This window comes from Collimonas sp. (genome assembly GCF_035566375.1).
In the GTDB taxonomy this organism is placed as follows: domain Bacteria; phylum Pseudomonadota; class Gammaproteobacteria; order Burkholderiales; family Burkholderiaceae_D; genus Collimonas.
Window position 1 is genome coordinate 1 of sequence record NZ_DATMRK010000018.1, and the last position, 57,671, is coordinate 57,671.

Genomic DNA, 57,671 nt, shown 5'->3' on the forward strand with positions numbered 1-57,671 from the left:
CGCGGTAATTTGGGTGAATGCCGTCTTTCATAATTGCCTCAATTGAGTGGTAGCCAATCAATCACTTCGTCGGTCGTCTTGCTTCTTGACCCGATTGTCGATCACTTGCCGGGGGTGGAAAACCGCAAATTATACAATAAAACCGGCCGTGGATCGGGAAAAATCAATGAAATCAGTGCCTTGGGACCGATTTTCAGTCAAATTCCAGCCATCTTGCCGTTCTGATAGCAGCCCGGGTAAATGCGTGATTCGCCCGGGCCGGCTGCGGTTTTATGCCGCCACAGCCTTTTGATTGCCGGCTTTACGGTACAAATATAATGTTGCAAACAGGCCACATACCGCTGCGGCAGTCATCCACATGCCAGGCGCACCCTTGTCGCCGGTGTATTCAATCAGGCCGGTGGCGATGGCTGGCGTAAAGCCGCCAAAAATCGCGGTTGCCAGGCTGTAAGCCAGGGAAAAGCCAGCAGTGCGCACTTCGACCGGCATGATTTCGGTCAGGGCCACCACCATCGCGCCGTTATAACTGGCGTACAGGAATGACAGCCAGAGTTCGACCATCAGCATCTTTTGGAAGGTCGGATCGGCCACCAGCCACGACAAGGCCGGATAGGCAGTCAAGATGGTGAGGATGGTAAATACCAGCAGCAGCGGCTTGCGGCCGATGCGGTCGGACAGGGCGCCCATCACCGGCAGCCAGATGAAGTTCGAAATGCCGACGCAGAAGGTAACCACCAGTGCATCGATAGTGCTGAGCTTCAATACGCTCTTGCCGAAAGTTGGCGTGTAGACGGTAATCAGATAGAACGAGACGGTGGTCATCGAGACCAGCATCATGCCGGCCACCACCAAGCCCCAGTTGTCGACCATGGAGCGCAGGATTTCGCGCACTGCCGGTTTGTGCTTGCGCGCCATGAATTCCTCGGTTTCCTGCAGCGAGCGGCGAATCACAAACAGTACCGGCACAATCATGCAGCCGACAAAGAACGGTATGCGCCAGCCCCAGTCGGCGATTTGCGCAGGTTGCAGCCATACTTGCAGGCCGAAGCCGAGGGCTGCGGCGACAATGATCGCGACTTGTTGGCTAGCCGATTGCCAACTGACATAAAAACCCTTGTTGCCGGTGGTTGCCATTTCCGACAGATAGACCGAGACGCCGCCCAGCTCAACTCCGGCCGAAAAGCCTTGCAGCAGACGGCCGATCAATACCAGCAGTGGCGCCGCATAGCCGATGCTGGCGTAACCAGGCACGAAGGCGATCAGCATGGTGCCGAGCGCCATCAGGGCCAGAGTGGTGATCAGGCCCTTGCGGCGGCCGACCCGGTCGACATACGCACCCAGGATGATGGCGCCCAAAGGGCGCATCAGAAAGCCAGCGCCGAAAGTCATGAAAGTCAGCATCAGCGATGCAAATTCATCGCCGGCCGGGAAAAAGGTTTTTGAAATGTAGGTCGCGTAAAAGCCGAACAGAAAAAAATCGAACATCTCCATGAAGTTACCGCTGGTAACTCGTAGAACGGTGCTGAATTTCGATTGGCTGGATTGAGTTGTCGCCATGATGTGTCGTTGGGGAAGGGAGGGAGGTTCGCCAGCATAGCATTTAACCAGAAGTCCGTTTTCAGGTTATCTATTGTCAGAAACTATTATTGACCTTGTGCAATATGAACGACCTGGGAGACGCCGCAGCCATCGAGATGGCAACGGCGTGCAGGCTCACAACTCAGCGGCTTCGCATGGCGCTGGCAGCTTGCGATTTGCCGTATTGTGCGGCGCGCGCAACATGGCAAACGATATCAGCGCGGCCACTATGGTCAGGCCGGCTAGAACATACAACGTGGTGTGGAAGGCATCGGCGTAGACCGCTGTCAGCATGGCCAGATCGGCTTGCGGCGCCAGCGTCGTCGCATGGCTGAAATCACCGGCAGCCATGTCATTGGCGATGGCGGCAATTGTGGTGTCGGCAAGCGCGCCTTGCTGACGCAGGCCGGACTGCATCAGCGCCATCAGCGTGGCGCCTACCGCCGCCAACGCGATTGCTTCGCCAGCCAGACGCATGGTGGAGAAAATACCCGTGGCCATGCCGGCGCGTTCTTTCGGCACCACGCTGATCGATAGATCATCCATCAATCCCCAAGGCAGGCCGGTGCCGACGCCGATCAGCAGCATCGGCCAGATTACCGCCATTGACTGCTGCCCGAGCGGTATCGCCGCCAGCCACAGCAAGCCAAGCGCGGCGGTCACCAGGCCCAGCGCCGACAACAGTCCGGATGAAACATGCCGCGCCAGCACACCGGCTACAAACGGCACGATGGCCATCGGTGCCGATAGCGGAATCATCATCATGCCGGCCTGGATTTCGCTATAACCTTCGACCCCGATAAAACCGATCGGCAGCACGATCAGCAGCACCACGAAGCAGACCGCAGTCGCCAGCGGCAGCAGCTGCACGCCGATAAAACGTGGATAGAGGAATAGGGACAGCTCCAGCATCGGCCGTTCCTGATGCAGTTCAATCCAGATAAATGCCAGCAGCAAGGCCGCAGCGCTCAGCAGCAGCGCCAATACCGGCACGCTGGCCCAGCCTGATTGCGGCGCCAGTGTGATGCCGAAAATCAGTAACGACAAGGCGGCGGTAAAACTCAAGGTGCCCCACCAATCGATGCCACGCGCATGCGGGTCGCGTGTTTCATGCATGCGCGGCAGGCCAAAGACCAGTACCAGCATGCCGATCAGCGCGCCGGTAAAAAAGATAGCGCGCCATCCCAGCGCTTCGATCAGGAAGCCGGACCAGATCGGCCCGAACGCCAGCCCGACGCCAAAGGTGGTGCCCAGCAGGCTGAAGGCCCGGGTGCGGGCGGCGCCCTCGAACTCCTGCGCTAGCGAGGCGGCGCCGCCCGCCATGGCAAGCGCGGCGGCAACCCCCTGGGCGCCACGCAGCAAGTCGAGCAGCAGCAGGTTGGGAGCTAATGCAGTTATTAACGACAGCAGTGTGAAGCCGACCACGCCGGCGCGAAAAATCCGTTTGCGTCCGAGCTGATCTGCCAGCGTACCGGCCGCCATCACGCAACTGCCGAACGCCAACACAAAGGCATTCACCACCCACGCCAGCGCTATCGGGCTGCCGTGCAGTTCGCGCGCAATCGCCGGCGTGGCGACTGCCGGCCCGGTAAAACTGAGCGGCATCATCAAACCGGCCAGGCAAACCGCAGCCAGGATTATCGTTTTGTTTTTGGCGTCGCTGCTGTCACTGCTACGCGCTGTTGCGGTGGGGATTGCTGACATGTTGGAGTCCTTATGTGTCTTTTCAGATGTTGTAGCCGCCGTCAATGGTGAGCGCACTACCGGTAATGAAACGGCTCTCTGCGCTGGCCAGATAGGCAACCAGGCCAGCTATGTCTTCACCATTGCCGTAGTGGCCGAGCGCCATCAACGCCCGCAGGGAATCTGCACGCGCGCCGTCGGCGGGATTCATGTCGGTATCGATCGGTCCCGGCTGGACCAGGTTTGCCGTGATGCCGCGCGGCCCGAGATCGCGGGCGATGCCCTTGGTCAGGCCGATCAATGCCGATTTGCTCATCGCATACAGGGCGCTGCCGGCGGCCGGCACGCGTTCCGCATTGCAGCTGCCGATGGTGATGATGCGGCCGCCATTTTCCATATGCTGAGCTGCAGCCTGGGCGCCGGCGAACACTGCACGCACATTCACCGCGATGATGCGGTCGAACTCTTCGAGGGTAAATTGATCCAGTGGTTTCCAGTAGCCGATGCCGGCATTGCTCACCAGGATGTCGATACGACCCAGTTCCTGTACCGTGCGCTGCACTGCTGAGACGGTCGCGTGAGGATCTGCGCTGTCGGCGGCCAGCGCCAGGCCGCGTCTGCCGGCGGCATGGATGGCGTTGACCACGGCATCGGCCTTGCCGGCAGAGCTGACATAAGTGATTGCCACATCCGCACCTTCTTGCGCCAGCCGTTGCGCGATCGCAGCGCCGATTCCACGGCTGGCGCCGGTGACCAATGCTACCTTCCCAGTTAACTTAGACATCGTGTTTCCCTATTTAAGTAATGATCGTTATATAATGTTGGCTGACCACAGTTGTTGCTGTCAAGTTATTTTTTAACGATTGTTACAAAATTGAATTGGATTATGCATGGCCGAACGAGGACGCCCGCGCAGCTTTGACCGCGAAGCTGCGCTGCGGCAGGCAATGGAAATATTCTGGGAGCGTGGTTACGAAGGGACGTCGCTGGCAGACCTGATGGCAGCGATGAATATCAATGCGCCCAGTTTATATGCCGCATTCGGCGGCAAGGAAGCGCTGTTCCGTGAAGCGGTGACTTATTATCGCGACACCGACGGCAGCGCCACCGGCGAGGCCCTGCGCCAAGGTCCGACCGCGCGTGCGGCAGTGGAAGCGATGCTGATGACGGCCACCACCGTGCTCACCTTGCCGGGCAAACCGACCGGCTGCCTGGTGGTGCTGGGAGCCACCAACACCACGCCGTCGAACCGTCCGGTGGATGTGTTCCTGCACGAGATACGGCTGGCTTCAGCGCAAAGTATCCGCAAGCGCCTGCTGCAGGGTATAGCCGATGGCGAATTGCCAAAGGAAACCGACATCAATCAGTTGACCGCCTACTTTACTACCGTGCTGCACGGTATGTCGTTGCAAGCACGCGATGGCGTCACGCAGGCGGCGCTGCAGGGAGTGGTGCGAACGGCGATGCTTATCTGGCCCGCGCCCGCAGCAGTCAAGCGTGTACGAACTCGATCGGCGGCCTGAAGATAAGGGTAATGAGAAATGTCATCCCGCATACGAAAAAAAGTCTGATCCATTTGCATGGATCAGACTTTTTCGGTTAGCGGTCGAGATGATCGTCAGCCGGCAGAATCAACCTTGATCAGCCGCCGCGTCGCATCATGTCGAAGAACTCGGCGTTGTTCTTAGTTGACTTCATCTTGTCGAGGATGAACTCCATCGCTTCGATTTCATCCATGCTGTACAGCAGCTTGCGCAGCACCCAGATTTTTTGCAGCTGGTCAGGTTTGATCAGCAATTCCTCGCGGCGGGTGCCGGACTTGTTCAGGTTGATCGCAGGATACACGCGCTTCTCGGCGAGGCGGCGTTCCAGATGTACTTCCATGTTGCCGGTACCCTTGAATTCTTCGTAGATCACGTCATCCATGCGGCTGCCGGTTTCGATCAGGGCGGTAGCGATTATGGTCAGCGAACCGCCTTCTTCGATGTTACGGGCGGCGCCGAAGAAACGCTTCGGACGCTGCAGCGCGTTAGCATCGACACCACCGGTCAGCACCTTGCCGGAAGCCGGGATCACGGTGTTGTAGGCACGCGCCAGACGGGTAATCGAATCCAGCAGGATCACCACGTCTTTTTTCATTTCCACCAGGCGCTTGGCTTTTTCCAGCACCATTTCGGCAACCTGGACGTGACGCGTAGCCGGTTCGTCGAAAGTGGAGGCAACCACTTCGCCGCGCACCGAGCGCTGCATTTCCGTCACTTCTTCCGGCCGTTCGTCGATCAGCAGCACGATCATCACGGTGTCAGGATGGTTAGTCGTGATGGCATGCGCAATGTGCTGCAGCATGACCGATTTACCCGATTTCGGCGAAGCCACCAGCAAACCGCGCTGGCCTTTGCCGATAGGCGCGATCATGTCGATGATGCGGCCGGTGATGTTTTCTTCGCCGCGCATGTCGCGTTCCAGCGGCAGCGGTTTGTTCGGATGCAGCGGCGTCAGGTTTTCAAACAGGATGCGATGTTTCGACGCTTCCGGCGATTCGCCGTTGACCTTGTCGACCTTGACCAGTGCGAAATAGCGCTCGCCGTCTTTCGGCGTCCGCACTTCACCTTCGATCGAATCGCCGGTGTGCAGGTTGAAGCGGCGGATTTGCGAAGGCGAAATATAAATGTCGTCGGTAGACGCCATGTAGCTGGCGTCGGGCGAGCGCAGGAAGCCAAAGCCGTCAGGCAGGACTTCGAGGGCACCATCGCCAAAAATCTGTTCTCCTGATTTCGCGCGCTTTTTCAGGATCGCGAACATCAGTTCTTGTTTGCGCAAACGCGCTGCGTTATCGATGTCCAGGCCGATTGCCATTTCTAGCAGGGCGGAGACGTGTAACGCCTTTAATTCAGATAAATGCATAGGTATGAGTGTCCCGGGATGGGAAATATTGGGTGGGGGAGGGAACTGCGTGGTGTAGTTAGTAAAACACAAGCGGCGATGCGGGCGCACCGCCGCGATTGTTATTAGATATTGCTGTCGATGAACGAAGTCAGCTGACCCTTGGCCAGCGCACCGACTTTTTGTGCCGCCGGGACGCCGTTCTTGAACAGGATCAAAGTTGGGATGCCACGGATGCCGTGCTTGGCAGGTACTGCCTGGTTGGCGTCAACATCCAGTTTGACGATCTGCAGCTTGTCGCCGTATTCCTTGGCAACTTCTTCCAGGATCGGGGCGATCATCTTGCATGGACCGCACCATTCGGCCCAGAAATCGACCAGGACAGGTTTGTCGGATTTGAGTACATCTGCTTCAAAAGATGCGTCGGTAGTATGTTTAATATGTTCGCTCATGGTTTCCTCAGTGTGAGGGAAAAAGAATCAATGTGTGCCAAGACGACTTACCATTCCTGCTTGGTGGTTGCCAGCGGCGTTCCCTATTCTAGTGAATATCTGGGGATGCCGTGCGCGAATTCAAGTTTCTGTGGGTGCGGTAAGAGGTATTGCGGCGGGATATTCGCTAAATCATAACCGATTTTAATAAAAAGTGTGGCCCATGTAATTATTTTGATCTTGTTTTTTCAAGGCCTCGCATAAAATGACAGGTAATCTGTTGCAAAAATGCGAGATCATCCCATCCCCAAGCGGGGCGGCCGGAGCCGTTCCCCTCAGTGAGCCACATGCCATTAAAGTCCATACAAATTGTGCCTTCTGCCAACTTCTGGCCGGATGCCGCACGTGCCTTGCTGGCTGCCTGCCGCGAGGCCAGCGGCGGCCAGAACCAGCGCGATTTCGCCGATTGGCGCGTGGTGTTGCCAACCTTCGCCCATGCGCAGCCGCTGAAAGCGGCCATGAATGCGGAGCTGGGCGGGACTTTCGTGCCGCCGCAATTCTTTACCCTGTCCGGCTGGCTGGCGACCTTGCCGCCGTCACCGAATGTGCTGCCCGCCAGCGAGCGGCTGATGCGCTTGTATGCCGAATTGCGCCAGCACGGCTGGTTGAAAAAATTATTTACCGCGCGCCGCAATACCGATCTGCTGCCGCTGGCGCAAACACTGTTAGCGTTATCAGGCGAGTTGACACAAGCTTTGCTGCCGGCGTTGCATGCCGATGCTGCCAGCGATCCGGAGCAACGCTGGCAAAGCGCGTTGGAACAATTGTCGCCGGATGCGCGCAAATTATTGTCGGATGAAACGCAACTGGTGTGGTCGATCTGGAAAAGCCAGCTGGACGCCGATGATGCGATCGCGGCGCGTTTCGCGCAAATGCAGCAGGTAGCTGCAAGCGCCAGCCTGCCACTAGTTTGGATCAGCTCGGTGGCGCCGGAGCCTTTGGAGCAAGCTTTTCTCGACACCTACGCCAGGCGCCAGCAAGTGCTGACGATCACGCTCGATTGGCGTGCGCAAGCACTGCAGTCGACCTATAGGCTGGCGTGGCCGGAGATGGTGGAAGCGTCGACCGATGAAGAGAGTCCTGATGTCACAGCTACCGATCATGCGTTGCCGACCGAGCTGGCACTTTGTGCAGCCGGCAGCGTCGAAGACGAAGCGGTGCAAGGTGCGCAGACGGTAATCAATTGGCTGCAGTCGGGCAAAACCAATCTGGCGATTGTGGCCCAGGACCGGGTTGTGGCGCGGCGCATTCGCGCCTTGCTGGAACGTGCGCAGATTCATGTGGCCGACGAAACCGGCTGGAAATTATCGACCACCCGTGCCGCCTCCGCGATTGCCGCCTGGTTCGATGTGGTCACCTCCCGCGGCGAAACCACGGCCCTGCTCGATCTGCTGAAATCGCCGTTTGTATTGAACGAAGCGCCCAGCGATCTGTTGCACGATGCGCAGGACAGCGTCGCCAACAAGTCGGCGTTAGTGATGAAAATAGAGCTGCTGCTGCGGCGCGCCAACGTGCTGGGTGAATGGCGCACCGTGATCAACGCCTTGAATGCCGCGCCGGCGGAGCAAAAGGCGGTGAGCTTGCTGGCGCAGCAAGCCGCTTTGTTCAGCGGCCGCAAGAACTTGCGCGATTGGATCGCCACCACCACATCGGCACTGGATAAGTTAGGCGTCAGCGCGGCGCTCAGCGCGGATTCGGCCGGCCTGCAGATCTTGCAACTGCTGCAGAATATTGCGCCGCCGGCTAATGATTTTGCGGCATTATTTTCCTTTTCGGAATGGCGCGCGCTAGTCAATCTGCAACTCGACGACACCAGTTTCATCAGCGCCATCAATGACCGCCGGGTGGTGATGCTGCCGCTGAACGGCGCCCGTCTGCGCAGTTTCGATGCGGTGCTGATGGTCGGCGCCGATGCCGATCATCTGCCGTCGCAACCGCAAGAGACGTTGTTTTTCGCCAATACCGTGCGGCGCGAGCTGGGGCTGGCAACACGCGAAAGCCGCCAGCGCCAGCAATTGCGCGATGTGGTCGAACTGCTGGCGATGAATCCGCAAGTGGTGCTGTCCTGGCAGGCGCATAAGGATGGCGAACCGAATCCGGTCAGCCCCTGGATCCAGCGCTTGCAACTGACCTTGGCGCGTGCTGCTGCGCCCGAGCTGCAAGAACGGCGCATGACGATTGCCGCGCAGAGTTTGCAAGCTACACCTTCGCTGATGCCAGCGCCGGCGGCGCCGCAGCTGACGCCCACTCGACTGACGGCCAGCGCCTACAACAGTTTTATCGCCTGTCCGTATCAATTTTTTGCCAGACGCATGTTGGGCCTGGCCTCGCTGGACGAATTATCCGATCTGCCGGAAAAGCGCGACTACGGCGGCTGGCTGCATGAAATCCTGGAGACTTATCACGAAACCCTGCGCGATCAGCCATGTCCGGCGAATCAGAGGGAATCTTTGCTGATCGATATTTCAAAAAAAATATTCGACGGCATCATCGCCAAAAATGCTGCAGCCCTGGGCTATTACTCGCGCTGGCAAAAAGTGATTTCTGCCTATGTAGTCTGGGCTAATGAACACGAAGCTCAGGGCTGGTCTTTCGTATTCGGCGAACAGGCTTATGAAAAGACTATGCAGCTGGCAGATCGCGAACTGACGCTGCACGGCCGGATTGACCGGATTGATGAGAACAACACCGGCGAGCGCGCGGTACTTGACTACAAGACCAACAATCTGGTCGCGCTGAATAAAAAGCTGAAAGACCATGAAGATCATCAATTGGCGTTCTACGGGTTGCTGTCGGATCGCCCGGTCGCGGCGGCGCATTACGTGGCCTTGGAAACTACTAAAGACAAGGTCGGCGACGTGAGCGCACCCGATTATGACGAAGCGCAACGTGCTCTGGCGGCGCAGATTGCCGTCAATGTGCAAGCGATTGCGCGTGGTGTAGGCTTGCCCGCCAACGGAGTTGCATCGGTTTGCCAGTATTGCGATGTACGTGGCTTGTGTCGCAAGGGAGCATGGGAATGAATCAAACCATGCAAACTTCCGTAGCGAGCGCGTATCGGATGAACGGCGCGGTAGTCGACACCCAAAGCTTTACCAATGCCGCCTGCGATCCCCGGCATTCGGTGGTAGTGGAAGCCTGCGCCGGCAGCGGTAAAACCTGGTTGCTGGTGGCGCGCATGTTACGGCTGTTGCTGGCCGGCGCCGCGCCATCCGAGTTACTGGCGATTACCTTCACCCGCAAGGCTGCGCAAGAAATGCGCGAGCGCTTGCTGGAGTTGCTGCACGACCTGGCCTTGCAGCCGGACGCCAAAGTACGCAATCTGCTGCTGGAGCGCGGTATCGCGCCGCAAGACCTGATGCATGTGTTGCCTGCGGCGCGTAATCTGTATGAGCGGGTACTGGCCAGCCCGCAAAGTTTGTCGATCGATACCTTCCATAGCTGGTTCGCACGGCTGCTGCAAATTGCGCCGCTGGCTTCCGGCGTGCCGCACGGTTATGCGTTGACCGAGAAAACCGGCGAATTTCTGGCTGACGCTTATCTGCGCTTCATGCAATCGCTGAACGATGAAGAGAATGGCCAGATCAAACAGGATTTGCTGGCGCTGTATCAGCTGGTCGGCGATTTCAGCACCAGAAAATTGCTTAATGCGTTCATCGATAAACGTGCCGAATGGTGGGCCGTGATCCAGCAGGGCGTGGATGCACCGCTGGAATGGTTGCGCAAAATGTGTGGCGAAGACGCCGAAATCGACGCTCGCCTGTCCTTGTGGGACGACACCAGATTCCTGTCCGAGATCAAACAGATTGCCTGGCTGTTGGGGCAGGGTTCGGCGACCAATCAGAAGCGCGCAACCGCGATTGAAATGGCGCTGACCGCAGGCGCCACGGCGGATAATTTCGACGCACTCTGCCATCAGTTTTTCGACGATGCAGGAAAACCGCGCAGTAACGGCAAGGCCAAGGATTTTCTGAAAGTGCTGGAGAACAGCCTGGGCGGCAATGCGCTCGATGCTTTTGATGCGCAATTCGTTGCAACTGGGGACGCGCTCAAGTTGCTGCGCAAACGCAGCCACGAACGCAGCGTGCTCAGTTTGAACCAGCATTTGTTCAGCGTCGGCAACGCCTATCTGGAATGCTATCAGGCGCTCAAGGCAGAGCAGCGCGTGTTCGATTTCGCCGATCTGGAATGGCAGGCATATCGCTTGCTGACTAATCCCGACAGCGCAGCCTATCTGCAAAGCCGGCTCGACAGCCGCTACAAGCATATTCTGCTGGACGAATTTCAAGACACCAATCCGCTGCAATGGAGCATCGTGCGCGCCTGGCTGAGCGCCTATGGCGAAGACGCCGGCCAGCCCAGCGTGTTTGTGGTGGGCGATCCGAAGCAATCGATTTACCGCTTCCGCCGCGCCGAACCGCGGGTCTTCGAAGCCGCGCGCAAACTATTGCAGGAGCAGGGCGCTACGGTGTTGCAAGCCAATCAAACCAGGCGCAACGCCAGCGCGATCATAGAAGTGCTGAACGCCAGCTTCTACGCTAATCCGCTGTTTTCTGCGCAAACCACGCTGGGCGAAGTCGGTGGCGAGGTCTGGCGTTTGCCTTTGATCCAGCAAGTGGAGGATGAGGCAGATGAGGAGGCAGAAGAACAGGCGCAGGGTTTGCGTAATCCATTGACCACCGCGCGTGAGGAGTCGGAAGATGCGCGTCGCCGCGACGAGGGCAAGCAATTGGCGCAAGCTTTATGGCGCGCCAGGCAAGAACTGACCGTGCGGCAGGAGCATGGCAGCCGCGTGTTGCGCTGGTCGGATGTGATGCTGTTGGTAAAAAAGCGCAGTCATCTCGGCGCCTACGAAAGCGCGCTGCGCGAAGCTGGCATACCGTTCATGTCCGATAAGCGCGGCGGCTTGCTGGAATCGCTGGAAATTTCCGATCTGATTGCCTTGCTGACTTTTCTGATCACGCCGGACGATGCGCGGGCATTGGGCCATGTGCTGAAATCGCCGATCTTTGGCGCCAGCGACGACGACCTGATCGCCCTGGCGCAACGCAGCGAGCGCGGTTGGTGGGCGCGCTTGCGCGCTGCTTCGGCGGATCAAAGCGCCGCACCCGCGCTGCAACGCGCAACTGCACTGCTGGAAGAATGGTTGCAAGCCGCGCCGCGTTTGGCGGTGCATGATCTGCTTGACGTGATTCTGCATCGCGGGCAATTGCTGGCGCGCTATGCACAGGCGGCGTCGCCTTTGTCGCGCAGCCAGGCCATAGGCAATATCGAGGCCTTCGTCGAGCTGGCGCTGAATATGGATGCGGGCCGCTATCCCAGTTTGCCGAAATTTATCGACGCCTTGCGCGGCTTGCAAAACGCCGCCGGCGGCGACGCCCCTGACGAAGCCAGTATCGACGCCGCCACCGATGCGGTGCGGATCCTGACGGTACACAGTGCCAAAGGGCTGGAAGCACCGGTAGTGGTGCTGCTCGACGCGAATCACAGCAAACCGGCGCGCGACGACTACGGCATCTTGTGCGACTGGCAGCAGGACGAGGAAGCGCCGCGGCACTTTTCCGCCTTCGGCAGCAGCGCTGAACGTGGTGCTGCACGCGATCTTTTGTTTGCGGCTGAGGAAGGTTTCAAGACGCAGGAAGACTGGAATCTGTTATACGTCGCAACCACTCGCGCCAAGCAGTTGCTGATCATTAGCGGCGTCGCCGGCCGGAGCGGAGGTGTGACGGACGACAGCTGGTATGCACGGCTTGAGCATGTGCCAGAGGCGAGCTTGGATGCAGGCGCGGAACACGCTGCCGCTGCCGCTGATGCAGACGCCCAACGATTCGAGCAAGAGATATTCGATCCGCCGCAATTGCCGCCGCCCGTGGTTGCCGTCGCCGCGACTTTCGATAACCAGGCGATCGCCGAAGGCATCGCTTTGCACGGCTTGCTGGAGCGAGTTACCCAGCATGGCCAATGGCCGGTGCTGCTGCCGGAGGCCGAGACGATTGCGCGCTGGCTGCCGTGTCCGCCAGCATTGGCAAAGCTGGTCAGGCAGCAAGCGCAGACCATTCTGGCGCAGGTCGAACTGGAACATTTCTTTAATCCGGCCATGCATCTGCACGCACGCAATGAAATGGAAATCATCGCCGACAACGCCGTGCTGCGTTTTGACCGCGTGGTGATCTTCGAGGAAGAGGTGTGGATCCTGGATTACAAGCGCAATCTGCTCGATAGCGAGCGCGCGGCTTATACCGCGCAGTTGCGTGGCTATCGGCAGGCGGCGCAGGCAGTGTTCACGGATAAACGCTTGCGCACGGCCTTGCTGACAGTAGATGGGCGTTTGTCGGAAATCGACTAGCCGTTAAAAAGCCCTTATTTCCTGAATGGAGATAAGGGCTTTTTCAGATCACGGCTAGCGCGCAATCAACGATGGTGCGGCGCTGCGTATTTCTTTTCCAGCCGGCCCACCAGTGTCGCCAGGATCATGGTCATGGCGAAATAGACCACCGAAATCGTGATGTACGGTTCCCAATAACGCGAATAGGCTCCGGCCACGGTCCGTGCTGCGTAAGCCAGCTCGGCCAGGCCGATGGCCGATACCAGTGACGAATCCTTGAGCAGGGTGATCGCTTCATTGCCGAGCGGCGGCAGCATGCGGCGAAACGCTTGCGGCAGCACCACGTAACGCATGGTCAGCTTATAACCCATGCCGAGACTAGACGCCGCATAAGACTGGCCGCGATCGATCGATTGGATGCCGGCACGGAAAATCTCCGAAATATAAGCGCCGGCGTTCAAGGACAAGGCCACGATGCCAGAGATGAAGGCGCCGTAATCCTGCTTGATGGTGCGCGCCAGTTCACCCGAGATCAACAAGCCATTGTCTTGATGGATCAGGACCGGCATCACAGCAAAGTGAATCAGCAGGATCTGTACGAACAGCGGCGTGCCGCGAAAGAAGGCGACATAGAAGCTGGCCAGCCCCTTCAACAGGCGGAACGGCCATTTCCACGGACCGTGCTTGATCTCGGCCAGACGCAGCATGCCCAGCAACAAGCCCAGGATGGTGCCGATGATGATACTGATCACGGCGACCTGAACCGTCATGAAGAAGCCCTTGACGAATAGCGGCGCGTAGCCTTGTATGATGCTCCAGCGAAAATCCATAAGTGTATTGAGAAGAAACGGTGTGACGGGCTGAGTGGACATGTAATCCGGCTGCCCGGGTTACACAAGAAGCTACTGAAATTTAGCGCGAAATTATATCGTAGTTGCCGCAGACCGCCAAAAACAGGCGGTCTGCTGGGGATTTACAGCTAATTATTTAGCGCTGCCAAAGTACTTCTCGTTAATTTTGGCAAAGCTGCCGTCAGCCTTGACATCTGCCAGGCCCTGATTGATTTTAGCCAGCAGCTCGGTATTGCCTTTGCGTACAGCGATGCCATAGTATTCCTTGGGGAAGCTGGCATCGGTCACTACGCGGAAGCTGGCGGATGGATTGTTGGTGATGTAGTTCCTGACTACAGGATCATCGGCCACCACGGCATCGACACCACCGCTTTCGAGTTCTTTCAAAGCCAGCGTGGTCGAATCGAAGCGCTTGATGCTGGGGTTGTTCTTGCCCACCAGGTTTTGGACTACTTCGTCGCCGGTGGTCGCGCTTTGCACGCCGATTTTCATGCTTTTCAAGTCATTGAACTGCTTGACCGAGGTATTGCCTTGCGGGACGGCGATCAACTGGCTGGCTTCGAAATACGGCGCCGAAAAATCTACAGTCTGCTTGCGCTCATCGGTAATCGTGATGGCTGAAATCAGCAGGTCGCGATCACCCTGGGCCAGGAAATTGAAGATGCCTTCGAACGGCGTCGGAATGAATTTCACTTCGATGCCGATTTTTGCCGCGATCGCTTTCATCAAATCGATATCGAAACCGACCACTTCCTTCTTTTCGTTCTCGGCGGAAAACGGTGCATAAGCCGATTCAACCCCGACCACGTAAAGACTCTGTTTGGCGGCAGCCGCCGGCGCTTCTTCTTTCTTACTACAGGCGCCGACTGCCAGCAGGCTCATGCTGAGAGCGCACAGCGGCAGATAGCGGCTTAACATTTTTTTCATGGTGTTCTCGCAAAAATAAATCGGGTAGTGAGCTTGCGACCGGGTTATATTTTCTCGTCAGCGAAATATTTCTTGTATATCCGGTCTTGTGTACCGTCCGCCTTGATTTGTTCCAGACCGTGGTTGAGCTTGGCCAGCAGTTCAGCATTGCCCTTCTTGACCGCGATACCGTAGTACTCTTTCGGGAAACCCGGATCGTTGACGATGCGGAAATTCTTGCCTGGATTGTTCTTCACGAAATTGGTGACGACGCCATTGTCGCCAACCACGGCGTCGACGCCGCCGCCTTCCAGTTCTTGAAACGCCAGCGGCATCGATTCGAAACGCTTGACGCTGGGGCTGTTTTTACCGACCAGGTTTTGTGCGGCTTCATCGGCGGTGGTGGCGCTCTGGACGCCGATTTTCATCGACTTCAGATCTTCGAATTTAGCGACCTTCGAATTCGACGGCAACACGATCAGCTGCTTGGCCACGAAGTAGGGCTCGGAGAAATCCATGGTTTGACGGCGTTGGTCGTTGATCGTGATGGTGGAAATCAAGATGTCGCGGTCGCCCTGGGCCAGCGCGTTGAACAAGCCGTCGAATGGCGTATTGACGATTTTGATCTTGATGCCGGCCTTGTCAGCCACGGCTTTCATGATCTCGACATCGAAACCGACCAGTTCTTTTTGTTCGTTCTCGGAGGCGAAGGGGGCGTAAGCGCCATCGGCGCCGACCACGTATTCAGTATTTGCTGCGTTTGCTGCATTTGCAGTCACCGCAGATTTGCCATCCTGTTTGCCACATCCCGCCAAAACCGCAAGTGAGCAGAGCAATGCCAGAGTCAGTGCCGGCAGATATCGTTGTTTCATGTTCTCTCCCGGCGGTTATTTGGACGTCTCGGCAAAATACTTGGCGTAGATCTTGTCGTAAGTACCGTCGGCCTTGATCGCCGCCAGTCCCTTGTTAACCTTGGCCAGCAGTTCGGCGTTACCCTTCTTGACCGCGATGCCGTAGTACTCTTTAGGGAAGGCCGGATCGGAGATGAAACGGAAGCCTTCGGATGGATTGTTCTTGATGTAGTTCTTGATGACGCCATTGTCAGACACCACCGCTTCGACGCCGCCGCCTTCCAGCTCTTTCATGACCAGCGTCGCCGATTCCAGGCGTTTGATGTTGGGGTTACTCTTGCCCAATTCCTTTTGCACGATCTCATCGCCGGTGGTAGCGCTTTGCACGCCCACTTTCATGCTCTTCAAGTCGGCAAATTTTGTGACCGTCGAATTTTTCGGCACCACGATCAGCTGATTGGCTTCGAAGTAGGGCTCGGAGAAATCGACGGTCTGCTTGCGTTCGTCGGTAATCGTGATGGCCGAGGCCAGCAGATCGCGGTCGCCCTGCGCCAGGAAATTGAAGATGCCTTCAAACGGCGTGTTGACGAACTTGATCTTGAAGCCGCCCTTGTCGGCGATGGCGTGCATGACGTCGACATCAAAGCCGACGATTTCCTTTTGTTCATTCTGATACTCGAACGGTGCAAAAGTCGCTTCGGCGCCGACCAGGTATTCGGTCGGGGCAGGCGCTGCCGCCGTTTTCGGTTCTTGCTTGCCGCAAGCTGTCAGCGACAGAGCGAGTACGCACAAACCCAGATTGAAAATGCGTTTCATTGAGTATCTCCTGTAAAAATCGGTCGAGTGTTCCAGTTCGCATCGCAATCAAAACCGTTGCTCAAGAACGCTAACCGCTGGCGGTATTTCGCCTCAAGTCAAAGCGCCTCAAGTCAAAGATTGCGATACTAGCAATGTTGTGTGGAATAAGCCGCTATTTTAGATTCATCTATGCAAATAACAATGATTTATATAGATGCGTTGCAGATAAGTGATACCTGCGGGGTTCGGCCACCGCAAATGCGGTGATAGGATTTTTTACGCTAAGCTGCTTGACCCTGACGTCACGTGAGGTTTCAGAATCAATCGGCGCTTAAGAAAAAAGGAGCAAGACTATGTTGTTGCGAGTAGGTGAATTGGCCAAACGCTGTGGCCTGACGGTCAGGACCCTGCATTACTACGACGAAATCGGCTTGCTTACTCCTTCGGCGCGTTCCGACGCCGGCTACCGGCTATACAACCGCGACGACATCGCCCGCTTGCATCAAGTGCAAGCACTGCGGCGTCTGGGGGTATCGCTGACCGAGATCGGAGCCCTATTGACCCGGCCGGAGCTGTCTCTGGCGGCCGTCATCGAACAGCAGATCCGCATGCTCGACGAGCAAATCGCCCAGTCAGTCCGGCTGCGCGACCGTTTGTCCGGCTTGCGCCAGCAGTTCATGGCGGGAGAAGAGCCGGAACTGGCCGAATGGCTGACAACGATGGAGCTGATGACCATGTACGATAAATATTTTACCCAGGAAGAACTCAAGCAATTGCCGTTTTACCAGGCCGATTCGGCCCGGCGCCAGGAGTGGGCTACGCTGGTGGCGCAGGTAACGGCGCTGATCCAAGACGGAACGCCGGCCAGCAGCGAGCAGGCGCAAGCGCTGGCGGTGCGCTGGATGAATATGGTGGAGCGCGATACCTTGGTCGATCCGGCCTTGTTCGCCAAACTCCGGCTGATGCACGAGAACGAACCGGAAATGCAGGAACAGACCGGGATTTCGCCGGCCATGATCGCCTATGTGATGCAGGCCTTCGCCGAGAGCAAGCTGAAGGTGTACCAGAAGTATCTGTCACCGGCCGAATTTGCCTTCGTGCGCGCCAACTATGGCAAGCGCATGCAGGAATGGCCGCCGCTGATTGCCGCTTTGCGCAAGCAGATGGACGACGGCGCCGCGCCCGGCGATCCAGAGCCGCAGCGCCTGGCGCAGGTCTGGATGGAGTTGTTCCGCTCCTATGCGGGGGATGACCCCGTAACCCAACAGAAAATCCGCAACGCCATGACGCAAGAGCCGAGCTTGTCCAGCGGCACCTGGATCAACGAGGCATTGCTGGCCTATCTGCGGCAGGCGCTTGCCATTCTTAAGCCGGCATCTTGAGATAGGACCACGCTGCCGCCACCCGGACCACGGATGGTGGCAGTTTTTTATTGCAGGCTCTTGAACGCTTTCGACAGCGACAGGATCTCGCCGGTGGCGCTGCCGTCGTAGCCGCTGAGCTGATCGACTATTTCGCGGAACGAGGTGGATTGCAAGATGCCGATGACCTGCTGCATCAGCGGCTCTTTCATGGCGGCAGTCGAGAGGGCAAAGAAATAGCGCTCACGGATCAGCGGGATGAAATCCAGGCCGAAGCGCTGGGCGGCAGTCTGCACGCCGAAGCCGACATCGGCCATGCCGCTGGCGATAAAGGCGGCAATCGCGGAGTGGGTGAATTCGGCAGTTTCGAAACCGTCGATAGCAGTTGGCGACAACCCTTGCTCGGACAGCATCAGCTCCAGCAGCATGCGGGTGCCGGAACCCGGCTGGCGATTGACGAACAGCACGCCCTGGCGGCTCAAATCGGCCAGGCCTGCGATGTTTTTCGGATTGCCCGGCGCCACCATCAAGCCTTGATTACGCACCGCCAGGTGAATCAGGCAATGCTTGTGTTTATCCAGCCAATGACCATAACTGGCCACCGCCGCCTCTTCGAATTTCCCCAAGGGCACATGAAAGCCAGCCAGGTCGCATTCCTGCCGCGCCAGCGCCGCCACCGCATCGGCGCTATTGCGATAGCGCAGATCTACCGGCAGATGGCGTTCATTCAGCTGATTCAGCAACGCGGCGACGGCGAAACCGTGGCTGGCGTTGAGGCGGATCACAGGTGGCTGGCTGCTTACCGCTTTGCTCAGCTCGCCTTCCAGCTCCGACGCCAGGGTTTCCAGCGTCGGCGACAAGCGCGCCGCGATGCGGCGATCGGCCCAGATCAGTTTTCCCGCCAATGGCAGCAAGCGGCTGCCGCGCCCGCGCCCGGTTTCTACCAAGGGATGGCCGAACAACTGTTCAGCATCACGCAGCAAGCCCCAGGCATGGCGGTAAGAGCTGCCGATTTTTTTGGCAGCGTTGGCGATGGAGCCGGTTTCCTGGATCGCGCTGAGCAAGGTCAATAACACAGCGGTATCCAGCGGCGGCTCGGCGTCGCGCGAGATTTCCCAATGTGGCTTGATTTTGACTTTATACATTATGCAAAATATAGCCTATTGAGTAGGCAGCTCACCAGTGATATTTTGCATGCTTATAAACGATATATAGGCGACATATATGCGATATATCCGTTGGAACAAAAATATTTTCTATAAGAACTATATGTAACTAATTACCTATGGTACATATAAGCCTTTTTATTTCCGGGGGGAAAAGTGGGATTTCTAGATAAAGAACGGACCATTGCAGGTCCAGGTTTCAACCGCTGGCTGGTGCCGCCGGCGGCGTTGGCAATTCATCTATGTATCGGCATGGCCTACGGTTTTTCAGTGTTCTGGCTGCCGCTGTCGAAGGCAATCGGAATCAAGGAATCGCTGGCCTGCTCCAAGGACATGAGTTTCCTTGCGTCAATATTCGCAAGTACTTGCGATTGGAAGATTTCGATGCTCGGCTGGATCTATACGATGTTCTTCGTATTGCTGGGGGCATCGGCTGCCATCTGGGGCGGCTGGCTGGAGCACGTCGGCCCGCGCAAGGCCGGTTTTGTCGCCGCCTTGTGCTGGTGCGGCGGTTTGCTGATCTCAGCCTTAGGCGTCTACCATCATCAGATCTGGCTGATGTGGCTAGGCTCCGGCTTGATTGGCGGCATCGGTCTGGGACTAGGTTACATTTCCCCCGTATCGACCTTGATCAAGTGGTTTCCGGATCGGCGCGGCATGGCGACCGGCATGGCGATCATGGGTTTTGGCGGCGGCGCGCTGATCGGCAGTCCGTTGGCCGACAAGCTGATGAAGTATTTTGGTAGCGCTACCTCGGTCGGCGTCTGGCAGACCTTTGTGGTCATGGCTGTGATTTATTTTGTGTTCATGATGGCCGGCGCCTTCGGTTACCGGATTCCGCCTAGCGGCTGGAAACCGGCTGGCTGGACGCCGCCTGTAACCAACGGCAACGCCATGATCACCCAGAATCACGTGCATGCCAGCAAAGTCTGGGGCATTCCGCAATTCTGGCTGATATGGTTGGTGCTGTGCCTCAACGTCTCGGCCGGTATCGGCGTGATCGGCATGGCGTCGCCTATGCTGCAAGAAATGTTCGGCGGTCACCTGCTCGGCGCCGGCACCAAATTTACCGAATTGTCGCTTGAGCAAAAAAGTGCGATTGCAGCGATTGCCGCCGGCTTTACCGGCTTGATCAGTCTGTTCAATATCGGCGGCCGCTTCGTCTGGGCGTCATGCTCAGACTATATCGGTCGAAAAATGACGTATGTGGTGTTCTTTGTCCTCGGCTTCGTGTTGTATGTGAGCTTGCCTTGGTCGGGCGCGACTGGCAGCGTAGCCCTGTTCGTGATCGCGGTTTGCCTGATCCTGTCGATGTATGGCGGCGGCTTTGCCACGGTGCCGGCCTATCTTGCCGACCTGTTCGGGACCCAGATGGTGGGCGCGATCCATGGCCGCCTGCTGACTGCCTGGGCGACTGCTGGCATCCTCGGACCGGTAGTGGTGAACTACATGCGCGAATATCAAATCTCGCTGGGCATGCCGCGTGAGTCTGTCTACAACACCACGATGTATATCCTGGCCGGCATGCTGGTATTGGGTTTGTTGTGCAATCTGATGCTGAAACCGATTGCTGAAAAACATTTCATGACGCCGGAAGAGCTGGCGCGTGAAAAGCAACTGGCGCATGAACAGGCTTCAGTCAACGGCGGCGCTGTGCTGGCGTCTGAAGTGATGGCGAGCATCGGCAGCGGCGGCAATCCGGCGGCGCTGTGGTTGTCGTGGGCGGCGGTGATCATTCCTCTGGCTTGGGGGATCTCGATCACTTTGCAAAAATCGGCAGTATTGTTTAAGTAAGACTTAGGTAGGGCTTAAGTAAGGCATGAAGGGACAGGGCTTGAGAGCCAGTACAGGTGAATTGCCCTGTCCCAGGCAGGCAAGATGTTGTCGTAAAAACGCATGCAGTAAAAGTATTAACGGATTAGTGTAGGGGCTCAAGACGCACCGTTGTGCGCCGGTCAAGGTGCATGACGTCATAATAAAAACATCCAATCCGCGCACCTTTTGTAGTACCGAATACCGGTAGGAGACTGTCGTGAAGATGCACATCAAGCAAGGCGCTCAAGTTTCGCAAGCTGTACCGTCGCAGCCATCTGTCGACCTCGATCAGGTCAATGCCATTATTCAAAAATACCAGACAATGCCCGGCGCCATGCTGCCGGTCTTGCATGCGATCCAGGACGCGCTCGGCTACATACCGCCGTCGACGGTACCTTTGATTGCCGATCAGCTGAATCTGTCACGTGCCGAAGTGCATGGCGTGATCAGCTTCTATCACTACTTCCGCCAGCAACCGGCCGGGCGCCACATAGTGCAGTTGTGCCGCGCCGAAGCTTGTCAGGCGATGGGCGCAGACGCACTGGCGGAGCACGCCAAGGCCGCACTCGGTTGCGATTTCCATGGCACCAGCAGCGACGGCCAGTTCACCCTGGAGCCGGTGTATTGCCTGGGCCAATGCGCCTGCGGTCCGAACATGCAGATCGACGACGATCTGCATGCGCGCGTCAGCAACGACAAATTCAACCGGTTGCTGCGCGCCAAGCGAGGTGCGTTATGAGTACCGCTATTACCGTCTACGTGCCACGCGATTCCACCGCACTCGCTCTCGGCGCTGAGCAAGTCGCCGCAGCAATTGTGCAACAGGCGCAGCAGCGCGGATTGGCCATCAATCTAGTGCGCAACGGTTCACGCGGCATGTTCTGGCTGGAACCGCTGGTTGAAGTGGCAACCGCCGCCGGCCGCATCGGCTACGGGCCGGTCGAGCCGGACGACGTGGCGAGCCTGTTCGACGCCGATTTCCTGGCGGGCGGCCAACACCGTCTGGCTCTCGGCCTGGTCGAAGAAATTCCCTATTTGAAAAATCAGGAGCGTCTCACCTTCGCCCGGGTCGGCGTCACCGATCCGTTGTCGCTGGACGATTACCTGGCGCATGAGGGTTATGCCGGTTTGCGGCGCGCCCTGGAGCTGCCCAGTGCGGCAGTGGTGCAAGAAGTGCTGGATTCCGGTCTGCGCGGCCGAGGCGGCGCGGCTTTCCCGACCGGCATCAAATGGAAGACGGTGCTGGGCGCGCAGAGCCAGCAAAAATACATCGTCTGCAACGCCGACGAAGGCGACTCCGGTACTTTCTCGGATCGCATGGTGATGGAAGACGATCCTTTCATGCTGATCGAAGGCATGACGATTGCGGCGCTGGCGGTCGGTGCCAGCCAGGGCTACATCTATGTCCGCTCGGAATATCCGCATGCGATCGCCGCGCTGAACCAGGCAATCAGCACGGCCAACAGCCATCACTATCTCGGCGAGAATATCCTTGGTTCGCCCCATACCTTCCATCTGGAAGTACGCAAAGGCGCCGGCGCTTACATCTGCGGCGAAGAAACCGCCTTGCTCGAAAGTCTGGAAGGAAAGCGCGGCGTGGTGCGCGCCAAGCCACCCCTGCCGGCGATCGAAGGTTTGTTCGGCAAACCGACCGTGATCAATAACGTGATCTCGCTGGCCTCGGTACCTATCATCCTGGCGCGCGGTGCGGCCTTCTACAAAAATTATGGCATGGGGCGCTCGCTCGGCACTTTGCCGATGCAATTGGCAGGTAATATCCGGTATGGCGGCCTGGTCGAAAAGGCGTTCGGCGTGACCTTGCGCGAATTGCTGATCGACTTTGGCGGCGGCACCGCCAGCGGCAAGCCGATACGCGCAGTGCAGGTGGGTGGTCCGCTGGGGCCGTATCTGCCGGAATCGCTGTTCGATACCAAGCTCGACTATGAAGCCATGGCCGCCGTTGGCGGCATGCTGGGCCATGGCGGCATCGTGGTGTTTGACGATAGTGTCGACATGGCCAGGCAGGCGCGTTATGCGATGCAATTCTGCGCGATTGAATCCTGCGGCAAATGCACGCCTTGCCGCATCGGCTCGACGCGCGGTGTGGAAGTGATCGACAAGATCGTCGCCGGTCGTGCAGACAAGATTCAGCAAATTCATTTGTTGCGAGATCTTTGCGACACCATGATCAACGGTTCCTTATGCGCAATGGGCAGCATGACGCCGTTGCCGGTATTGTCGGCACTCGATCATTTTCCCGAAGATTTCGCCAGTGGCGCGGTCGACAAGGCCGCCTGAAAGCGCACATAACCAACACCACCCACGTTCCATCGGAACCAGGAGCATGTGATGAATCAGCTTAACGAATTCGACTACGGCACACCTGCCAGGCAAGCCGAGCAATTGGTGACACTGGAAATCGACGGCGTCAGCGTCGCAGTGGCGGCCGGCACTTCCGTCATGCGAGCCGCAGTTGAAGCCGGCATCAACGTCCCGAAATTATGCGCCACCGATAGCCTGGAGCCGTTTGGTTCCTGCCGCTTGTGCCTGGTCGAAATCGACGGAAAAAAGGGTTATCCGGCGTCTTGCACCACGCCATGCGAGCCCGGCATGAAAGTCCGGACCCAGACACCCAAGCTGGCCGATATCCGGCGCGGCGTGATGGAGCTGTACATCTCGGACCATCCGCTGGATTGCCTGACGTGCCCCACCAATGGCAATTGCGAACTGCAGGATATGGCGGGCGTGACCGGCTTGCGCGAAGTCCGCTATGGTTACGACGGCGAGAATCACCTGAAGATGAAAAAGGATGAATCGAATCCTTATTTCACCTACGATCCTTCCAAATGCATAGTCTGCAACCGCTGTGTGCGCGCCTGCGAAGAAACCCAGGGCACGTTCGCGCTGACGATCGACGGCCGCGGTTTTGAATCGCGGGTCTCGGCCGGGCAGATGCAAGACTTCATGGATTCCGAATGCGTCTCCTGCGGCGCTTGCGTGCAAGCCTGCCCGACCGCGACCCTGACCGAAAAGACCGTGATCATGATGGGCCAGGCCGAGCACAGTGCGATTACTACCTGCGCCTATTGCGGCGTCGGCTGTTCGTTCAAGGCTGAGATGAAGGGCAACGAAGTGGTGCGTATGGTGCCGCACAAGGACGGTCAGGCCAATCATGGTCATTCCTGCGTCAAGGGCCGCTTTGCCTGGGGTTACGCGACGCACAAGGATCGGATCACCAAGCCGATGATACGCAGCAAGATCAGCGATCCGTGGCGCGAAGTATCGTGGGACGAAGCGCTGACTTATGCCGCCAGCGAATTCCGCCGGATCCAGGCCAAACATGGCAAGGATTCAATCGGCGGCATCACTTCCTCACGCTGCACCAATGAAGAAACCTATCTGGTGCAAAAACTGGTGCGTGCCGCGTTCGGCAACAACAACGTCGATACCTGTGCTCGGGTTTGTCATTCTCCTACCGGCTACGGCTTGAAACAAACACTGGGCGAATCGGCCGGCACCCAGACTTTCGATTCGGTCATGAAATCGGACGTGATCATGGTGATAGGCGCCAATCCGGTCGCTGCGCATCCGGTGTTTGCCTCGCAAATGAAGCGGCGCTTGCGGCAAGGCGCCAAGCTGATCGTGATCGATCCGCGCACCACCGAGATGGTGAAGTCGCCGCATGTACAAGCCGATTACCATCTCAAGCTGCGGCCCGGCACCAACGTCGCCTTGATCACCGCGCTGGCGCACGTGATCCTGTCGGAAGGCTTGCAGAAAGAAGATTTCGTCGCCGAGCGTTGCGACCAGAAATCGTATGCCGACTGGAAGGAATTCGTACTGCGGCCGGAGAATTCGCCGGAAATGACGGCCGCTATCACCGGTGTCCCGGCAGACCAATTGCGCGGCGCGGCACGCCTGTTTGCTACCGCAGGCAACGGCGCGATTTATTACGGTCTCGGCGTGACCGAACATGCGCAAGGTTCAACCATGGTGATCGGCATCGCCAACCTGGCGATGGCAACCGGTAACGTCGGCCGCGAAGGCGTCGGCGTCAATCCCTTGCGTGGCCAGAACAATGTCCAGGGTTCCTGCGACATGGGTTCGTTTCCGCATGAATTGCCAGGCTATCGCCACGTTTCGGACAGCACCGTGCGCGGCGAGTTCGAACAAGCCTGGGGCGTCACCCTCAGCCCCGAGCCGGGTTTGCGGATTCCGAATATGTTCGATGCCGCGCTCGACGGCAGCTTCATGGGCCTGTACTGCGAAGGCGAGGACATCGTGCAGTCGGACCCAAACACCCAGCACGTCACCGCTGCATTGGCCGCGATGGAATGCATCGTGGTACAGGATCTGTTCCTCAACGAGACTGCCAAATATGCCCATGTGTTCTTGCCGGGATCGTCGTTCCTGGAAAAGGACGGCACTTTCACCAATGCCGAACGGCGCATCTCGCGGGTGCGCAAAGTGATGCCGGCCAAGGGCGGCAAGTCGGATTGGGAAGTCACAGTGGCCTTGTCCGAGGCGCTGGGATATCCGATGAACTACCAGCATCCGTCGCAGATCATGGATGAGATCGCGGCACTAACGCCTACTTTCCACGGCGTCAGCTATGCCAGGCTGGAGCAGCTGGGAAGCATCCAGTGGCCATGCAACGACGCCGCGCCGGAAGGCACGCCTATCATGCACATCAAGCAGTTTGTGCGCGGCAAGGGCAAGTTCATCAATACCCAATACTTTGCCACCGATGAAAAGATCACGCAGAAATTCCCCCTGATCCTGACTACCGGGCGGATCTTGTCGCAATACAATGTAGGGGCCCAGACCCGGCGTACCGAGAATGTCGAATGGCATAGCGAGGATCGGCTGGAGATCCATCCGCACGACGCCGAGGACAGAGGCATCAAGGATGACGATTGGGTCGGCATCGAATCGCGCGCCGGGCAGACCGTGCTGCGCGCTACGGTGACCGAACGGGTGCAGCCGGGCGTGGTCTACACCACCTTCCATTTCCCGGAATCGGGCGCCAATGTGATTACCACCGATAATTCCGACTGGGCTACCAATTGTCCTGAATACAAGGTCACTGCGGTGCAGGTCATGCCGGTCAGCCAGCCGTCCGCATGGCAGAAGCAGTTCAGTCGCTTCACCGAGCAGCAGTTGAAGCTGTTGCAGGGGCAGACTGGGCATGCGGCCGAGGCAGCGGTCAGCAAATAACAGCGCAAAAAAAGGAGGGGGGCAGCATGGTCATACCCGAATTCGCCAGCAGCACCGAAGTCGAGGTGCTGAAATGGCGTGACGGCGCCGCCAGCAAGAGTCGCGACGTGGTTGCGGAAGAAGTGCCGGTGGCGCTGGAATACAACGGCATTTCGCACGCCGTGATGATGGCGTCGCCGGCCGACCTGGAAGATTTTGCCCTGGGCTTTTCCTTGACCGAAGGAATCCTGCAGGATCGCAGCGAGTTGTTCGATTGCGAGATAGTCAGCGCGGCCGATGGCATCCAGGTGCAGATGCAGATTGCCAGCGAACGTTTTGTCGCACTCAAGGAAAAGCGGCGCAACCTGACCGGCCGTACCGGTTGCGGCCTGTGTGGCGCGGAAACCTTGCAGCAGGCAGTGCGCAAGCCGGCGCCGGTGGTTTCCGATGCACGCTTTTCTGCCGCCGTTATTTATGCCGCGATGGCCGCCATGCAGCAACAGCAGCATCTGCAACAAGTGACCGGCGCCACTCACGCCGCCGCGTGGCTGCAGGCTGACGGCGAGATCGCGCTGGTGCGGGAAGATGTCGGCCGCCATAACGCCCTCGATAAATTGATCGGGGCACTGGCGCAAAAAAATCCGCCGCAGGATTTTTCCAGCGGCGCGGTGCTGATCACCAGCCGCGCCAGTTATGAAATGGTGCAAAAGGCAGCCAGCATGGGATGCGGCTTTATCGTCGCGGTATCGGCGCCGACGGCGCTGGCGATCCGCCTGGCAGAGCAGGCTAACGTGACCTTGCTGGGTTTCGTGCGGCAACCCGGTCACGTGGTGTATACCCATCCGCAACGCGTATTGCCCTCATGAACCTAACCGCGTCAACCACAGAATCGCAGCAGAAAGGGTAAGTCCTATGAATTTGGAGCAGCTGGTGAAGATGGCGAATCAGATCGGTTCATTTTTCGAATCCATGCCTGACCGCCAGCAAGCCATGGCGGATCTCGCCAGCCACCTGAAGCGCAGCTGGGAGCCGCGCATGCGGCGCGAGTTGCTGGCGTATGTCGACCAACAAGGCGGTGCGGAGCTCCAGCCTTTCGTGCTGGAAGCGATTCACCTGCACGTCAGCACCTTGCAGTAACGCTTAGGCCCTAGCGCAAGAACACCATCTGCGAAGGGCTGCCCAGCCCGGTATAGCCGTCGATGAATTGCAGCTTGCCGCTGTACTTGTCGATGGCGAACTGGGTGATATTGTCGCTGCGCTGGTTCAAGGCGTAGATATAACGCCCCTGCGGTTCGATCACGATGCTGCGCGGATAATCGCCGCGCGTCCATGTTTCCGCCACCCAGCTGAGCTTGCCTTGCACGCCGACGGCGAACTGGGTGATGCTGTTATGCAAGCGATTCGCGACATACAGGAAACGGCCGTCGTGGCTTACGGTCAGCCCGGATGCAAAACTGCTTCCCTGATAATTTTTCGGCAAACTTGAAATGGTTTGCTGTTCTTGCAAAGTCCCGCTGGACTGGTCGAAGTGATAGAGCGTCAGGGTGGAGGCTTCTTCATTGATCAGGTAGACATATCTGCCGTTCGGATGAAATACAAAATGGCGCGGGCCGGCGCCTGCCGACGAGGCCTTGATGAAGGCCGGCGTATTGGGCGTCAAGCCGCCGTTGCTCTGGTCGAAGCGCCATTGATAGATGCGGTCCAGGCCAAGATCGGTCGAAAAGGCAAATTTGCCGCTGGGATCGCTGGCGATCATGTGGGCGTGCGGGGCGTCATGGCCGCTGACGGCGAAGCTGCCGCTGGGCGCGGCCTCCGGCTGCGCAACACCGGCCGGACCGGCGCTCTGCTGCACCGATGCCGCCGGCAGCAGACTGCCGTCCTCAGCCAGAGGAAAAGAGGCCACCGAGCCGCTGCCGTAATTGGCTGCCAGCAGATAGTTCTGTTTTGGCGTCAACGCCACATGCACCGGCATCTTGCCTTGCGCATCCTGCTGATTCAGCAAAGTCAGCGAGCCATCCGCCCGGTTCACCCCATACGCCGCCAGCACGCCGTGCTGGCTGTCTTTGTAACTGGCCACCTCACTTGCCACGTACAGCGTTTTGCCGGCCGCGTCGAGACTGAGCTGAGCGGCATTCGGCAAGTCGCTGACGAGTTTTACCCGGCTCAGCGCGCCTGACTGGCTATCCACTTTAAACAGATAGACACCTTCGCCGTTGGGGTTGTAAGTCCCGACATAAGCGAACAGGGCTGGGGGCGAAGGGGGTTCGGCTCTTAGCGGCATGCTGGTCATGGTGAGTAGTGCGATGGAGAGTGCCATTCTTTTGGATAGGCGGAGGAGGGCTGGTTGCATCTGCATATTGTCTCCGATAGCCGGGCTTGCTGTTCCGGAATTTCTTGTCAGATTGCTGCGATCAATGAATATAGGTGCATCCAAATCGAATGGCAACATGTAACTTACCCATCGCCATGTTATTCGTCGCCATGGGTAACATTTGTCGGGCGCCTCATATTGGAGCGCAAAGCACTGAAATGTAGGGAGCATTCAGGTTCTCGGCTAAAATGGCGCTCGCGATAAGACTTTGGTGAAGGCCTGGATGGACTTTCAATTCATTAGCCCCAGAAAAAATGCCCTGGTTTATCTGGTCAAGATCCTCACAGGCTGCTTGATCACCTGGTACGGACTGCGCGCCCTGGGTTTGGAAGAGCCGTACTGGGCCATGATTTCACTCATCATCGTGACCGAGCCGGATGTCAACCTGGCCAAGGCAAATTTCCGGGCCCGTTTGATCAATACCCTGAATGGCTGTGTGGTGGCTTGCCTGGCGCTGGTGCTGTTCGGTCCTGGATTCTTTTCCTTGCTGGTTGCTTTGGCAACATCGGTGCTGGTGGCCATGCTGTTGCAAAACTACCCCGCCAACTGGCGCCTGGGGCCGGCGACGGTGGTGATTTTGATGTCCGCTGCGATAGGCGGTAAAGGTCTGCACCAGGAGCTGGAATATGCTTTGTTGCGCGTCGGTGAGGTTGTTGCTGGCAGTACCGTGGCATTATTGCAATCGCTGGCGTATTCGTATGCACTCAAACGACTGGCGCCTAGCACTAGCTGATTTGCCCTTGCTGATGGCCCGCTGCGAGTTTCATTGATCGAATCTATCCGAATCTATTGACGTAATTTCCTTAGCAACACTATAGTGACAAAATGATTTCAGAATTCCATCAATTATCAGAAAAAATCGGCCAACTGGCCGAACTGACGCACGCCTTGCGTCGGGAAAATGCCGAACTGCGTCAGCGCGCAACCGCTTTGCAGAGTGAAAACGAAGAGCTGAAGCAACGCATCAGCGAAGCGCATCAGCGGGTTGCCGCATTGCTCGAGAAATTTCCGGCATTACCGCAAGAACTGTCGCAAGATCAGGAGCTTACATGAGCCAGTTAAGCGTTAACATCATGGGCCAGCCGTATACCCTGGCGTGCAAAGAAGGCGAAGAAAAGGCATTGCAGGAAGCCGTGACTTATCTGGACGGGAAAATGACTGCGATTCGCGACGCCGGAAAAATTCGCGGCAACGATCGCATCGCCGTCATCGCCGCGCTTGGCATCGCCGCCGAATTATTGGGGGCCAAAGCGCCTTCCGGTCCGTTGTCCGAGCTGACGGTATCGGAAGTAAAACAGAATATCGCCGCGATGCACACGGTGTTGGATGAGGCTCTGGCGGCACAGGAAGATTTGTTCTGATCGCCCGTTTAACCATGCTGCTGGCTGCATCGCCGCAAAAAAACTTTCGCCAAAAGGGGTTTGACTTGGGAATCGTTTGGAGTAGACTAACGACTCCTGCCGTGTTCGCGATTGTCATAAAATCCTTGAACCATTTATACGCAACGGCTGCGGAATTTTGTTCGATAGGTGTGAGCGTCGCTAGTCCGATGAGCCCGAAATTGAACTAACTGCGGCCAACTTGAATCGCTTTGGTTCAGGATGCCGACAAAGCGGCACAGGCGGGACTTGATTCTAAAGCGGCTGCATGCATATGCAGCCGCTTTTTTTATTTCTGCTTTTTTCTTATGTACGGGATAGGGACGAGGGATAGAGACGAGGGACAGAGACGAAATGAATTATTGGCTAATGAAATCCGAGCCGGACGACGCCAGTATCGACGACGTGCTGGCCATGCCGCAGCAGACCATTGCGTGGTATGGCGTGCGCAATTATCAAGCGCGCAATTTCATGCGCGATGCGATGCAGGTCGGCGACGGCGTGCTGTTCTATCACTCCGGTTGCGCCGTGCCGGGGATAGCCGGCCTGGCTGAGGTGGCGAGTACGCCTTATCCTGACAACACGCAGTTCGATCCAAAAAGTAAGTATTTCGACGCCAAGGCCGAGCGCGAAAACCCGCGCTGGATGCTGGTAGATGTGCGCGCCCTGAAGAAAACGCGCCTGATCGCTTTGCCGGAATTACGCCAACAGGAAGCGCTGGCCGAGATGCAGATCCTGCGTCGCGGCAACCGGCTTTCGATCACCCCGGTCAGCGCCGCCGAATGGCGGCACATCGGCAAGCTAATGAAGGCTTGATCGGCAAGCTTATGAAGGCATGACGCCGCCTGCGGTTGGGATGGTAGCTGTGGTATGAGCTGCATAGAGTTCGCGTAATACATTCTTTTGCACTTTGCCCATGGTGTTGCGCGGCAGTTCCTCGGCGAAAAACACATGCTTGGGCACCTTGAAATTGGCGATTGTGGTTTTCATCATGGCGATCACGTCCGCAGTTGTCAGTGTGGCTTCCGGCCGTTTCACGATGACTGCAGTCACAGCCTCACCGAAATCAACGTGCGGAATGCCGATTACAGCTGATTCCAGCACGCCATCGATTTCATCTATCAGGCTTTCGATTTCCTTTGGATAGACGTTATAACCGCCGGAAATGATCAGATCCTTGCTGCGGCCGACGATCGCCAGATAGCCATCGTTATCGAATTTGCCGACGTCGCCGGTCTTGAAATAACCGTCGGCGGTGAATTCCTCTGCAGTCTTTTCCGGCATGCGCCAGTAACCGTGGAATACATTCGGCCCCTTGACCTGGATTTCACCGATTTCGCCGGCTTCACAAGCTGTACTGCAAGCAGCTTCGCCACCATCGCTGTCAGTCTTGATCAAGCGCACCGAGACCCCCGGCAGCGGCAAGCCGACGGTGCCGCCGCGCCGCTCCTGTGCATATGGATTGGAAGTGAGCATGGCGGTTTCGCTCATGCCGTAGCGTTCTAATATGGTGTGTCCAGTACGTTCGATAAATTCTGCAAAGGTATCGGCTAGTAACGGCGCCGAGCCGGATACAAACAGGCGGATATTGCGACAAGTGTTGCGATCGAATTCGCTGCTCGCCAACAGCCGCACATAATAAGTAGGCACGCCCATGAAAATCGTGCTGCGCGGTAGCTGGCGGCAGACTTCTGCGGCCTCGAATTTCGGCAGGAAAATCATTTTGCTGCCGTTCAGCAGTGCGCCGTTGGCGGCTACCAGCAAGCCGTGAATATGGAACAGCGGCAGCGCATGCAGCAAGACGTCATCAGCTTGCCAATGCCAGTATTGCTGCAGCACCTGGGCGTTCGAAGCGATATTACCGTGTGAAAGCATGGCGCCCTTGCTGCGGCCGGTGGTGCCCGAGGTATACAAGATGACGGCGAGGTCGCCGGCTTGTTTTTCAACTGTCTCAAACTGGTCCGGGTGATGCATGGCGCGCGCCAGCAGCGAGCCGGAATTGCGGCGGTTGTTGCCACCTTCGTCCAGGGTGAACAGATGCCGGGTGCCGGCCTTGAAAGCAATTTGCGCCACCCAGCCGAAATTCTGCGGCGAGCAAACGAATACCGCCGGTTCTGCATCGCCGATGAAATATTCGATTTCCGCAGCGCGGTAGGCGGTGTTCAGCGGCAAATAGACGAAACCGGCGCGCAGGGTTGCCAGATAGAGTATCAACGCCTCCGCTGATTTTTCCACCTGCACGGCAATCCGCGCACCGCTCGGCAACCCCAGGCTGCTGAACAAATTGGCGATCCTGGCGGAGGCGCGTTCGACGTCGCTCCAGGTGTAGTACTGGCCATCGTGGGTTTCGATGCAGCAAGCGGTTTTGTCGGCTGGAAAGCGCGATGCGAAAAGGCTGTAAAGATTGGCTGTCATAGGTAACGCGGGGAAGGTTTGCGGCAGGTAGGTGGAATGCGTTCGCCTGACCACGGTTGGGCGGCAGGGCGAACGCTACGCTGCGGTTCAGGTAGAAGATTTGCTGGCGGCCTTGATTGGCGGCGCAGCGGCCGCGCCGGCGTACTGGCGCGGATTTCTATAGGCGATGATCAGCAGCACGATGCCAAGCACGATCATCGGCACCGACAGCATCTGGCCGGCGGAAATGGTGATGCCGCCAAACGTCACGTTATAGTCCGGCACGCGGAAATATTCGGTGAAGAAACGGGCGCAGCCATACAGCAGCGAGAACATGCCGGCCACCGCCATGCGCGGCCGCGGTTTGCGCGAGAACAGCCAGAGGATGATGAACAGCAGTACGCCGTCTACCAGCATCTGATAAATCGGCGAAGGATGGCGCGGCAGGCTGTCGACATTTGGCCAGATCATGGCCCAAGGCAGCGATGGATCGGACACCACCCGGCCCGGCAGTTCACCGTTGATGAAATTGCCGAGGCGGCCGGCGGCGTAGCCGAGCGGCACCATGGGTGCGATGAAATCCATGATGTCCATCAGTTTGCGGCCGGCCTTGCGGCCCCACCACGCCATCGCGATCATGACGCCGATGAAACCACCGTGGAACGACATGCCACCCTTCCAGACCGCGATGATTTCGGCCGGATGCGAAAAATAATAGGAGGGATCGTAAAAGAACACCTGGCCCAGGCGGCCGCCGATCACCACCCCCAGCACGCCATAGAACAGCATGTCGTCGATATTCTCTTTTGTCCAGCCGGCGGCGGCAATATGCGCTTGCTTGATCCTGATGCGGCCGAGCCAGATGAACTGGATGAAAGCCAGCAGATACATCAGGCCGTACCAGCGCACGTGGAGCGGCCCTAAAGAGAAGGCGATCGGATCGGGCAAAGGATGAATCAGCATGTTCTATTACTTTCTTAATAATTCCAAAAAGGCTTGCAATACCGGTGAAACATTATCGCGGCGCCAGGCCAGGCCGGTCTCGACCAGCGGCGTCTGATCCTGCAGTTCGCGATAATCGACCCCTGGGCGTTGCAGGTTCGACACCGATTGTGGCACAAGCGCGATTCCCATGCCAGCCGACACCAGGCCGACGATGGTTTGCATCTGGATCGCTTCCTGGCCGATATGCGGGGTGACGCCAGCGGCGCGGAAGCAGCCCAGGATAGTATCGTGAAAGCCCGGCGAGATACGGCGCGGGAAGATAATCAAGGGCATCTCGGCCAGCGAACTCAAGGCGATCTTGCCCTTGCTGCGCAGCACCTTGAGGCCGCTCGGGGCAGCCAGAATCAGCGGTTCCGACAACACCGGCTGATAATCCAGCGCCAGTTTGGCCTTGTCCGGCAGCGGCGGAATCAGCAGGCCGGCATCGATCCTGCCTTCCATCAATTGCGCCAGCTGCAGATCGCTGGTGGCTTCCTGCAAATCGATTTGCACCTGCGGGTAAGCCTCACGAAACGCGCGCAGCAAAGGCGGCAAGATACTGTAATCGGCAGTCGAGACAAACGATAGCGTCAGCAAGCCGGATTCGCCGGAAGCGGCGCGCCGCACCAGATCAGGCAAGCTGGACGCCTGCTGCAGCAAGCGTTGTGCTTCCGGCAGCAACGCCAGCCCGGCCGACGTCAGCGCAACGCTGCGTTTGGTGCGCGCAAACAAGGGCGTGCCAAGATTGGCTTCGAGCGCCTGGATTGCCTGCGATAAGGGCGGTTGCGTCATGTGCAAGCGTAGCGCCGCGCGACCAAAGTGCTTTTCTTCGGCAACCGCGACGAAATAGCGCAGTTGCCGCAACTCTATGTTCATAACCTCGTACCTAATAAAAAAGCCGGAGAGGAGCCGGCTTTTGGTATTGCGTAACGATCAACTTTCCGCGCATTTCAACGGCCAGGGCGCTTATGCTTGTCGAAAGTTTTCTTGACCCGTTCCTGCCTGGTTTTTTCGAGTTCTTCATGGGCGCGCCGTTTGTCCAGGCCGAGCATCGGTTCCAGGAACTCAAACCAGATAAAGGCTACCGCCATCAGGCCGGCGATCCACCACCAGGATATGCCGGCAAACGGACCGATCTCGAAGTATTTTAATGCTATTAACGAAACGATAATAATGATCAATGGCATGGTATTCCCTTTTTCCTTGCGGAAAGGATAGGGCGAAAGATGGCGCTGGTCAACGCATGTTTGATCTGATACGTTAATCTGATACGTTGATTTAATATGTCAAATCCCAGATGTATGTTGGTGTTTCCGGGATATGAGAGAATGCGGACGGGCAGGTAAAATGGTGTCACTTTTTTTGACGGAGATAAGAATGAAACGTTTGTTGATCTGCGCATTGCTAGGCGCAATGGCTTCAGGTTCCGCTCTGGCCGACGCCGGTCTGGATCTGGCAAAATCGAAGAACTGTATGGCTTGTCACTCGGTGCAAAACAAGGTGGTCGGCCCGGCATACAAAGACGTTGCAGCGAAATTCGCCGCTCAAAAAGGCGCTGAAGACATGCTGGTGCAGAAAGTCATGAAGGGCAGCACCGGCACTTGGGGTGCAATCCCGATGCCAGCTAATCCGCAAGTGACCGAGGCCGAAGCGCATACGCTGGTGAAATGGATTTTGTCGCAGAAGTGATAGCGCAAGCTATGCTGCAAACAGGGCGCTCAAGTGAGCGCCTTTTTTTACGGCCATAGTTTGCAGAGTCAAAAAAAAAAGCGCCCCGGTAAGCGGAACGCTTTTTGCAGCAAATGCCAAGAACCGTTATTTAGTCACGGTCAACAGGGTGCGCTCACCGTTTCTGTAGGTATACAAGGTGATGGTGCCGTCCTGGATGTCGCCCTTGGCGTCAAATGCGATCATGCCGGTCACGCCCTTGTGGTGGATCTTGGCCAGTTCCGGCAGATATTTTTTCGGATCGGCCGACTTGGCTTTTTGCATGGCGTCTGCCATGACCATCAAGGCATCGTAGGTGTATGGCGCGTAGATCACGACGTCCTTGCCGTATTTCTGTTTGTAGGCGGTCTTGAATTGGTCCAGGCCTTTTTTGGCAGACTCTTCCACACCGCCGGCTTCGGCGCAAATCACTTGATCGTTGCTGATGCCGTCACCTGCCAGTTTCGGCAGATCGGAAGTGCAGATGGCGTCGCCGCCCATGTACTTGGCGGCAATCCCCAGTTGTTTCATCTGGCGCAGCATGGGGCCGCCGCCGGCATCCAGTCCGCCGAAGAATATGACGTCAGGTTTCTTGGCTTTGAACGAAGTCAGGATGGCGTTGAAGTCGGTCGCCTTGTCGTTGGTGAATTGGGTGGCGACGATAGTCATGCCGGCGGCTTTGGCAGCCTTGGAGAATTCTTCCGCCAGGCCCTGGCCGTAGGCGGTGCGGTCGTCGATCACGGCAGCGGTTTTGGCATGCAGCGTCTTGGCGGCATAACGGCCCAGGGCGCCGCCCAGCTGGCTGTCGTTGGCGACCACGCGGAAGGTGGTATTGAAGCCTTGCTGGGTATATTTTGCGCTGGTGGTCGAAGGCGAAATTTGCGGAATGCCGGCATCGTAATAAATCTTCGAAGCAGGAATCGAGGTACCCGAATTGACGTGGCCGATGACGCCGGCAACCTTGGCGTCGACCAGTTTCTGCGCTACCGCGGTAGCTTGTTTCGGATCGGATGCGTCGTCTTCCGTCATCAATACGAATTTGGTTTTCTTGCCATCCAGCGTGATGCCTTTTGCGTTGAGTTCTTCGATCGCCATCTTGGCGCCGTTTTCATTGTCTTTGCCGATGTGGGCGATAGGGCCGGTGATCGGGCCGACGTGGGCGATCTTGACCGTTTGTTCTTGCGCGTATGCGCTGGCAGAGAGGGACAACGCGATCGCCGCGGCCAATGGAATCATTTTGATTTTGCGCACCAGATTTTCTCCTAAGGATTTACAACGGAATTAGTAGTAAGTTTTTTAGACATCCGACTTCAATCAGTAGTTCGGTCTGTTCAGGGCCCTAAACGTTACAACATAACAATTGCTTCGCAAAGCGGTTTTATACATTTTTTATCAACCCGGCAGAATGTGGCGCGCGCGGAAATAAAAAAGCGCCCCGGCGCTAAGGCCGGGGCGCTTTTGCAAAACAGTTGACTATGATTTACTTGGTCACGGTCAACAAGGTGCGCTTGCCATCCTTGTAGGTGTACAAGGTCAGCGTACCGTCCTTGATATCGCCCTTGGGATCGAAGGCGATCATGCCGGTCACGCCCTTGTGCTGGATCTTCGCCAGTTCCGGCAGATATTTCTTCGGATCGACGGAGTTGGCTTTTTGCATGGCTTCCACCATGGTCATCACCGAATCATACGAGTAAGGCGCGTACAGTTTGACTTCAGCGTTGTACTTCTTCTGGAACGCCGCCTTGAAATTGTCCAAGCCTTTCTTGCCGGATTCTTCGACACCGCCGGCTTCGGCGCACACCACTTCGTCATTGATCAAGCCATCGCCTGCCAGCTTGCCCAGCTCGGCAGTACACATGCCGTCGCCGCCCATGAACTTGGCCTTGATGCCGAGCGCCTTCATCTGCCGCAGCATCGGACCAGCTACTGCATCCATGCCGCCGAAGAAAATCACATCCGGATTCTTGGCTTTGATCGAGGTCAGGATGGCGTTGAAGTCGGTTGCCTTGTCGTTGGTGAACTGGGTTGCGACAATATTGACGCCAGCGCTTTTTGCGCCTTTAGCGAATTCCTGTGCAACCCCTTGGCCGTAAGCGGTGCGATCGTCGATCACGGCGATATTCTTGGCCTTCAGCGTAGTAGCTGCATAACGTCCCAGCGTGCCGCCCAGTTGGCCGTCGTTGGCGACCACCCGGAACACGCTGTTAAAGCCTTGTTGCGTGTATTTCGGGCTGGTGGCGGCGGGCGAGATTTGCGGGATGCCGGCATCGTAGTAAATCTTCGAGGCTGGAATCGTGGTGCCTGAATTCAGGTGGCCGATGACGCCGTCGATCTTGGCGTCCACCAGCTTTTGCGCGGCAGCAGTGCCTTGCTTCGGATCGGAAGCATCATCTTCCGCCAGCAGCATGAATTTGACTTTCTTGCCGCCGATGGTAACGCCTTTGGCGTTCAATTCTTCGACTGCCATTTTGGCGCCGTTTTCCATGTCTTTGCCGAGATGGGCAGAAGGACCTGTAACCGGGCCGACATGGCCGATCTTGACGATTTGTTCCTGAGCGCAAGCTGAGCCGGCAGCGCTCAGGGCCAACGCGATTGCTGCAACCAACGGCAACATTTTGTTCTTCATCTGCACGTATTTCCTCCTAAGGATTTATATAAGTAAGTAAAGTCACTCCGCTCTTCAATGAGCGGAACATGTAAACGTTACAGCAGAACAAAATCTTCGCAAAGAGTTTTCCTGTGTTTTAGACAATACCCTTGCGATCTATGCGGGGATTAGCGGTGCGGAGCGGGAGGATTTTGTGCGAGAGGGAGAGAGCAATCGCAGCGTTGGCAACGGCATGCGGGTTCTTTGGAGAGAATAAAAAAAAAGCGCCCCGGCTAGCGGGGCGCTTTCAGATGCAGCGAAATACGATTATTTTGTCACTGTCAGCAAAGTGCGTTTGCCATCCTTGTAGGTGTACAAGGTCAGCGAACCGTCCTTGATGTCGCCCTTAGGATCGAACGAGATCACGCCCGTCACGCCCTGATGGTGAATCTTCGCCAGTTCCGGCAAGTATTTTTTCGGATCGGACGACTTGGCTTTTTGCATGGCGTCAACCATTGTCATCAACGCGTCGTATTCATACGGTGCGTAGATCACGACTTCCTGGTTGAATCTCTTTTGGTAAGCCACCTTGAAGGCGTCCAGCGCAGCCTTGCCTGCATCCGGCACACCGCCCGCTTCGGCGCAGACTACCTGGTCGTCTTTCAAGCCAGCGCCGGCCAGCTTGGCCAGTTCAGTGGTGCACAAGCCATCGCCGCCCATGTATTTGGCCTTGATGCCGAGCTGGTCCATCTGACGCAGCATCGGGCCGCCGACTGCATCCATGCCGCCGAAGAAGATCAGGTCAGGATTCTTGGACTTGATGGAAGTCAGAATCGCATTGAAATCGGTGGCTTTGTCGTTGGTGAACTGAGTCGCGACGATATTGGCGCCTGCCTTCTTGGCGCTCTTGGTGAATTCTTCCGCAACCCCTTGACCGTAGGCGGTACGGTCATCGATCACCGCGACATTCTTTGCCTTCAGCGTATTGACGGCGTAACGGCCCAGGGTGCCGCCCAGCTGGCCATCGTTGGCCACCACGCGGAACGCGGTGTTGAAGCCTTGCTGGGTGTACTTAGGATTGGTAGCGGATGGCGAGATTTGTGGAATACCTGCATCGAAATAAATCTTCGATGCCGGGATGGTTGTGCCGGAATTCATGTGGCCGATAACACCCTTGACCTTGGCGTCCACCAGCTTCTGCGCAACTGCAGTCCCTTGTTTCGGATCGGAGGCGTCATCCTCGGAAGCCAATACGAAGGTGACTTTTTTACCGCCGATCATGGTGCCTTTGGCGTTCAATTCCTCGATCGCCATGGTGGCGCCGTTTTCATTGTCCTTGCCGATATGAGCGTTGGGGCCTGTCAAGGGGCTGACCTGGCCGATGGTGACTACTTCCTGTGCCGAAGCTGGACCGGCGAAAGAAAAAGCCATGGCAATTGCGCCAACCAACGGAATCATTTTGATCTTGTTTTGCATGAACGTCCTCCTGAGGATTTAAAATAAACCAAACATTTATAGTTTCACCATCCGCTGCTTTTTATTACATATTCAGTACTCTGAATAAAAGCAACGTTACAACATAAAAAACGCTTCGCATAGCTGTTTTTTTTGCGAATTCTTAAAACAGCCGGAGCTACCCTTAACACCTTGGCATGAGCAAACATTACACTCTCGACAAAGTCGATCGCAAACTACTCAACTTGCTGCAGCGCGACAATCAGATGCCGACCCGCACCCTGGCCGACAAAGCGCACATTTCACAGCCAACCTGCCTGCGCCGCCTGCGCGATTTGCGCGACGCCGGCGTGATCAGCGCCGACGTCTCCCTGGTCGATCCTTTCGCGCTCGGCTACGGCATGCTGGCCTTTCTCGAAATCTCGCTGAATCACCAGTCGGACGAACACATGCAGGAATTCGAGCTGCGCATGAACAAGGAAGTCGAAGTCATGCAATGCTATTTCGTGTCCGGCGATTACGATTATTTCCTAGTCGTGCATGTGATCGATATGGATGCCTACTATCAGTTTGTGCGCCGGGTTATTTCCGGCTCCGGCAATGTCCGTCATTTCCAATCTCGTTTTCCCATGAAACGCGCCAAATTCGTTACCCGCGTCGCCTTCGACGAGAAGCCGGCAACGGTCGAGGTGCGCAGCGTCAAATGATGCACTCGAACAGTGCGCCTGACTGACAAAAGCGGCAGCCCTATCGATTCCCGCAGACACTTACGCAAAAACCGGGCCATGCCTTGAGGCAACCCTGCGCAGGTAAAAAAAAAGACCGGCGCTGTCACCAGCACCGGTCTTTTTTCATCGCCTTGCTACAACAGGCGTAAGGCTCATCATGCTTGCACAGGGCGCGGCAAAATCAATGGCTGCGGCGCTTGCCGTGGCATGCCGGTAAACGCAAAATCGACTTCCGGCCGGCGGCCCGAGACGATCTCGGCGATGGCGCGTCCGGAACCGCAACCCATGGTCCAGCCGAGCGTGCCGTGGCCGGTATTGAGGAACAGATTGCTGATTTTGGTTTTGCCGATATACGGCACGTTGGATGGCGTCATCGGGCGCAAGCCGGTCCAGTAAACCGGATTATCGTAATCGCAGCCGTCCGGGAACAACTCGCGGGTGCGGCGGGTAATCGCTTCGCAACGGGTAGTGTTGAGTTCGCGTGTGTAACCGTTCAGTTCGCAAGTGCCGGCCACGCGCAGGCGGTCGCCCAGGCGCGACACCACCAGCTTGTAGCCGTCGTCGGTCAGCGAAACGCTTGGCGCTGCGTCGGAGTTGGTGATGCGATAGGTGGCGGAATAACCCTTGCCCGGATAAATCATCAATTCGATGCCTAGCGGCTTCAGCAACGGTGTCGAGAAGCTGCCCATGGCGACCACGAAGGCGTCCGCATGCAGCACTTCGTGACGGCCGTCGGCGTTGATCACTTCAACCCCGGTGATCTTGGCGCTGGCGCCGCTGCCCTCGGTAATCAGGCGGGTGACGCTGGTGTTGTACTGGAAATTGACGCCGGCTTCGGCGGCTTTATCGGCCAGCCCCGAAGTGAATTTGTAGACGTCGCCGGATTCATCGGTGGCGGTAAAATCGCCGCCGACGATCTTGTCGCGGATGCGCGCCAGCGCTGGTTCGATCTTCACCACTTCATCGGCGCTGATGGAATCGCGCGGGCAGCCCAGGTCACGCATCAGTTGCGCGGCCGGCAGCGAGATATCGAATTCTTTTTGTTCGGTATAAAAATGCAGGATGCCGCGTGTCAGGCAATCGTAGTCGACGCCGGTTTCGGCGCGCACTGCTTGCAAGGTCTGGCGGCTGTATTCGCAGATGGCGACGATCTGGCGGATATTGTCGTTGGTGCGGGCCGGCGTGCATTCACGCAGGAAATTCAGCGCCCATTTCCATTGCAGCCATTCCGGACGGAAGCGATACAGCAGTGGCGCATCTTCCTGCCCCAGCCATTTCAATACCTTCAGCGGCGCTTGCGGATTGGCCCAAGGTTCGGCGTGCGATACCGAAATCTGGCAACCGTTGGCAAAACTGGTTTCCTGTGCCGCACCCGGCTGGCGTTCGATCACTGTCACGTCGTGACCTTCCTTGTTCAGGAACCATGCAGAAGTGGTTCCGATAACGCCAGCGCCCAATACAATTACTTTCATTTCATCTCCAAAAACATCCGTTGTCTTACAAATTAGTTACAAATGAGTTACTAATGAGCTACGTTCTCAATAGCGTTATTGTAAGAAAACGGAGGTTTTTTAGGCGATCAAAATGAGCTCAATTTTTTTTACTTTTATCTATGGCGATACAAATTGTGATTGGAAAACAAAAAAATATTGCTAAATGTTTGTTTTTTTCAATTTGACTAATTCCAGCGATACTGCTCTGGAAATGACCTCGTCCAGGGTTTGATGCAAACCATTCCTGATTTGCGCCGCCATGCCTTCCACCGCAGTCTGTAAAACGTCCGCCAGGCCGTCACGAACCCTTTGTTCGATGACGAAATCGATCCGGTCCTGCAACTGTTGCAGCACTTTTTCCCTTACCTCAGCCTCTAACCGCTCCCAGTCATGCCGGCTCAGGGTGGGTTGTGCAACGGTTTCCCGCTGCGCCACGGGCAGTTCAAAATTATCTTCATCGCCGACCGGCGCAGCGGCAACGCTGGCAACTGGCGCTTGCGGCGTCTCTATAACGTCGGTCAAAGTCGGCAGCGGAACAATGACCTCGGTCAATAAAGGGATATTGGCGTCATGTTTACCGTTGGGCATTACGGATTCCTCTATACATTGTCAGCAACAAAATGGGTCAGCGGATAACCGCGTTGCTGGTAAAACCGATAGCGCTCGCGGCCGCCGGCCTTGTCGTCGTCGGCCAGCGAGATGATTTCAAACATTCTTTCGAAGCGGGCGAAATGCTGCGGGGTTTTGCCGGAAAGGTTGATCAGGATCTGGTGATGCGGCCACTCGGTCTCTTCGTCGGCGGCCAGGATCACCGGAGTTTGCGCCGCCAGCGGATCGCCGGCCCTGACGTGCGGCAGGAAATCGTGCTCGGAAAATGTCCAGAGCGCCCGGTCCAGCGTCGCCAGATCCTCGGTATTACTACTCAATATGACGATCTGGCGCTGTGCCGTGCGGGCTTTACGCACCAACCGGCAGGTGTACAGAAATTTGTCCGAAATATTGGTGTGAAAGTCGATTTGCGTCATGAGTAGTGATAGTCGGGCCGTGAGGTCTTAAAAGCGGAATCCAGGTGGCGCGTTGCCAGCCGCCGGCAGGGAATCGCCGTTGTTGGCTGCTTTCGCTCCGTTAGCTGCCGGCGCCGTGGTTTTGTCGGAGGAGCCGGCCGCGGGCGCGGCGGCTACCGGCGCTGCATTGCGATAGGTTTTTGGCAAGAGATTCTTTTCCGGATAACCGGCTGCCGTCAGCGCCGTGCCCCAGGCGCTGGCGGAGAAACCGCTTTCCTTGCTGCGGCCAACGGTCAGCAGCGGCAAGTCGTTTGAGCTGCTGATCTTGCGTACGGCGGCAATATCGTCATTGCTTTTCACGGTTTTTTCGCTGAATGGAATGCCGCGCTGATTCAGCATTTTGCGGCCATCGTCGCAGGGGATGCATTTATCCGCGCTATACAGTGTGACGGGATTGTTCTTGACCGCCAGCGCCACTTCATAAGGCAAGCCGTCGCTGGCGTCGCCTGCGCCGGAGGCAGCGGTTTTCTGTTGCGTCACGTTGCCCTTGGCCGGTGGCGTATCGCTGTAAGTGACTTTGCCATCCGGACCGGTCGATTTATACAGTTGCGCTTGCGCGCCGGCGGCCAGCATCAGCAAAAAAAACGTTGCAGCGAATTTCGTCCCGGCTTTGGTCCCGGCTTCTATCCCAACTCTCATCCTTTTCCCCTTATTTGTAAGAATCGCCGACGTGCGGCGAAGGTTTTGCCTGTGTTGGTATTGCTTTGCTTCTGGTTTTCTAGCTTCTGGTTTTTTCTATTTACGCCGCCATGCCGCTATGCCGCAACAAGGCGTCTATGCTTGGCTCACGTCCGCGAAATGCCTTGAACGATTCCAACGCCGGGCGCGAGCCGCCGACGGCAAGGATTTCGTCGTGGAATTTTCTGCCGGTCTCGGCCGACACCACATTGCCGTCATGCGCGGCCGCTTCTTCAAACGCACTATACGCATCGGCCGACAGTACTTCAGCCCATTTGTAGCTGTAATAACCAGCCGCGTAGCCGCCTGCGAAAATGTGGCCGAACGAGTGCTGGAAACGGTTGAACGGCGGCGGGCTGATGACCGCGATCTTGGCGCGTACCTGGTCGATCACGTCTTGCACGCTTTGGCTGCCATACGGATCGTAATCGTCGTGCAAGTGCATGTCGAACAGGGAGAATTCGACCTGGCGCAAGGCCTGCAGCCCGGATTGGAAATTCTTGGCGGCGATCATCTTGTCGAACAGCGCGCGCGGCAACGGTTCGCCGCTTTCCGCCTCGGAGCTCATGTGCTGCAAGACATCCCACTCCCAGCAGAAATTCTCCATGAATTGCGAAGGCAATTCGACTGCATCCCATTCGACGCCGGAAATGCCGGATACACCGAGCTCGTCGACCCGGGTCAGCATGTGATGCAAGCCGTGGCCGAACTCGTGGAACAGGGTGATCACTTCGTCATGCGTAAACAAAGCGGCTTTGGCGACGCCGTCGACTACTGCCGGCGCGGTGAAGTTGCAGGTCAGGTAAGCGATCGGGGTTTGTATTTCGCTGCCGAGGCGGCGCCGGGCGCGCGCATCGTCCATCCATGCGCCGCCGCGTTTGCCGTTGCGGGCATACAGGTCGAGATAAAACTGGCCGATCAGCTTGCCGTCTTTTTGAATCCGGAAAAACTTGACGTCCGGGTGCCATACCGTTGCCTGGTCGGCGCTGATATCGACCGAAAACAGTTTCTGCACCAGCTGGAACAAGCCGGCGACCACCACCGGTTCCGGGAAATATTGTTTTACTTCCTGCTCGGAAAAAGCGTAACGCTGCTCGCGCAGTTTTTCCGCGGCATACGCCAGATCCCAGGCTTCCAGCGAGGCCAGGCCCAGCTGTTCTGCGGCGAAGGCGCGCAGCTCGGCCAGATCCTGTTCGGCAAACGGACGGGCGCGCTGGCCCAGGTCTTGCAGGAAGTGCATTACTTCAGCCGAGGTCTTGGCCATTTTCGGCACCAGCGACAGTTCGGCGTAATTCTCGAAGCCCAGCAGTTTCGCTTCTTCATTACGCAAACGCAGGATCTCGACAATGTTCGCGCTATTGTCCCATTCCGGGTTTTCGCCCAGTTCGGATGCCTTGGTGGCATTGGCGCGATACATTTTTTCACGCAAGGCGCGGTTGTCCGCGTATTGCAGGATCGGGAAATAAGAAGGGAAATGCAGCGTGAATTTGTAGCCCGGCTGGTCGTCTTGCTCGGCGGCGGCGCGCGCTGCCTGGCGCACATCGTCCGGCAGCCCGGCCAATTCCGCTTCGTCGGTGACGAACAAACCGTAGGCGTTGGTGGCGTCGAGGATGTTTTCCGAGAAGCGGGTGGTCAGCGCTGCGTGTTTTTCCTGGATTTCGGCGAATCGGGCTTTCTTTGCCGGCGCCAGTTCGGCGCCACCCAGCTTGAAATCGCGCAAGGCGTTGTCGACGATCTTGCGCCGTGCCTCTGACAGGTCGGCAAATGCGGGATTATTCCTGATGGCCTTGTACTTGTCGAACAAGGCCAGGTTTTGCGCCAGCGCGGTCCAGAATTCGATCAGCTTCGGCTGGTTCTCGTTATATGCAGCGCGCAATTCCGGCGTGTCGGCTACCGCATTCAAATGGCTGACAATGCCCCAGGCACGGCTCAATTTCTCGGTCACGTGTTCCAGCGGCAGCACAAAATTGTCCCAGGTGACGGCGTCGGTGGACGCTTCCAGCTGGGCGACCACGGTATGCGCCTGTTGCAGCAGCGCCGCAATCGCCGGCGTGACGTCGGCTGGCGTGATCTGGTCGAATTTGGCCAGACCGGAAAAGTCGAGCAGGGGATTGCTGGCCTTGATAGCGGTAGATGTCATTGCAATTACATTCTTTCAGCAGCTTCGATGGTATTGACCAGCAGCATGGTGATGGTCATCGGCCCGACGCCGCCTGGCACCGGGGTGATATAACCCGCTACCTCTTTGGCGTTGGCGAAATCGACATCGCCGCACAACTTGCCGTGATCGTCGCGGTTCATGCCGACGTCGATCACGGCAGCGCCGGGCTTGATCATGTCAGCGGTGACGATATTGCGTTTGCCGGTAGCCACCACCAGGATGTCAGCCATGCGCGTGTGCAGGCCAAGGTCACGGGTCTTGGAATTACAGATGGTGACAGTGGCGCCGGCTTGCAAGAGCAGCATGGCTTGCGGTTTGCCGACGATATTCGAGGCGCCGACGATCACCGCATGGGCGCCGCGCACAGGGAAATTCACCGATTCCAGCATCTTCATCACGCCGTAAGGCGTGCATGGGCGGAACAGCGGCTGGCCGGTCATCAACAGGCCGGCGTTGCTGATGTGGAAACCGTCGACATCCTTTTCCGGCGCGATGGCTTCGATCACTTTGTGGGCGTCGATGTGGGCCGGCAACGGCAGTTGCACCAGGATGCCATTGATCTTCGGATCCTGATTCAAGGCGTCGATACGGGCCAGCAGAGCCGCTTCGGTGAGATCGGCGTCATATTTTTCGAACACCGAATGCAAACCGTTGTCTTCGCAAGCCTTGACCTTGTTGCGCACATACACTTGCGAAGCCGGGCTGTCGCCGACCAGGATCACCGCCAAACCAGGCTGCTTGCCCTGCGCGGTCAGCACGGCCGCGCGGCTGGCGACGTCGGCGCGTAGTTGTTTTGAAAGGAGATTTCCGTCGATCAGTTGGGCTGGCATAGTGGTGGCATTGAAAAATTAAAAGCAAAGCAGGATTATAAGGGTTGAGCACCCATAAGTTTGCGTCGGCGGCGAGTTCCTTGCGGATTCTTGTAAATTTATCGATGCTTGTCTATTTGATAAAGTATCGTGTCATCCAGCGTGATTTTCGCTAGCCGATTGCACTCCAGGCGACATCCAACGCGTTCTTTCATTTTCGGCTATTCTCGCCTTCTACGACATCTGCATGTCACTACTTGCGACGGTTATAAGGCAGTGAACAAAGCAAAAAACGCCCCAAGAGCCTGAGATGACAAATTTAAAAAAGGATGCTGAATTGACTGATCAATACACTCGCCGGCTGGCGCTGCTAGGGCAAGAGCAGCATCGCGGCTTGCTAGGCCAGGGCTTGCGCGGCATCGAGAGAGAAACCTTGCGGGTCGACGGCAATGGCCGGCTGGCCCTGACGCCGCATCCGCCGGCGCTGGGTTCGGCGTTGACGAACCCGCAGATCACCACCGATTATTCTGAATCGCTACTGGAATTCATCACTCCCGCCGAGCATGACATCGGCACCGCGCTGACCGAGCTGGATGCGATTCACCGTTTCGTGTATTCGAAGCTGGGGGATGAATTGCTGTGGAGCGAATCGATGCCGGCCCATCTGCCGGCCGAAGAACAGATTCCTATCGCCTGGTACGGCACTTCGCACATGGGCATGCTGAAACATGTCTACCGGCGCGGCCTGGCGCTGCGCTACGGCAAACGCATGCAATGCATCGCCGGCATCCATTACAACTATTCGCTGGCTGAAGCTGTGTGGCCGGTGTTGCAGGCAGCCGAGGGCGACGGCGGCACGGCGATGCATTTTCAATCGGAAAGCTACATCGCGCTGGTGCGCAATTTCCGCCGTTACAGCTGGCTGCTGATGTATCTGTTCGGCGCTTCGCCGGCCTTGTCGACCTGTTTTCTCGACGGCCGCCAGCATCGCCTCGAACAACTAGACAAAGACACGCTGTACCTGCCATACGCCACCAGCTTGCGCATGAGCGATCTCGGTTACACCAGCGAAGCCCAGGCCCGCCTGACGCCGCAATTCAATAGCCTAGACAGCTACATCAAGAGCCTGGCGCGGGCGGTCAGCCAGCCTTATCCGCCGTATGCCGAAATCGGCACCCATCGCAACGGCGAGTGGGTGCAAATCAATACCAATATCCTGCAGATCGAGAACGAGTACTACTCGACGATCCGGCCGAAACGCGTGATCAATTCCGGCGAGCGGCCGGTGCAGGCGCTGTCCGCGCGCGGCGTGCAATACATTGAAGTGCGCTGCATGGACATCGATCCGTTCGAACCGATGGGCATCAATCTGGAAACTTCGCGCTTCCTCGATGCTTTCCTGCTGTTCTGCGCAATGGACGACAGCCCGTTGACCAGCGATGAAGAAAGCCTGGAAAACGTCGAGAACTTTTCCCGCACGGTCAAAGAAGGGCGGCGTCCTGGTTTGCAATTGCGGCGTGACGGCAACCCGGTGTCCTTGCAAACCTGGGGCCAGGAATTGCTGCAACGGATCGCGCCGGCGGCGGCTTTGCTCGACGCTCAGCGCAGCGACGGCGTGCATGCCGCATCACTGGCGCAGCAGGGTTTGAAGCTGGAGTCGGTCGAGCTGACGCCGTCGGCCAAGGTGCTGGCTATCTTGCAGCAGAATCAGGAATCGTTTGCCAGCTTTGCGCTGCGCCAAAGCAAAGCCCATGCAGCGTATTTCCTGGCGCATCCGCCCAGCCCTGAAGAGCGCAAATATTTCGAAACTATGGCCGCCACCTCGCTGTCCGAGCAGGAGAGCCTGGAACGCAGCCAGACCGGGGATTTCGATACCTTTGTCGCGGCTTATCGTGCTAGCACCTTGGGCAATATGAGCGTTTGAGTTACAAAATAAGTTAGAAAACAAGCTAGAAAACAAGTCAGAAAATCGCCGGCGATCGGCCATAGCAAATGGCAATCCCGGCGATAGATTTAAATGCAAATTAAATTGCTTGCAATTTAATTTCTAGCGATATATTATTCAAGCCATGGAAACCAGCAAACAACCAAGCGCAAACATCCCGTCCGAACTATTCGGGCCGGACAGTCTGCTGCTGGACAATCAGCTGTGTTTTGCGCTGTATTCGGCGTCGCTGACCATGACCAAGATATACAAGCCGCTGTTGCAGAAAATGGGCCTGACCTATCCGCAGTATCTGGTGCTGCTGACCCTGTGGGAGCGCGATGAAGTTACCGTATCGGCCCTGGGTGAGCGCCTGTATCTGGATTCCGGCACGCTGACGCCGCTGCTGAAGCGCCTGGAAAACAGCGGTTTCCTGCGCCGCCAACGTGCTCCTCACGATGAACGCCAGGTGATCGTCAGCTTGACCGCAGCGGGTAGAAACCTGCGGCAACAAGCGCAGTCGATACCGCAGCAGGTGAGCTGCAGCGCCGAATGTTCGCTCGATGAGTTGAAAGCGCTGACCCAGGAACTGCGGCGGCTGCGTGCCGCGATGGCTGGCAATATCGCTTAAAGATGGGGGCGCAGTTTTTGCATGAACTATAAATTGTGAGCAATATAATTGTGTAGTTTTGTTTTGTCGGGTTTCAAGTAAGCATTATTACGTTTCATTCTTACGCTTCATTCTTACGTTTCATTCTTGCGTCATCTTAATGTTGTAATTTCTAATCCGGATCGTCAGTACGGCCGACTGTATTGATCCAAAGGATTTTCCAAACGGCTAATAAAGGAAACCATCATGTCAGTTGAAAATATCTTGTATACCGCGCAAGCCACCGCAACCGGAGGCCGCGATGGCCGTGCTGTTTCGTCCGACAATGTGCTGGATGTCAAATTGACGACACCAAAAGAACTGGGCGGCGCTGGCGGCGTTGGCACTAATCCTGAACAATTGTTTGCAGCCGGCTATTCCGCATGCTTCATCGGCGCGATGAAATTCGTTGCCATGCAAGAAAAAATCACCCTGCCAGCCGACGTTGCGATTACCGGCCTGGTCGGCATCGGCGTGATTCCTGGCGGCTTTGGCATCGCAGTAGAGCTGCAGATTTCCCTGCCAGGCATGGACGCTGGTGCAGCCGAGGCGTTGGTTGATAAGGCGCACAAGGTTTGCCCTTATTCCAATGCTACCCGCGGCAATGTCGACGTCACCCTGACCTTGGTGTAATTCGGCGGTAGTGACAAAGGCGGATCGCATGCAGCGTCCGCCCAGCCTGGCTTGCCAGGCTTTTTTTTTGCCGAACGCATTTAGCTGACTCCTTTAGCTGACTTATTTAGCTGAGCCTGAAAACAGAGGCCGTCTGCGCCAGTTGCGCCGCCTGGTCTTGTAAGCTTTGGGCGGCCGCCGCAGCTTGTTCCACCAGCGCTGCATTTTGCTGGGTGATATCGTCGATATGTCCCATGGCCCGGTTGATCTCTTCGATGCCGCTGCTTTGCTCGGTGGTTGCCGCCGTGATTTCGTGCATGATGTCGGCCACCCGCTTGACCGCGGCGACTATGCTTTGCATGATCTGGCCGGCCGCATCGACCAGCTTGCCGCCAGCGTCCACCTGTTCCACCGAGGCGCCGATCAAGCCCTTGATTTCCTTGGCCGCCGCCGCCGAGCGCTGCGCCAGATTGCGCACTTCCGCAGCCACCACGGCAAAACCGCGGCCCTGCTCGCCGGCCCGGGCTGCTTCGACCGCCGCGTTCAACGCCAGGATATTGGTCTGGAAGGCGATGCCGTCAATCACGCCGATGATGTCGTGGATCTTGCGCGAACTATCCTTGATGGCAGTCATGGTAAGCACCACCTGCTCAACCGCCTGACCGCCCTCAAGCGCCTGTCCCGATGCGGTGATGACCAGCTGGTTGGCGTGCTGGGCGCTGTCGGCGCTTTGCTTTACCGCCGCCGTAAGTTGTTCCAGCGAGCTGCTGGTCTGTTCCAGCGAACCTGCCTGCGATTCGGTACGGGCCGACAGGTTGGCATTGCCCTCGGCGATCTCTTGCGAGGCGCGCGCCATCTCGCCAGTGCCTTGCCGCACATTGCCGATGACACCGGCCAGGCCCTGGCTGATGCCATTGATGGCTTGCTCCAGCTGGCCGATTTCATCGCCGCGCCGGCTGCTCAAGGCGGCAGTCAGATCGCCCGCCGCCAGTTGTTGCGCAGCCTGTTTCACTCTTTCCAGCGGCTGGCTGATGTTGCTGCGGATCAGCCAATACAGCGCCGCCACCATGATCAGCACCGCGATCAAGCCGAACAGGGCGTTGCGGTTACGTAGCGTGGTGATCTCCTGCGTCAGTTCGGTCGCGTCCTGGTTGCCGACAAGCAGCCAGTTCCAGTTTTTGTACAGCGCGAAAGCGGCAATTTTTTCCGCGCCTTTGGCCGCGCCTTCCGGCAAGGCATAGCGCATGCTGCCTTCCTTGCGCTCCAGGATTTCCTTGATGAATTCACGGCCGCCGGCATCCTTCAGCCCCAGCACATTTTTGTCTTCGTCGAGCGGCGCTACCAGCAGCTTGCCCAGATCTTTGCCAGCGCTGGCGTTGAGCACATAGAAATAACCGGTGTCGCCCAGCTTGACCGAACGGATGCGCGCTTTCAGCGTTTCAATGTCGCTGCCGATATCGACCCCGACAAACAGCGCGCCGACGATCTTTCCGGCTTCATCCTTGACCGGGTTGTAGGCCGTCATGTATTCCTTGCCGAACAGGGTGGCGCGGCCGATATACGATAAACCGCTTTGCAGACGGGCATAACCCGGATGGCCATGATCGAGCACGGTGCCGATGGCGCGCTCGCCATTTTCCTTCTTGAGCGAAGTCGAAATCCGGATGAAATCGTCGCCGCTCTTGATGAATACTGTGGCTACCGCCCGGCTGGCCGAGGTAAAGCTGTCGGCGATGGAAAAATTCAAATTGATGACGTCATTGCCGTTCTTCAGCTGCGGCGTAGGTTTGCCGGCGACATCAACGGTCTTGCTGCCATCGATAGAAAATTTCCCGGGGAAGTAACTCGCCAGCAACAGCCCGAAACGATCGGCTTCGCTTTTATGGCTGGCGTCGAATGTATCCAGCATCTGGATCATGGTATTGGTGCGGCCGGCAATATCGCGCGCCCCGCGCTGTTCCAGCAACTGCGAAGTAGACGCGGCGCTGGCCCAGCCATAGGCCAGGAAAATCAAGGCGACCAGAACAAAGGTAAACAAGCTGAGCTTGACGCCCAGATTGAGATTGTTGAAGAATTTATTGTTCATTGACTATCCTTTTCTTGTTAGATGGAGCGTCGGCTATGCCGCCACCCCGGTTAACGCCGCCCGCCGCCCTATCAGGTCCCAGGCTCGCTTATGGCCCGGCAACCGGCGCGCAGCATCCTGCCGGATTCCTGGCAATCAAAATAAATAACGACAACTACTGCGGAAGTTGAAGGGTAGTCGCGCTTTTTGCGAGCCTTAAGAAACGCCGCAGGCTGCCGTTAACACGATCAGGTAAGTGAATATGGCGCCTGAATTCTGGCTTGCCGCCAACGACCCCGATGCCTTTGCGTGTAACCGAAACCCATCCGAGAAAAAATCATGACCTGGTTCTATAACTTGAAAATCGCGACCAAACTGCTGCTGTCGTTCGCCTTGATACTGATACTGACAGTGGCGCTGGGCGTGACCGCGATCACGCAACTGGGGCAAGTCAATGCCACTACCGTCGACATCAATACCAACTGGATGCCGACCGTGCGGGTACTGTTGACCTTGAAGAACAACCTGGCGCTGCTGCGCAATATCGAAATGCAACACGTCATGTCGAACGATGCAGCGGATATGGACAAGAGCGCTCAGTTCATCGGTGATATCAGGGGCGATCTGCAAAAGAACATGAGTGAATACGCGCCTATGGTCACGGAGCAGGAACGCGCTTTGTACGATAAGTTGAAAGACAAGGTCCCAGCGTATGTGGAGATGGATAAGAAAATCGTTGAAATCTCGCGCGCATTCAGAAAAGACGATGCGATAAAGGAAATTCGCGGTGACTCCCTGGCCGCCATCATCGAGCTCGATAAGGAGGTCGAGCAGCTGGTAAAAATCAATATCGACGGCAGCGCCGACGCCGCCAAGAAGGGCGAAGCCATCTACGACAAAGCCCGGACCTGGATGGTCGGCCTGATGATCGTCATGCTGGTGCTCGGCTTTTCCCTGGCGCTCTGGATTGCCCGTGCGGTAGCCCAGCCCCTGGGGTTTGCGGTGGAAGTGGCGCGCCGTGTCGCCGCTGGCGACCTGACCGCCGATATCGTAGTCAAGTCCAGGGATGAGACCGGGCAGTTGATGCAAGCGTTGAAAGACATGAATGACAGCTTGCAAAAAATAGTCGGCGAAGTGCGCAGCGGCACCGATACGATTGCAACCGCATCCAACCAGATCGCCGCCGGCAATCTGAACTTGTCGCAACGCACTGAAGAACAAGCCAGCTCGCTGGAAGAGACCGCGGCCTCGATGGAGCAGTTGACGTCGACCGTCAAGCAGAACGCCGACAACGCCAGCCAGGCCAACCAACTGGCGGTATCCGCCTCGGAAGTGGCAATCCACGGCGGCACCGTGGTGACCCAGGTAGTCAGCACCATGGGCGCCATCAATACTTCTTCGAAAAAGATCGTCGACATCATCGGCGTGATTGATGGTATCGCTTTCCAGACCAATATCCTGGCCCTGAACGCTGCAGTCGAGGCGGCGCGGGCCGGCGAGCAAGGCCGTGGTTTTGCGGTAGTGGCCGCCGAAGTACGCAATCTGGCGCAACGTTCCGCCGCCGCCGCCAAGGAAATCAAATCCCTGATCGACGATTCGGTAGAAAAGGTCGGTCTTGGATCACGCCTGGTCGACCAGGCCGGCAGCACCATGGAGGAAATTGTCGCCAGTGTCCGCCGCGTGACTGACATCATGGGCGAGATCACCGCCGCCAGCCAGGAACAAACCTCGGGTATCGAACAGATCAACCAAGCCATCAGCCAGATGGATCAGGTGACCCAGCAAAACGCCGCCTTGGTGGAAGAAGCCGCAGCGGCTGCCGCCAGCTTGCAAGACCAGGCAGGCGCCCTGGAGCAAGTGGTCGGCGCCTTCAAGCTGGAGCGCAGCCACATGGCAGCGCAGGCCAAGCGGATGATAGATATCACACCGCAGACGCAGATGCTGCGCAGCGCTGCGTAAGGGCGAACCGGGTAATGAAAAGCGGCAGGCGGCCATGGCCGGAGCAAGAGGTGATTTAGGCTGCTGTTCGCGGCATCGGTCTGTCGCCGCCGTACTTATATTGCAATACGGGCAGTTGCCAATGAAAACGACGCACGGGGCTGCCAACCATCGCTTTCCCGGACTGCGATCAGGATCTGAAGTGAGGCGAAAATGAATAGCATGAGTTTAAAGAAAAAGCTGTTGGCAGTGCTGGCGTTCATGTGGATAGGCATGCTGGTGCTGGGCGGCTGGTCGGCCTGGAACACGCGCGATACGATGCTGCTGGAACGCCAGAACGGTCTGAAAAACCTGGTGGAAACGGCGGAAGGCATCGTCAAAAGCTACGCCGCCGAGGTTGCTGCCGGCAAGCTTGAAAAGGATGCTGCGCAGGCGGAGGCATTGCAACGCCTCATGGCCATGCGTTACGACAAATCCAACTATGTGTTCGTGGTCGATTCGCGTCCCGTGGTGCTGGCTCATCCAACTTTGCCAGACCTGGTCGGCACCAATGTCGCTGAGCGCAAAGACAGCAACGGCAAATTATTTTTCAGAGAGATGGTGAGTCTGAGCAAGGAAAAAGGCCAGGGTTTTGTCGGATACATGGCGCAGGTCGCGGGTGGAGCATATGGACCGAAGGTCAGCTACGCCAAGTATTTTCAGCCTTGGGACTGGCATCTGGTATCCGGCGTCATGCTGGACGATGTCGATGCCGAGTTCTATGCAAATCTACGCCGCGACCTGATCATCCTGTTTGCCATCGGCGCCTGTGTCACGGCTCTGATGCTGCTGGTAATCCGCAGCGTCACCAACAGCCTCGGCGGCGAGCCGCAATATGCGACCGAGATTGCCAGCAAGATTGCCGATGGCGATCTGGATTTGCAGGTCGAAGTGGCTGACAAAAACCAGCCAAGCCTGTTGAACGCCATGCGCCAGATGCAGGAACGCCTGGCGGCGACGGTCAGGGAAATCAGAGATGGCAGCAGCGCCATTACCGGCGCCACCCGTGAAATCGCTGCCGGCAATGCAGACCTGTCGGCACGCACCGAACAGCAAGCAGCTTCACTGGAAGAAACCGCCGCCAGCATGGAGCAGCTGACCGCAACCGTAAAACAGAACGCCGATAATGCGCGCCAGGCCGGCCAGCTGGCGCAGACCGCATCCGATATCGCCGCCAGAGGCGGGGCGGTGGTAGGGCAGGTGGTCGACACCATGCAGGGCATCACCACCAGCTCCAGAAAGATCGCCGACATCATCGGCGTCATCGACGGCATTGCGTTCCAGACTAATATCCTGGCCCTGAATGCAGCAGTGGAAGCAGCGCGTGCCGGTGAACAAGGGCGCGGTTTCGCCGTGGTCGCCGGCGAAGTCCGCACGCTGGCGCAGCGCAGCGCCCAAGCTGCCAAGGAAATCAAAGAACTGATCGATGACTCGGTCAGCCGGGTCGATTCCGGCTCGCAACTGGTCGACCGCGCCGGCGAAACCATGGGCGAGGTGGTGCAGGCAGTCAAGCGCGTCACCGACATCATGGGTGAAATATCGGAAGCGTCTGCCGAGCAAAGCAGCGGCATCGAACAGATTAACCAGGCGGTGATCCAGATGGATCACGCGACCCAGCAGAATGCAGCACTGGTAGAGCAGGCCGCGGCCGCCGCCGGCTCGCTGGAAGATCAGGCGCAACGTTTGCATCAGGCGGTATCAGTATTCCGTTTGCAGGAAAGCCATGCCCAGGAAACTCAGGCAGCACAGGTAGCACCGTCGGCTGTGCGGCGTGCAGTCGTGCAGCAGGCCGCTGGCGCCGCATCGGGGAAAAAGATCTTGCAAAAAACCGTCAGGAGCAGCACCCCGGACGCTAGCAAACGGGCGGCGTCCAGTCATTCCAAGCCGCATCTTAAGTTGACGCCAAACAGGTTGAAGCCGGTTCCAGCGCGGGCTAAGGCCGCAGCCGACGACGACTGGCAAACATTTTGATGGCCGCGATAACTCCGACATGCGCATCATCTGCCGTTCAAGACAGGGCCTACTGAATGACGATTAAATCAACTGCCCGTCCGGTTGCCGCTTCAGCGCGTGATTTCCTGCTGACTGACAGCGATTTTTCCCGGGTCCGCGCACTAATCCACCAGCGCGCCGGCATCGCACTAGGCGAGCAAAAGCGCGAGATGGTTTACAGCCGCCTGTCGCGCCGCCTGCGCGAACTCGGCATGAGCGACTTTACTTCATATTTGAACCTGTTGGAGACTGAAAAAGACAGCGCCGAATGGCAGGCTTTCACCAATGCCTTGACCACTAATCTGACGGCGTTTTTCCGCGAAGCGCACCACTTCCCGCTGCTGGCCGAGCATGTAAAAAATTGCACGGCGCCGGTCAATGTCTGGTGTTCGGCCGCCTCCACCGGCGAAGAACCCTACTCGATCGCGATGACCTTGATCGAAACGCTGGGCAGCCGCGCCGCCACGGCTAGCGTACTCGCCACCGACATCGACACCCAGGTGCTGGAAAAAGCCGCAAGCGGCGTCTACACCATGGAACAAGTCAGCAAACTGCCGGTGGAACGTCTCAAGCGCTTCTTCCTGAAAGGCAGCGGCGCCCGCGCCGGACAGGTGCGGATACGGCCGGAAGTGCAGGCCATGGTGAAATTCGCCCAGCTCAATCTGTTGGATACGCAATGGGGCTTGAAAGAACAGTTTGATGCGATCTTTTGCCGCAACGTCATGATTTATTTTGACAAGCCGACCCAGAACAAAATCCTGCAACGCTTTGCGCCTTTGATGAAACCGCATGGTTGGCTGTTTGCCGGGCATTCCGAGAATTTCTCCTATGCCAGCCAACCGTTCCGGCTACGCGGCCAGACCGTGTATGAACTCGATGCCAAGCAAACTTCCGGGCCAGCCAAAGGCGGTACATGATTTCTGCAGCGGAAGAGTCGGTGGCGACTCATCATTATTTTGACCGCGAGTTCGATAGCGCTGCGGTCAAGCTGTTGCCGAACGAATATTACGTGACGCCGGACGACATGGTCTTGAGCACCGTACTCGGTTCCTGCGTAGCCGCTTGCGTACGCGACAGCACTGCCGGCGTCGGCGGCATGAATCATTTCATGCTGCCGGATGACGGTGGCGCGGGCGGCAGCAGCGGCAGCGGCAGCGGTAGCACCGGCGGCTCTGCCTCCATGCGCTACGGCGCCTATGCGATGGAGATGTTGCTGAACGAGTTGCTGAAGGCTGGCGCGCGCCGCGAACGGCTGGAAGCCAAGGTATTCGGCGGCGGTGCGGTGCTGGCCAATATGACGATGCTGAACATCGGCGATCGCAACGCCGACTTTGTACTGCGCTATTTGCAGATGGAACAAGTGCGGGTGACGGCGCAGGATTTACGTGGCAGCCTGCCGCGCCGGATCAGCTATTTTCCCAGGAGCGGAAAAGTCATGGTACGCAAGCTGCACCGCATCAACGAAGCGGTGCAGGTGCAGCGCGACGAACAGCAACTGGTGCAGACGCTGGCGCAACAGCCGGTACGCAGCAAGGTGGAATTATTCAATACGGCGATCCCTAAGAAGGTCGCACAACAAGGCAGAGGCAGCGCGTGAGCGATAAAAAAATCAAAGTACTGTGTGTAGACGATTCAGCGCTGATACGCAGCTTGATGACCGAAATCATCAATAGCCAGCCGGACATGACGGTGGTGGCGACCGCGCCCGATCCATTGGTGGCGCGGGATCTGATCAAACAACTCAATCCGGATGTGTTGACGCTGGACGTCGAAATGCCACGCATGGACGGTCTCGATTTTCTGGAAAAACTGATGCGGCTGCGGCCGATGCCGGTGCTGATGGTATCGTCGCTGACCGAACGCGGCTCAGAAATCACGCTGCGCGCGCTGGAGCTGGGAGCGGTCGACTTCGTCACCAAGCCGCGCCTCGGCATCCGCGAAGGCTTGCTCGAATATACCGATCTGATTGCCGACAAGATCCGCGCCGCCGCCCGTGCGCGCCTGAAGGTGGCGCGCCAGCCTGGCGCTGATGCGGCAGCAGGAGCGGCGGCGAGCCAGGCGCCAATGCTGCGCAGTCCCTTGCTGAGTACCGAGAAACTGATCATCATCGGCGCCTCCACCGGCGGCACCGAAGCGATCAAGGAAGTATTGCAACCGCTGCCGCCGGATTGTCCCGGCATCATGATCGCGCAGCATATGCCGCCCGGTTTTACCCGCTCCTTTGCGCAACGCCTGGACGGTTTGTGCCGCATCACAGTCAAGGAAGCCGAGCATGGCGACCGGGTGTTGCCGGGTCACGCCTACATCGCGCCTGGCGGCTTCCATCTGTCATTGGCGCGCAGCGGCGCCAACTACGTTGCGCAGCTGGATCAGGAAGAGCCGGTCAATCGCCATCGGCCATCGATCGATGTGTTATTCGACTCGGTCGCCAAACACGCCGGCAAGAACGCCATCGGCGTGATCCTGACCGGCATGGGACGAGACGGTGCGGCAGGTTTGTTACGCATGCGCCAGGCCGGCGCTTACACCCTGGCGCAAGACGAAGCCAGTTGCGTAGTGTTCGGCATGCCGCGTGAAGCGATTGCCATGGGCGCGGCCAACGAGATAGCCGGCATCGATGAAATGAGCCAGCGTTTGATGGCGCGTCTGATGTCGTATGGCGAACGTTCGAACCGGGTATGACGGCTGACGGTATGAAGTAAATCAGGCCTAAGTATTTTTGCCATTTGTGACGTTAT

At 57.4% G+C, this 57,671-nt stretch carries 49 protein-coding genes and 1 other RNA gene; 25 read left to right on the top strand and 25 right to left on the bottom strand.

Annotation, left to right across the window (positions count from 1 at the left end; genetic code table 11):
- Positions 1–270 precede the first annotated feature (270 nt).
- The 3 genes from tcuC to VNZ60_RS04700 form a co-directional block, all read right to left on the bottom strand.
- Positions 271–1,557, bottom strand: a complete 1,287-nt coding sequence (gene tcuC, locus VNZ60_RS04690; RefSeq protein ID WP_325657266.1) for an MFS transporter — start codon at positions 1,555–1,557, stop codon at positions 271–273.
- A gap of 156 nt (positions 1,558–1,713) precedes the next feature.
- The gene (locus VNZ60_RS04695; RefSeq protein ID WP_325657267.1) at positions 1,714–3,282 is read right to left on the bottom strand and encodes an MFS transporter; all 1,569 of its coding nucleotides are present in this window, start codon (positions 3,280–3,282) and stop codon (positions 1,714–1,716) included.
- A 22-nt stretch (positions 3,283–3,304) separates the two neighbouring features.
- Positions 3,305–4,045, bottom strand: a complete 741-nt coding sequence (locus VNZ60_RS04700; RefSeq protein ID WP_325396711.1) for a 3-oxoacyl-ACP reductase family protein — start codon at positions 4,043–4,045, stop codon at positions 3,305–3,307.
- Between the two features lie 106 nt (positions 4,046–4,151).
- Between VNZ60_RS04700 and VNZ60_RS04705 the strand changes: the two genes are divergently transcribed.
- Positions 4,152–4,784, top strand: coding sequence for a TetR/AcrR family transcriptional regulator (locus tag VNZ60_RS04705; protein WP_325396710.1), 633 nt, complete (start codon positions 4,152–4,154; stop codon positions 4,782–4,784).
- Positions 4,785–4,902: 118 nt separating this feature from the next.
- Here the strand turns inward: VNZ60_RS04705 and rho are convergent, their stop codons facing one another.
- Positions 4,903–6,165: a transcription termination factor Rho gene (gene rho, locus VNZ60_RS04710; RefSeq protein WP_061532391.1), complete on the bottom strand. Its 1,263-nt coding sequence runs from the start codon at positions 6,163–6,165 to the stop codon at positions 4,903–4,905.
- A gap of 104 nt (positions 6,166–6,269) precedes the next feature.
- Positions 6,270–6,596: a thioredoxin TrxA gene (gene trxA / locus VNZ60_RS04715; RefSeq protein ID WP_325393033.1), complete on the bottom strand. Its 327-nt coding sequence runs from the start codon at positions 6,594–6,596 to the stop codon at positions 6,270–6,272.
- Positions 6,597–6,922: 326 nt separating this feature from the next.
- On the opposite strand from trxA, the gene VNZ60_RS04720 reads away from it, so the two are divergent.
- Together VNZ60_RS04720 and VNZ60_RS04725 are read left to right on the top strand one after the other, a co-directional pair.
- On the top strand, positions 6,923–9,658 hold the full coding sequence (locus tag VNZ60_RS04720; protein ID WP_325657268.1) for a PD-(D/E)XK nuclease family protein: 2,736 nt from the start codon (positions 6,923–6,925) through the stop codon (positions 9,656–9,658).
- A complete protein-coding gene (locus VNZ60_RS04725) occupies positions 9,649–12,981 on the top strand; it encodes a UvrD-helicase domain-containing protein (protein WP_414648775.1) in 3,333 nt (1,110 codons plus the stop codon). Before VNZ60_RS04720 ends, VNZ60_RS04725 begins: the two co-directional genes overlap by 10 nt.
- 65 nt (positions 12,982–13,046) lie before the next feature.
- On the opposite strand, the gene VNZ60_RS04730 is transcribed toward VNZ60_RS04725, so the two are convergent.
- The 4 genes from VNZ60_RS04730 to VNZ60_RS04745 all read right to left on the bottom strand — a co-directional run bounded on the left by VNZ60_RS04730 (position 13,047) and on the right by VNZ60_RS04745 (position 16,384).
- Complete coding sequence (locus VNZ60_RS04730; RefSeq protein ID WP_325657316.1) at positions 13,047–13,790, bottom strand: amino acid ABC transporter permease; 744 nt, start codon at positions 13,788–13,790, stop codon at positions 13,047–13,049.
- Between the two features lie 153 nt (positions 13,791–13,943).
- Positions 13,944–14,738 carry a basic amino acid ABC transporter substrate-binding protein gene (locus VNZ60_RS04735; protein WP_325657270.1) on the bottom strand — a complete coding sequence of 265 codons (795 nt, stop codon included), beginning with the start codon at positions 14,736–14,738 and terminating at the stop codon, positions 13,944–13,946.
- Between the two features lie 44 nt (positions 14,739–14,782).
- Positions 14,783–15,589, bottom strand: a complete 807-nt coding sequence (locus VNZ60_RS04740; RefSeq protein WP_325657271.1) for a basic amino acid ABC transporter substrate-binding protein — start codon at positions 15,587–15,589, stop codon at positions 14,783–14,785.
- A gap of 15 nt (positions 15,590–15,604) precedes the next feature.
- The gene (locus VNZ60_RS04745) at positions 15,605–16,384 is read right to left on the bottom strand and encodes a basic amino acid ABC transporter substrate-binding protein (protein ID WP_325657272.1); all 780 of its coding nucleotides are present in this window, start codon (positions 16,382–16,384) and stop codon (positions 15,605–15,607) included.
- 335 nt (positions 16,385–16,719) lie between these two features.
- Here VNZ60_RS04745 and VNZ60_RS04750 point away from each other — a divergent pair, with 335 nt between their 5' ends.
- Positions 16,720–17,748 (top strand): MerR family transcriptional regulator, encoded by a 1,029-nt coding sequence (locus tag VNZ60_RS04750; protein WP_325657273.1) that lies wholly within the window; start codon positions 16,720–16,722, stop codon positions 17,746–17,748.
- Between the two features lie 47 nt (positions 17,749–17,795).
- Here VNZ60_RS04750 and VNZ60_RS04755 read toward each other — a convergent pair whose 3' ends face one another.
- Complete coding sequence (locus tag VNZ60_RS04755; RefSeq protein ID WP_325657274.1) at positions 17,796–18,872, bottom strand: substrate-binding domain-containing protein; 1,077 nt, start codon at positions 18,870–18,872, stop codon at positions 17,796–17,798.
- A 177-nt stretch (positions 18,873–19,049) separates the two neighbouring features.
- Between VNZ60_RS04755 and VNZ60_RS04760 the strand changes: the two genes are divergently transcribed.
- The 6 genes from VNZ60_RS04760 to VNZ60_RS04785 all read left to right on the top strand — a co-directional run bounded on the left by VNZ60_RS04760 (position 19,050) and on the right by VNZ60_RS04785 (position 27,041).
- Complete coding sequence (locus VNZ60_RS04760; RefSeq protein ID WP_325657275.1) at positions 19,050–20,687, top strand: OFA family MFS transporter; 1,638 nt, start codon at positions 19,050–19,052, stop codon at positions 20,685–20,687.
- 244 nt (positions 20,688–20,931) lie between these two features.
- On the top strand, positions 20,932–21,447 hold the full coding sequence (locus tag VNZ60_RS04765) for a formate dehydrogenase subunit gamma (protein ID WP_325657317.1): 516 nt from the start codon (positions 20,932–20,934) through the stop codon (positions 21,445–21,447).
- Positions 21,444–23,006: a formate dehydrogenase beta subunit gene (locus VNZ60_RS04770; protein ID WP_325657276.1), complete on the top strand. Its 1,563-nt coding sequence runs from the start codon at positions 21,444–21,446 to the stop codon at positions 23,004–23,006. Before VNZ60_RS04765 ends, VNZ60_RS04770 begins: the two co-directional genes overlap by 4 nt.
- A 51-nt stretch (positions 23,007–23,057) precedes the next feature.
- The gene (gene fdhF, locus VNZ60_RS04775; RefSeq protein WP_325657277.1) at positions 23,058–25,925 is read left to right on the top strand and encodes a formate dehydrogenase subunit alpha; all 2,868 of its coding nucleotides are present in this window, start codon (positions 23,058–23,060) and stop codon (positions 25,923–25,925) included.
- A gap of 26 nt (positions 25,926–25,951) precedes the next feature.
- A complete protein-coding gene (gene fdhD, locus VNZ60_RS04780; RefSeq protein ID WP_325657278.1) occupies positions 25,952–26,770 on the top strand; it encodes a formate dehydrogenase accessory sulfurtransferase FdhD in 819 nt (272 codons plus the stop codon).
- Between the two features lie 46 nt (positions 26,771–26,816).
- Complete coding sequence (locus VNZ60_RS04785; protein WP_325657279.1) at positions 26,817–27,041, top strand: formate dehydrogenase subunit delta; 225 nt, start codon at positions 26,817–26,819, stop codon at positions 27,039–27,041.
- Positions 27,042–27,051: 10 nt separating this feature from the next.
- Here the strand turns inward: VNZ60_RS04785 and VNZ60_RS04790 are convergent, their stop codons facing one another.
- Complete coding sequence (locus tag VNZ60_RS04790) at positions 27,052–28,221, bottom strand: lactonase family protein (protein ID WP_325657280.1); 1,170 nt, start codon at positions 28,219–28,221, stop codon at positions 27,052–27,054.
- Positions 28,222–28,498: 277 nt separating this feature from the next.
- Here VNZ60_RS04790 and VNZ60_RS04795 point away from each other — a divergent pair, with 277 nt between their 5' ends.
- From VNZ60_RS04795 to VNZ60_RS04815, 5 genes are all read left to right on the top strand, one after another.
- A complete protein-coding gene (locus VNZ60_RS04795; RefSeq protein ID WP_325657281.1) occupies positions 28,499–29,008 on the top strand; it encodes an FUSC family protein in 510 nt (169 codons plus the stop codon).
- Between the two features lie 92 nt (positions 29,009–29,100).
- On the top strand, positions 29,101–29,328 hold the full coding sequence (locus VNZ60_RS04800) for a DUF904 domain-containing protein (protein WP_325657282.1): 228 nt from the start codon (positions 29,101–29,103) through the stop codon (positions 29,326–29,328).
- On the top strand, positions 29,325–29,636 hold the full coding sequence (locus VNZ60_RS04805) for a cell division protein ZapA (protein ID WP_325657283.1): 312 nt from the start codon (positions 29,325–29,327) through the stop codon (positions 29,634–29,636). The genes VNZ60_RS04800 and VNZ60_RS04805 overlap by 4 nt, the downstream gene beginning before the upstream one ends.
- 90 nt (positions 29,637–29,726) lie before the next feature.
- Positions 29,727–29,907, top strand: a non-coding RNA gene (gene ssrS / locus VNZ60_RS04810) — 6S RNA.
- 101 nt (positions 29,908–30,008) lie between these two features.
- Complete coding sequence (locus tag VNZ60_RS04815; RefSeq protein WP_325657284.1) at positions 30,009–30,470, top strand: EVE domain-containing protein; 462 nt, start codon at positions 30,009–30,011, stop codon at positions 30,468–30,470.
- A 9-nt stretch (positions 30,471–30,479) separates the two neighbouring features.
- Here the strand turns inward: VNZ60_RS04815 and VNZ60_RS04820 are convergent, their stop codons facing one another.
- The 4 genes from VNZ60_RS04820 to VNZ60_RS04835 form a co-directional block, all read right to left on the bottom strand.
- The gene (locus VNZ60_RS04820) at positions 30,480–32,069 is read right to left on the bottom strand and encodes a malonate--CoA ligase (protein WP_325657285.1); all 1,590 of its coding nucleotides are present in this window, start codon (positions 32,067–32,069) and stop codon (positions 30,480–30,482) included.
- A gap of 87 nt (positions 32,070–32,156) precedes the next feature.
- Positions 32,157–33,011, bottom strand: coding sequence for a prolipoprotein diacylglyceryl transferase (lgt, locus tag VNZ60_RS04825; RefSeq protein ID WP_325657286.1), 855 nt, complete (start codon positions 33,009–33,011; stop codon positions 32,157–32,159).
- A gap of 6 nt (positions 33,012–33,017) precedes the next feature.
- Positions 33,018–33,908 carry a LysR family transcriptional regulator gene (locus tag VNZ60_RS04830; RefSeq protein WP_325657287.1) on the bottom strand — a complete coding sequence of 297 codons (891 nt, stop codon included), beginning with the start codon at positions 33,906–33,908 and terminating at the stop codon, positions 33,018–33,020.
- Between the two features lie 74 nt (positions 33,909–33,982).
- Positions 33,983–34,219 carry a TIGR04438 family Trp-rich protein gene (locus VNZ60_RS04835; RefSeq protein WP_325657288.1) on the bottom strand — a complete coding sequence of 79 codons (237 nt, stop codon included), beginning with the start codon at positions 34,217–34,219 and terminating at the stop codon, positions 33,983–33,985.
- A gap of 190 nt (positions 34,220–34,409) precedes the next feature.
- Between VNZ60_RS04835 and VNZ60_RS04840 the strand changes: the two genes are divergently transcribed.
- A complete protein-coding gene (locus VNZ60_RS04840) occupies positions 34,410–34,721 on the top strand; it encodes a c-type cytochrome (RefSeq protein WP_325657289.1) in 312 nt (103 codons plus the stop codon).
- A gap of 126 nt (positions 34,722–34,847) precedes the next feature.
- Here VNZ60_RS04840 and VNZ60_RS04845 read toward each other — a convergent pair whose 3' ends face one another.
- The 3 genes from VNZ60_RS04845 to VNZ60_RS04855 form a co-directional block, all read right to left on the bottom strand.
- A complete protein-coding gene (locus VNZ60_RS04845; RefSeq protein WP_325657318.1) occupies positions 34,848–35,975 on the bottom strand; it encodes a branched-chain amino acid ABC transporter substrate-binding protein in 1,128 nt (375 codons plus the stop codon).
- 244 nt (positions 35,976–36,219) lie between these two features.
- Entirely contained in the window at positions 36,220–37,365 is a 1,146-nt protein-coding gene (locus tag VNZ60_RS04850; protein WP_414648776.1) for a branched-chain amino acid ABC transporter substrate-binding protein, read from the bottom strand.
- 288 nt (positions 37,366–37,653) lie between these two features.
- Complete coding sequence (locus VNZ60_RS04855) at positions 37,654–38,802, bottom strand: branched-chain amino acid ABC transporter substrate-binding protein (RefSeq protein WP_325657291.1); 1,149 nt, start codon at positions 38,800–38,802, stop codon at positions 37,654–37,656.
- Positions 38,803–38,978: 176 nt separating this feature from the next.
- Between VNZ60_RS04855 and VNZ60_RS04860 the strand changes: the two genes are divergently transcribed.
- A complete protein-coding gene (locus tag VNZ60_RS04860; RefSeq protein WP_325657292.1) occupies positions 38,979–39,488 on the top strand; it encodes an Lrp/AsnC family transcriptional regulator in 510 nt (169 codons plus the stop codon).
- Between the two features lie 176 nt (positions 39,489–39,664).
- Here the strand turns inward: VNZ60_RS04860 and VNZ60_RS04865 are convergent, their stop codons facing one another.
- The 6 genes from VNZ60_RS04865 to folD form a co-directional block, all read right to left on the bottom strand.
- Positions 39,665–40,981 carry a D-amino acid dehydrogenase gene (locus tag VNZ60_RS04865; RefSeq protein WP_325657293.1) on the bottom strand — a complete coding sequence of 439 codons (1,317 nt, stop codon included), beginning with the start codon at positions 40,979–40,981 and terminating at the stop codon, positions 39,665–39,667.
- A 180-nt stretch (positions 40,982–41,161) separates the two neighbouring features.
- Positions 41,162–41,590, bottom strand: a complete 429-nt coding sequence (locus VNZ60_RS04870; protein ID WP_325657294.1) for a hypothetical protein — start codon at positions 41,588–41,590, stop codon at positions 41,162–41,164.
- 11 nt (positions 41,591–41,601) lie between these two features.
- On the bottom strand, positions 41,602–42,027 hold the full coding sequence (locus tag VNZ60_RS04875) for a DNA polymerase III subunit chi (RefSeq protein WP_325657295.1): 426 nt from the start codon (positions 42,025–42,027) through the stop codon (positions 41,602–41,604).
- A 27-nt stretch (positions 42,028–42,054) separates the two neighbouring features.
- A complete protein-coding gene (locus VNZ60_RS04880) occupies positions 42,055–42,705 on the bottom strand; it encodes a glutaredoxin family protein (RefSeq protein WP_325657296.1) in 651 nt (216 codons plus the stop codon).
- 100 nt (positions 42,706–42,805) lie between these two features.
- Positions 42,806–44,884, bottom strand: a complete 2,079-nt coding sequence (locus VNZ60_RS04885; protein WP_325657297.1) for a M3 family metallopeptidase — start codon at positions 44,882–44,884, stop codon at positions 42,806–42,808.
- Between the two features lie 5 nt (positions 44,885–44,889).
- Positions 44,890–45,735, bottom strand: a complete 846-nt coding sequence (gene folD / locus VNZ60_RS04890; protein ID WP_325657298.1) for a bifunctional methylenetetrahydrofolate dehydrogenase/methenyltetrahydrofolate cyclohydrolase FolD — start codon at positions 45,733–45,735, stop codon at positions 44,890–44,892.
- Between the two features lie 316 nt (positions 45,736–46,051).
- Here folD and gshA point away from each other — a divergent pair, with 316 nt between their 5' ends.
- From gshA to VNZ60_RS04905, 3 genes are all read left to right on the top strand, one after another.
- Positions 46,052–47,638: a glutamate--cysteine ligase gene (gene gshA / locus VNZ60_RS04895; protein ID WP_325657319.1), complete on the top strand. Its 1,587-nt coding sequence runs from the start codon at positions 46,052–46,054 to the stop codon at positions 47,636–47,638.
- A gap of 145 nt (positions 47,639–47,783) precedes the next feature.
- Complete coding sequence (locus VNZ60_RS04900) at positions 47,784–48,269, top strand: MarR family winged helix-turn-helix transcriptional regulator (RefSeq protein ID WP_325657299.1); 486 nt, start codon at positions 47,784–47,786, stop codon at positions 48,267–48,269.
- A 225-nt stretch (positions 48,270–48,494) separates the two neighbouring features.
- Positions 48,495–48,920, top strand: a complete 426-nt coding sequence (locus tag VNZ60_RS04905; RefSeq protein WP_325657300.1) for an organic hydroperoxide resistance protein — start codon at positions 48,495–48,497, stop codon at positions 48,918–48,920.
- A 106-nt stretch (positions 48,921–49,026) separates the two neighbouring features.
- Here the strand turns inward: VNZ60_RS04905 and VNZ60_RS04910 are convergent, their stop codons facing one another.
- On the bottom strand, positions 49,027–50,985 hold the full coding sequence (locus VNZ60_RS04910; protein ID WP_325657301.1) for a methyl-accepting chemotaxis protein: 1,959 nt from the start codon (positions 50,983–50,985) through the stop codon (positions 49,027–49,029).
- A gap of 318 nt (positions 50,986–51,303) precedes the next feature.
- On the opposite strand from VNZ60_RS04910, the gene VNZ60_RS04915 reads away from it, so the two are divergent.
- From VNZ60_RS04915 to VNZ60_RS04935, 5 genes are all read left to right on the top strand, one after another.
- A complete protein-coding gene (locus tag VNZ60_RS04915) occupies positions 51,304–52,923 on the top strand; it encodes a methyl-accepting chemotaxis protein (RefSeq protein ID WP_325657302.1) in 1,620 nt (539 codons plus the stop codon).
- Between the two features lie 192 nt (positions 52,924–53,115).
- Positions 53,116–54,912: a methyl-accepting chemotaxis protein gene (locus VNZ60_RS04920; RefSeq protein WP_414648777.1), complete on the top strand. Its 1,797-nt coding sequence runs from the start codon at positions 53,116–53,118 to the stop codon at positions 54,910–54,912.
- Positions 54,913–54,968: 56 nt separating this feature from the next.
- Positions 54,969–55,850 (top strand): CheR family methyltransferase, encoded by an 882-nt coding sequence (locus tag VNZ60_RS04925; protein WP_325657304.1) that lies wholly within the window; start codon positions 54,969–54,971, stop codon positions 55,848–55,850.
- Positions 55,847–56,530, top strand: a complete 684-nt coding sequence (cheD, locus tag VNZ60_RS04930; RefSeq protein WP_325657305.1) for a chemoreceptor glutamine deamidase CheD — start codon at positions 55,847–55,849, stop codon at positions 56,528–56,530. Before VNZ60_RS04925 ends, cheD begins: the two co-directional genes overlap by 4 nt.
- A complete protein-coding gene (locus VNZ60_RS04935; RefSeq protein ID WP_325657306.1) occupies positions 56,527–57,615 on the top strand; it encodes a protein-glutamate methylesterase/protein-glutamine glutaminase in 1,089 nt (362 codons plus the stop codon). The genes cheD and VNZ60_RS04935 overlap by 4 nt, the downstream gene beginning before the upstream one ends.
- Positions 57,616–57,671 lie beyond the last annotated feature (56 nt).

Bases quoted from the DNA above. Each gene is read 5' to 3' on its own strand.
- VNZ60_RS04830 (WP_325657287.1), bottom strand. From the start codon at position 33,908: ATGAACATAGAGTTGCGGCAACTGCGCTATTTCGTCGCGGTTGCCGAA.
- VNZ60_RS04840 (WP_325657289.1), top strand. From the start codon at position 34,410: ATGAAACGTTTGTTGATCTGCGCATTGCTAGGCGCAATGGCTTCAGGT.
- VNZ60_RS04700 (WP_325396711.1), bottom strand. From the start codon at position 4,045: ATGTCTAAGTTAACTGGGAAGGTAGCATTGGTCACCGGCGCCAGCCGT.
- VNZ60_RS04795 (WP_325657281.1), top strand. From the start codon at position 28,499: ATGGACTTTCAATTCATTAGCCCCAGAAAAAATGCCCTGGTTTATCTG.
- lgt (WP_325657286.1), bottom strand. From the start codon at position 33,011: ATGCTGATTCATCCTTTGCCCGATCCGATCGCCTTCTCTTTAGGGCCG.
- VNZ60_RS04765 (WP_325657317.1), top strand. From the start codon at position 20,932: ATGCACATCAAGCAAGGCGCTCAAGTTTCGCAAGCTGTACCGTCGCAG.
- VNZ60_RS04705 (WP_325396710.1), top strand. From the start codon at position 4,152: ATGGCCGAACGAGGACGCCCGCGCAGCTTTGACCGCGAAGCTGCGCTG.
- VNZ60_RS04820 (WP_325657285.1), bottom strand. From the start codon at position 32,069: ATGACAGCCAATCTTTACAGCCTTTTCGCATCGCGCTTTCCAGCCGAC.
- rho (WP_061532391.1), bottom strand. From the start codon at position 6,165: ATGCATTTATCTGAATTAAAGGCGTTACACGTCTCCGCCCTGCTAGAA.
- VNZ60_RS04915 (WP_325657302.1), top strand. From the start codon at position 51,304: ATGACCTGGTTCTATAACTTGAAAATCGCGACCAAACTGCTGCTGTCG.
- VNZ60_RS04745 (WP_325657272.1), bottom strand. From the start codon at position 16,384: ATGAAACGCATTTTCAATCTGGGTTTGTGCGTACTCGCTCTGTCGCTG.
- VNZ60_RS04725 (WP_414648775.1), top strand. From the start codon at position 9,649: ATGGGAATGAATCAAACCATGCAAACTTCCGTAGCGAGCGCGTATCGG.
- VNZ60_RS04740 (WP_325657271.1), bottom strand. From the start codon at position 15,589: ATGAAACAACGATATCTGCCGGCACTGACTCTGGCATTGCTCTGCTCA.
- VNZ60_RS04755 (WP_325657274.1), bottom strand. From the start codon at position 18,872: ATGTATAAAGTCAAAATCAAGCCACATTGGGAAATCTCGCGCGACGCC.
- VNZ60_RS04910 (WP_325657301.1), bottom strand. From the start codon at position 50,985: ATGAACAATAAATTCTTCAACAATCTCAATCTGGGCGTCAAGCTCAGC.
- VNZ60_RS04900 (WP_325657299.1), top strand. From the start codon at position 47,784: ATGGAAACCAGCAAACAACCAAGCGCAAACATCCCGTCCGAACTATTC.
- VNZ60_RS04865 (WP_325657293.1), bottom strand. From the start codon at position 40,981: ATGAAAGTAATTGTATTGGGCGCTGGCGTTATCGGAACCACTTCTGCA.
- VNZ60_RS04845 (WP_325657318.1), bottom strand. From the start codon at position 35,975: ATGATTCCATTGGCCGCGGCGATCGCGTTGTCCCTCTCTGCCAGCGCA.
- VNZ60_RS04750 (WP_325657273.1), top strand. From the start codon at position 16,720: ATGTTGTTGCGAGTAGGTGAATTGGCCAAACGCTGTGGCCTGACGGTC.
- VNZ60_RS04695 (WP_325657267.1), bottom strand. From the start codon at position 3,282: ATGTCAGCAATCCCCACCGCAACAGCGCGTAGCAGTGACAGCAGCGAC.
- VNZ60_RS04885 (WP_325657297.1), bottom strand. From the start codon at position 44,884: ATGACATCTACCGCTATCAAGGCCAGCAATCCCCTGCTCGACTTTTCC.
- VNZ60_RS04735 (WP_325657270.1), bottom strand. From the start codon at position 14,738: ATGAAAAAAATGTTAAGCCGCTATCTGCCGCTGTGCGCTCTCAGCATG.
- tcuC (WP_325657266.1), bottom strand. From the start codon at position 1,557: ATGGCGACAACTCAATCCAGCCAATCGAAATTCAGCACCGTTCTACGA.
- cheD (WP_325657305.1), top strand. From the start codon at position 55,847: ATGATTTCTGCAGCGGAAGAGTCGGTGGCGACTCATCATTATTTTGAC.
- VNZ60_RS04920 (WP_414648777.1), top strand. From the start codon at position 53,116: ATGAATAGCATGAGTTTAAAGAAAAAGCTGTTGGCAGTGCTGGCGTTC.
- VNZ60_RS04770 (WP_325657276.1), top strand. From the start codon at position 21,444: ATGAGTACCGCTATTACCGTCTACGTGCCACGCGATTCCACCGCACTC.
- trxA (WP_325393033.1), bottom strand. From the start codon at position 6,596: ATGAGCGAACATATTAAACATACTACCGACGCATCTTTTGAAGCAGAT.
- VNZ60_RS04785 (WP_325657279.1), top strand. From the start codon at position 26,817: ATGAATTTGGAGCAGCTGGTGAAGATGGCGAATCAGATCGGTTCATTT.
- VNZ60_RS04835 (WP_325657288.1), bottom strand. From the start codon at position 34,219: ATGCCATTGATCATTATTATCGTTTCGTTAATAGCATTAAAATACTTC.
- VNZ60_RS04880 (WP_325657296.1), bottom strand. From the start codon at position 42,705: ATGAGAGTTGGGATAGAAGCCGGGACCAAAGCCGGGACGAAATTCGCT.
- folD (WP_325657298.1), bottom strand. From the start codon at position 45,735: ATGCCAGCCCAACTGATCGACGGAAATCTCCTTTCAAAACAACTACGC.
- VNZ60_RS04875 (WP_325657295.1), bottom strand. From the start codon at position 42,027: ATGACGCAAATCGACTTTCACACCAATATTTCGGACAAATTTCTGTAC.
- VNZ60_RS04925 (WP_325657304.1), top strand. From the start codon at position 54,969: ATGACGATTAAATCAACTGCCCGTCCGGTTGCCGCTTCAGCGCGTGAT.
- VNZ60_RS04720 (WP_325657268.1), top strand. From the start codon at position 6,923: ATGCCATTAAAGTCCATACAAATTGTGCCTTCTGCCAACTTCTGGCCG.
- VNZ60_RS04860 (WP_325657292.1), top strand. From the start codon at position 38,979: ATGAGCAAACATTACACTCTCGACAAAGTCGATCGCAAACTACTCAAC.
- fdhD (WP_325657278.1), top strand. From the start codon at position 25,952: ATGGTCATACCCGAATTCGCCAGCAGCACCGAAGTCGAGGTGCTGAAA.
- VNZ60_RS04800 (WP_325657282.1), top strand. From the start codon at position 29,101: ATGATTTCAGAATTCCATCAATTATCAGAAAAAATCGGCCAACTGGCC.
- VNZ60_RS04790 (WP_325657280.1), bottom strand. From the start codon at position 28,221: ATGGCACTCTCCATCGCACTACTCACCATGACCAGCATGCCGCTAAGA.
- VNZ60_RS04905 (WP_325657300.1), top strand. From the start codon at position 48,495: ATGTCAGTTGAAAATATCTTGTATACCGCGCAAGCCACCGCAACCGGA.
- fdhF (WP_325657277.1), top strand. From the start codon at position 23,058: ATGAATCAGCTTAACGAATTCGACTACGGCACACCTGCCAGGCAAGCC.
- VNZ60_RS04850 (WP_414648776.1), bottom strand. From the start codon at position 37,365: ATGAAGAACAAAATGTTGCCGTTGGTTGCAGCAATCGCGTTGGCCCTG.
- VNZ60_RS04730 (WP_325657316.1), bottom strand. From the start codon at position 13,790: ATGGATTTTCGCTGGAGCATCATACAAGGCTACGCGCCGCTATTCGTC.
- VNZ60_RS04805 (WP_325657283.1), top strand. From the start codon at position 29,325: ATGAGCCAGTTAAGCGTTAACATCATGGGCCAGCCGTATACCCTGGCG.
- VNZ60_RS04870 (WP_325657294.1), bottom strand. From the start codon at position 41,590: ATGCCCAACGGTAAACATGACGCCAATATCCCTTTATTGACCGAGGTC.
- VNZ60_RS04855 (WP_325657291.1), bottom strand. From the start codon at position 38,802: ATGCAAAACAAGATCAAAATGATTCCGTTGGTTGGCGCAATTGCCATG.
- VNZ60_RS04815 (WP_325657284.1), top strand. From the start codon at position 30,009: ATGAATTATTGGCTAATGAAATCCGAGCCGGACGACGCCAGTATCGAC.